At 41.2% G+C, this 57,671-nt stretch carries 49 protein-coding genes and 2 riboswitches (1 of these 51 cut by a window edge); of the genes, 5 read left to right on the forward strand and 44 right to left on the reverse strand.

Annotated elements, in window-relative coordinates; translation table 11 throughout:
* Positions 1-14: 14 nt before the first annotated feature.
* From MW695_RS13160 to gatC, 4 genes are all read right to left on the reverse strand, one after another.
* A complete protein-coding gene (locus MW695_RS13160) occupies positions 15-908 on the reverse strand; it encodes a diacylglycerol kinase (RefSeq protein ID WP_247105814.1) in 894 nt (297 codons plus the stop codon).
* A 335-nt stretch (positions 909-1,243) separates the two neighbouring features.
* On the reverse strand, positions 1,244-2,677 hold the full coding sequence (gatB, locus tag MW695_RS13165; protein WP_247105815.1) for an Asp-tRNA(Asn)/Glu-tRNA(Gln) amidotransferase subunit GatB: 1,434 nt from the start codon (positions 2,675-2,677) through the stop codon (positions 1,244-1,246).
* 16 nt (positions 2,678-2,693) lie between these two features.
* Positions 2,694-4,151 carry an Asp-tRNA(Asn)/Glu-tRNA(Gln) amidotransferase subunit GatA gene (gatA, locus tag MW695_RS13170; protein ID WP_247105816.1) on the reverse strand — a complete coding sequence of 486 codons (1,458 nt, stop codon included), beginning with the start codon at positions 4,149-4,151 and terminating at the stop codon, positions 2,694-2,696.
* Positions 4,152-4,167: 16 nt separating this feature from the next.
* Positions 4,168-4,458 (reverse strand): Asp-tRNA(Asn)/Glu-tRNA(Gln) amidotransferase subunit GatC, encoded by a 291-nt coding sequence (gatC, locus tag MW695_RS13175; protein ID WP_247105817.1) that lies wholly within the window; start codon positions 4,456-4,458, stop codon positions 4,168-4,170.
* Positions 4,459-4,857: 399 nt separating this feature from the next.
* Here gatC and MW695_RS13180 point away from each other — a divergent pair, with 399 nt between their 5' ends.
* Positions 4,858-9,663, forward strand: a complete 4,806-nt coding sequence (locus MW695_RS13180) for a bacterial Ig-like domain-containing protein (RefSeq protein WP_247105818.1) — start codon at positions 4,858-4,860, stop codon at positions 9,661-9,663.
* 75 nt (positions 9,664-9,738) lie between these two features.
* Here the strand turns inward: MW695_RS13180 and MW695_RS13185 are convergent, their stop codons facing one another.
* The 3 genes from MW695_RS13185 to MW695_RS13195 form a co-directional block, all read right to left on the reverse strand.
* Complete coding sequence (locus MW695_RS13185; protein ID WP_247105819.1) at positions 9,739-10,962, reverse strand: glycoside hydrolase domain-containing protein; 1,224 nt, start codon at positions 10,960-10,962, stop codon at positions 9,739-9,741.
* A 257-nt stretch (positions 10,963-11,219) separates the two neighbouring features.
* Positions 11,220-11,597, reverse strand: coding sequence for a penicillinase repressor BlaI (blaI, locus tag MW695_RS13190; RefSeq protein ID WP_247105820.1), 378 nt, complete (start codon positions 11,595-11,597; stop codon positions 11,220-11,222).
* A gap of 17 nt (positions 11,598-11,614) precedes the next feature.
* Positions 11,615-13,387, reverse strand: a complete 1,773-nt coding sequence (locus MW695_RS13195; RefSeq protein WP_247105865.1) for a BlaR1 family beta-lactam sensor/signal transducer — start codon at positions 13,385-13,387, stop codon at positions 11,615-11,617.
* A 228-nt stretch (positions 13,388-13,615) separates the two neighbouring features.
* On the opposite strand from MW695_RS13195, the gene bla reads away from it, so the two are divergent.
* Positions 13,616-14,560, forward strand: coding sequence for a class A beta-lactamase (bla, locus tag MW695_RS13200; protein WP_247105821.1), 945 nt, complete (start codon positions 13,616-13,618; stop codon positions 14,558-14,560).
* A gap of 375 nt (positions 14,561-14,935) precedes the next feature.
* Here bla and MW695_RS13205 read toward each other — a convergent pair whose 3' ends face one another.
* From MW695_RS13205 to MW695_RS13310, 22 genes are all read right to left on the reverse strand, one after another.
* Positions 14,936-15,313: a DUF4234 domain-containing protein gene (locus MW695_RS13205; RefSeq protein ID WP_247105822.1), complete on the reverse strand. Its 378-nt coding sequence runs from the start codon at positions 15,311-15,313 to the stop codon at positions 14,936-14,938.
* Between the two features lie 14 nt (positions 15,314-15,327).
* Positions 15,328-15,498, reverse strand: a complete 171-nt coding sequence (locus MW695_RS13210) for a hypothetical protein (protein ID WP_247105823.1) — start codon at positions 15,496-15,498, stop codon at positions 15,328-15,330.
* A gap of 201 nt (positions 15,499-15,699) precedes the next feature.
* Positions 15,700-16,107 (reverse strand): hypothetical protein, encoded by a 408-nt coding sequence (locus MW695_RS13215; RefSeq protein WP_247105824.1) that lies wholly within the window; start codon positions 16,105-16,107, stop codon positions 15,700-15,702.
* Positions 16,108-16,123: 16 nt separating this feature from the next.
* Positions 16,124-18,046, reverse strand: coding sequence for a hypothetical protein (locus tag MW695_RS13220; RefSeq protein WP_247105825.1), 1,923 nt, complete (start codon positions 18,044-18,046; stop codon positions 16,124-16,126).
* A 2-nt stretch (positions 18,047-18,048) separates the two neighbouring features.
* Positions 18,049-18,375 (reverse strand): YwqI/YxiC family protein, encoded by a 327-nt coding sequence (locus MW695_RS13225; RefSeq protein WP_247105826.1) that lies wholly within the window; start codon positions 18,373-18,375, stop codon positions 18,049-18,051.
* Positions 18,376-19,080, reverse strand: coding sequence for a DUF5081 family protein (locus MW695_RS13230; RefSeq protein ID WP_247105827.1), 705 nt, complete (start codon positions 19,078-19,080; stop codon positions 18,376-18,378).
* A complete protein-coding gene (locus MW695_RS13235; RefSeq protein WP_247105828.1) occupies positions 19,080-19,382 on the reverse strand; it encodes a hypothetical protein in 303 nt (100 codons plus the stop codon). Before MW695_RS13235 ends, MW695_RS13230 begins: the two co-directional genes overlap by 1 nt.
* A gap of 31 nt (positions 19,383-19,413) precedes the next feature.
* Complete coding sequence (locus MW695_RS13240) at positions 19,414-19,755, reverse strand: hypothetical protein (RefSeq protein ID WP_247105829.1); 342 nt, start codon at positions 19,753-19,755, stop codon at positions 19,414-19,416.
* Between the two features lie 493 nt (positions 19,756-20,248).
* The gene (locus tag MW695_RS13245; RefSeq protein WP_252120759.1) at positions 20,249-21,202 is read right to left on the reverse strand and encodes an ABC transporter permease; all 954 of its coding nucleotides are present in this window, start codon (positions 21,200-21,202) and stop codon (positions 20,249-20,251) included.
* A 10-nt stretch (positions 21,203-21,212) separates the two neighbouring features.
* On the reverse strand, positions 21,213-22,271 hold the full coding sequence (locus MW695_RS13250; RefSeq protein WP_247105831.1) for an ABC transporter permease: 1,059 nt from the start codon (positions 22,269-22,271) through the stop codon (positions 21,213-21,215).
* Complete coding sequence (locus MW695_RS13255; protein WP_247105866.1) at positions 22,268-23,782, reverse strand: ABC transporter ATP-binding protein; 1,515 nt, start codon at positions 23,780-23,782, stop codon at positions 22,268-22,270. The genes MW695_RS13250 and MW695_RS13255 overlap by 4 nt, the downstream gene beginning before the upstream one ends.
* 116 nt (positions 23,783-23,898) lie before the next feature.
* Positions 23,899-25,026 (reverse strand): BMP family lipoprotein, encoded by a 1,128-nt coding sequence (locus tag MW695_RS13260; protein WP_247105832.1) that lies wholly within the window; start codon positions 25,024-25,026, stop codon positions 23,899-23,901.
* Between the two features lie 548 nt (positions 25,027-25,574).
* Positions 25,575-26,753: a CamS family sex pheromone protein gene (locus MW695_RS13265; RefSeq protein ID WP_247105833.1), complete on the reverse strand. Its 1,179-nt coding sequence runs from the start codon at positions 26,751-26,753 to the stop codon at positions 25,575-25,577.
* A 30-nt stretch (positions 26,754-26,783) separates the two neighbouring features.
* A complete protein-coding gene (gene ligA / locus MW695_RS13270) occupies positions 26,784-28,790 on the reverse strand; it encodes an NAD-dependent DNA ligase LigA (RefSeq protein WP_247105834.1) in 2,007 nt (668 codons plus the stop codon).
* Between the two features lie 14 nt (positions 28,791-28,804).
* Positions 28,805-31,024 (reverse strand): DNA helicase PcrA, encoded by a 2,220-nt coding sequence (gene pcrA / locus MW695_RS13275; protein ID WP_247105835.1) that lies wholly within the window; start codon positions 31,022-31,024, stop codon positions 28,805-28,807.
* Between the two features lie 62 nt (positions 31,025-31,086).
* Positions 31,087-31,773, reverse strand: coding sequence for a heptaprenylglyceryl phosphate synthase (pcrB, locus tag MW695_RS13280; protein ID WP_247105836.1), 687 nt, complete (start codon positions 31,771-31,773; stop codon positions 31,087-31,089).
* Positions 31,774-31,942: 169 nt separating this feature from the next.
* Complete coding sequence (locus tag MW695_RS13285) at positions 31,943-32,983, reverse strand: ribonucleotide-diphosphate reductase subunit beta (RefSeq protein ID WP_247105837.1); 1,041 nt, start codon at positions 32,981-32,983, stop codon at positions 31,943-31,945.
* A gap of 18 nt (positions 32,984-33,001) precedes the next feature.
* Positions 33,002-35,185 (reverse strand): ribonucleoside-diphosphate reductase subunit alpha, encoded by a 2,184-nt coding sequence (locus MW695_RS13290; protein ID WP_247105838.1) that lies wholly within the window; start codon positions 35,183-35,185, stop codon positions 33,002-33,004.
* A 162-nt stretch (positions 35,186-35,347) separates the two neighbouring features.
* Positions 35,348-35,543: riboswitch (cobalamin riboswitch) on the reverse strand.
* A 145-nt stretch (positions 35,544-35,688) separates the two neighbouring features.
* Positions 35,689-37,425, reverse strand: a complete 1,737-nt coding sequence (gene ade / locus MW695_RS13295; RefSeq protein WP_247105839.1) for an adenine deaminase — start codon at positions 37,423-37,425, stop codon at positions 35,689-35,691.
* 311 nt (positions 37,426-37,736) lie between these two features.
* A complete protein-coding gene (locus MW695_RS13300) occupies positions 37,737-38,048 on the reverse strand; it encodes a YerC/YecD family TrpR-related protein (protein ID WP_247105840.1) in 312 nt (103 codons plus the stop codon).
* 28 nt (positions 38,049-38,076) lie between these two features.
* Positions 38,077-39,114 (reverse strand): DUF3048 domain-containing protein, encoded by a 1,038-nt coding sequence (locus MW695_RS13305; RefSeq protein WP_247105841.1) that lies wholly within the window; start codon positions 39,112-39,114, stop codon positions 38,077-38,079.
* 54 nt (positions 39,115-39,168) lie between these two features.
* Positions 39,169-40,908: an adenine deaminase C-terminal domain-containing protein gene (locus MW695_RS13310; protein ID WP_247105867.1), complete on the reverse strand. Its 1,740-nt coding sequence runs from the start codon at positions 40,906-40,908 to the stop codon at positions 39,169-39,171.
* A 128-nt stretch (positions 40,909-41,036) separates the two neighbouring features.
* Between MW695_RS13310 and MW695_RS13315 the strand changes: the two genes are divergently transcribed.
* A complete protein-coding gene (locus MW695_RS13315) occupies positions 41,037-41,306 on the forward strand; it encodes a YgaP family membrane protein (protein ID WP_247105842.1) in 270 nt (89 codons plus the stop codon).
* A gap of 532 nt (positions 41,307-41,838) precedes the next feature.
* Positions 41,839-41,949: an EYxxD motif small membrane protein gene (locus tag MW695_RS23090; RefSeq protein ID WP_368859659.1), complete on the forward strand. Its 111-nt coding sequence runs from the start codon at positions 41,839-41,841 to the stop codon at positions 41,947-41,949.
* Here the strand turns inward: MW695_RS23090 and purD are convergent.
* The 15 genes from purD to MW695_RS13390 all read right to left on the reverse strand — a co-directional run bounded on the left by purD (position 41,924) and on the right by MW695_RS13390 (position 57,237).
* The gene (purD, locus tag MW695_RS13320; RefSeq protein ID WP_247105843.1) at positions 41,924-43,195 is read right to left on the reverse strand and encodes a phosphoribosylamine--glycine ligase; all 1,272 of its coding nucleotides are present in this window, start codon (positions 43,193-43,195) and stop codon (positions 41,924-41,926) included. The genes MW695_RS23090 and purD overlap by 26 nt on opposite strands.
* Positions 43,196-43,218: 23 nt before the next feature.
* Positions 43,219-44,754: a bifunctional phosphoribosylaminoimidazolecarboxamide formyltransferase/IMP cyclohydrolase gene (gene purH / locus MW695_RS13325; RefSeq protein ID WP_247105844.1), complete on the reverse strand. Its 1,536-nt coding sequence runs from the start codon at positions 44,752-44,754 to the stop codon at positions 43,219-43,221.
* Between the two features lie 36 nt (positions 44,755-44,790).
* Positions 44,791-45,366: a phosphoribosylglycinamide formyltransferase gene (gene purN / locus MW695_RS13330; protein WP_247105845.1), complete on the reverse strand. Its 576-nt coding sequence runs from the start codon at positions 45,364-45,366 to the stop codon at positions 44,791-44,793.
* A complete protein-coding gene (gene purM / locus MW695_RS13335; protein WP_247105846.1) occupies positions 45,363-46,400 on the reverse strand; it encodes a phosphoribosylformylglycinamidine cyclo-ligase in 1,038 nt (345 codons plus the stop codon). The genes purN and purM overlap by 4 nt, the downstream gene beginning before the upstream one ends.
* A gap of 21 nt (positions 46,401-46,421) precedes the next feature.
* Positions 46,422-47,834 carry an amidophosphoribosyltransferase gene (gene purF / locus MW695_RS13340; protein WP_247105847.1) on the reverse strand — a complete coding sequence of 471 codons (1,413 nt, stop codon included), beginning with the start codon at positions 47,832-47,834 and terminating at the stop codon, positions 46,422-46,424.
* Positions 47,810-50,035 (reverse strand): phosphoribosylformylglycinamidine synthase subunit PurL, encoded by a 2,226-nt coding sequence (gene purL / locus MW695_RS13345; protein WP_247105848.1) that lies wholly within the window; start codon positions 50,033-50,035, stop codon positions 47,810-47,812. Before purL ends, purF begins: the two co-directional genes overlap by 25 nt.
* On the reverse strand, positions 50,019-50,702 hold the full coding sequence (gene purQ, locus MW695_RS13350) for a phosphoribosylformylglycinamidine synthase subunit PurQ (RefSeq protein WP_247105849.1): 684 nt from the start codon (positions 50,700-50,702) through the stop codon (positions 50,019-50,021). Before purQ ends, purL begins: the two co-directional genes overlap by 17 nt.
* The gene (purS, locus tag MW695_RS13355; RefSeq protein WP_247105850.1) at positions 50,699-50,950 is read right to left on the reverse strand and encodes a phosphoribosylformylglycinamidine synthase subunit PurS; all 252 of its coding nucleotides are present in this window, start codon (positions 50,948-50,950) and stop codon (positions 50,699-50,701) included. The genes purQ and purS overlap by 4 nt, the downstream gene beginning before the upstream one ends.
* On the reverse strand, positions 50,938-51,660 hold the full coding sequence (gene purC / locus MW695_RS13360; protein ID WP_247105851.1) for a phosphoribosylaminoimidazolesuccinocarboxamide synthase: 723 nt from the start codon (positions 51,658-51,660) through the stop codon (positions 50,938-50,940). The genes purS and purC overlap by 13 nt, the downstream gene beginning before the upstream one ends.
* 21 nt (positions 51,661-51,681) lie before the next feature.
* Positions 51,682-52,980, reverse strand: a complete 1,299-nt coding sequence (gene purB / locus MW695_RS13365) for an adenylosuccinate lyase (protein WP_247105852.1) — start codon at positions 52,978-52,980, stop codon at positions 51,682-51,684.
* Positions 52,981-53,148: 168 nt separating this feature from the next.
* Entirely contained in the window at positions 53,149-54,270 is a 1,122-nt protein-coding gene (purK, locus tag MW695_RS13370) for a 5-(carboxyamino)imidazole ribonucleotide synthase (RefSeq protein ID WP_247105853.1), read from the reverse strand.
* Positions 54,267-54,752: a 5-(carboxyamino)imidazole ribonucleotide mutase gene (purE, locus tag MW695_RS13375; protein WP_247105854.1), complete on the reverse strand. Its 486-nt coding sequence runs from the start codon at positions 54,750-54,752 to the stop codon at positions 54,267-54,269. Before purE ends, purK begins: the two co-directional genes overlap by 4 nt.
* A 311-nt stretch (positions 54,753-55,063) precedes the next feature.
* Positions 55,064-55,165: riboswitch (purine riboswitch) on the reverse strand.
* A 76-nt stretch (positions 55,166-55,241) separates the two neighbouring features.
* Positions 55,242-55,451: an NETI motif-containing protein gene (locus tag MW695_RS13380; RefSeq protein ID WP_247105855.1), complete on the reverse strand. Its 210-nt coding sequence runs from the start codon at positions 55,449-55,451 to the stop codon at positions 55,242-55,244.
* Positions 55,452-55,579: 128 nt separating this feature from the next.
* Entirely contained in the window at positions 55,580-56,137 is a 558-nt protein-coding gene (locus tag MW695_RS13385) for an isoprenylcysteine carboxyl methyltransferase family protein (RefSeq protein ID WP_247105856.1), read from the reverse strand.
* Entirely contained in the window at positions 56,134-57,237 is a 1,104-nt protein-coding gene (locus tag MW695_RS13390; RefSeq protein ID WP_247105857.1) for a type III polyketide synthase, read from the reverse strand. Before MW695_RS13390 ends, MW695_RS13385 begins: the two co-directional genes overlap by 4 nt.
* Before the next feature lie 146 nt (positions 57,238-57,383).
* Between MW695_RS13390 and MW695_RS13395 the strand changes: the two genes are divergently transcribed.
* Positions 57,384-57,671: the 5' end (the start) of an agmatinase family protein gene (locus tag MW695_RS13395; protein ID WP_247105858.1), read on the forward strand. 657 nt of this gene lie beyond the right edge of the window; only the first 288 of its 945 coding nucleotides appear in the window; the start codon lies at positions 57,384-57,386; its stop codon lies off the right edge, out of view.

The raw sequence follows: 57,671 nt of genomic DNA on the forward strand, positions 1-57,671 counted from the left end.
TAGTTAGATTCAACTTACGAACGCTTCTCTGGCATAAGCATCTTGAAATGCTGATACAAATTAACAAATTCAGCAGGAAGCGCTCCGCCATGCTCTCCATCTAGGTTTAACTGCATTTCTCCCCTTACCTCGACCTTTATCCGATTTGCATGGACATACATCACCTTCGGATGGTTGATATGCTCTCCACGCATTGCCAGTGTAACTAAGTGGAGAAACTCAGGAAAGGATAATTTTTTGACGATGATAAAATCAAACATTCCATCCTGTAACGACGCTTCAGGAGCGAGCTTTTCAAAACCGCCTACCGAATTTGTATTCGATACGAGGAACATCATAATTTCGCCTTCAAATAGTTTACCATCATACTCAATGCGCACATGCTGCGGGGCAATTTGCGGTAGCTTCTCTATTCCTTTTAAGTAGTATGCTAGCTGACCAACCGCCGTCTTCAACTTACTTGGCACCTCATATGTTAGCTCCGTTAACGTTCCACCAGCTGCAATATTAATAAAAAAGCGATCATCGACTTGACCGATGTCGATCGGTTCAACATGCTTTCCACAAAGAACATCACATGCTTTTTCTACATCTCGTGGAATGTGTAGAGCTCTCGCAAAATCATTTGTTGTCCCTGCTGGAATTAAGCCTATTGTTGGCCTTTCTTTCAAATTCGCTAAACCGTTCACAACTTCAAATATGGTCCCATCCCCACCAGCTGCAATAACGAGATCATACCCATTTTCCCCAGCCTTACGTGCCGCCTTCGCTGCACAGCCTTCACCTGTTGTGGCATGAGCCGATGTTTCATAGCCTGATTTTTCTAATCGTTCTAAAATATACGCTAAATTCTTTCTGATTTGTTCACGTCCTGATGTCGGGTTATAAATCAATCGAGCTCGTTTCATCGTAGATCCCCTACTTTTTCCTTTATAATCACCAATTTTTGTCATGTCCTTAACATATTGTACCTTACATCTAGTCTATAGGCAATGAACGTAGCTGATACATATATAATTCTCAAAATCTTTAGTGAGTTATTTTATTTCATCAGTTGGATACTCTTTCTGATGGTGCACGGCGACTGCTTCTATTTCATTTCCCCGATTGGTTTCCTCTCAAACCTACACCTATCCCGCCTTCTGATGCACGTTCACTCTTAATTTCCACTAAAATCTCCGCCTATTCCCTAATAAAGAAAATCCCCACTGCTCCATGAGCAAATGAGGATATTGTATCACTCTTAACGCTTTTTCACTTCTTCTAGTAATAGCTTGTTGACCATTTGTGGATTCGCTTTTCCTTTTGAAGCTTTCATCACTTGTCCTACTAGAGAACCGATCGCTTTTTCTTTTCCATTTTTGTAATCATCAATAATTTTCGGGTTTTGATCAAGTACTTCTGTCACCATCTTCAGAAGCTCACCTTCGTCAGAAATTTGCACAAGTCCTTTTTCTTTCACGATCTGTTCAGCATTGCCGCCGTTTTCAATTAATTCCTTGAACACCTTTTTGGCAATTTTTGAAGAAATCGTTCCTTTTTCAATGAGTTGAATCATACCAGCTAAACCCTCTGGTGTTAAGGCAACATCCTTTAATTCTTTCTGTTCTGCATTCAAATATCCTAGAACTTCACCCATGAGCCAATTCGATGCTTGCTTAGCACTTGCTCCTTGTTCAACTGTGCTTTCAAAGAAATCAGACATTTCCTTCGTTAATGTTAAGACGGCTGCATCGTAGGCTGGTAATCCTAACTCATCGACATAGCGTCGCTTACGTGCATCTGGTAATTCTGGAATATCGGCACGAATGCGTTCCTTCCACTCATCATCAATATAAAGAGCAACTAAGTCAGGCTCAGGGAAATATCGATAATCATCTGAACCTTCCTTCACACGCATTAAAAGGGTTTTGTTTGCTGCTTCGTCATAGCGACGTGTTTCCTGTTCAATTACTCCACCAGAAAGGAGTACTTGCTCTTGACGCTTCTCTTCATATTCTAATCCTTTGCGAACGAAGTTAAAGGAGTTTAAGTTCTTTAGCTCTGTTTTCGTTCCGAATTTCTCTTGACCGACTGGACGAAGGGAAATATTCGCATCACAACGTAGAGAGCCTTCCTCCATCTTACAATCAGAAACGCCTGTATATTGTACGATTGCCTTCAGCTTCTCCAAGTAGGCATACGCCTCATTCGGTGTACGAATGTCTGGCTCTGATACGATCTCAATTAACGGTGTCCCTTGACGGTTGTAGTCAACTAACGAATAGCCGTTTGGCGAATGCGTTAGCTTTCCTGCATCTTCCTCAAGATGAAGACGTGTAATTCCAATACGCTTCTTATAGCCATCCACTTCGATTTCAATCCAGCCGTTTTCCCCAATTGGCTGATCAAATTGCGAAATTTGATACGCCTTTGGATTATCTGGATAGAAATAATTCTTTCGATCAAACTTCGTGTCAGTCGCGACCTCACAATTGAGTGCCATCGCTGCCTTCATAGCAAATTCAACCGCTGAACGGTTTAAAACAGGCAAGACCCCAGGGTATCCTAAATCAATCACACTCGTGTTTGCATTCGGCTCTGATCCGAAGTGATTGGGACTTGCTGAGAAAATTTTCGAATCTGTTTCTAGCTCTACGTGGACCTCAAGTCCAATAATCGTTTCAAATTGACTCATCGATCTCATCCCTCCCTTACAATGTCGGCTTCTTCGTGTGATAGTCTGTTGCTTGTTCAAACGCATGAGCAACACGATAAACCGTGCTTTCATCAAAGTGCTTCCCGATAATTTGCAAGCCAAGCGGTAATCCGTCCTTGAAGCCACAAGGGACAGAAATACCCGGTACCCCCGCAAGGTTTACTGGAATCGTCAAAATATCGTTCGCGTACATCGTTAATGGATCCTTTGTATTTTCACCAATTTTGAATGAAGGCGTCGGTGAAGTCGGTCCAATAATGACATCATATTGATCAAAAATCTTCTCAAAGTCTTGCTTAATTAATGTACGAACTTGCTGTGCTTTTTTATAGTAGGCATCATAATAGCCTGAGCTTAACGCAAATGTTCCCAGCATAATACGACGCTTCACTTCATCGCCAAATCCTTCTGCTCTCGTTTGCTTATACATATCAAGTAAGTTATCGGCATTGTCGGTGCGATAGCCGTAACGAACACCATCAAAGCGAGAAAGGTTTGCTGAAGCTTCTGAAGAAGACAGTAAGTAATACGTTGCTAATGCATATTTCGAATGTGGTAACGAGACTTCCTCCCACGTAGCGCCTTGTCCTTCAAGAACCTTCAACGCATCAAGAACCGATTGCTTAACTTCCTCCTGTACTCCTTCTCCTAAATACTCCTTTGGTACAGCAATATTCAAGCCCTTCACATCACCCGTTAAAGCTGATAAAAAGTCAGGCACTTCAACATTGGCTGATGTTGCATCCATCGGATCAACACCAACAATTGATTGTAATAAGTACGCATTATCTTCAACCGTTTTCGTTACAGGACCAATTTGATCTAATGATGAAGCAAATGCCACTAGTCCAAATCGTGAAACACGACCATATGTAGGTTTCAGACCAACAACTCCGCAATATGCAGCAGGCTGGCGAATCGAACCTCCCGTATCTGATCCTAACGTAAAGGGAACTTGTCCAGCCGCAACAGCTGCTGCTGAACCTCCACTTGACCCACCAGGAACATGATCTAAGTTCCAGGGATTCTTCGTTTCTTGAAAGGCAGAGTTTTCTGTCGAAGAGCCCATCGCAAACTCATCCATATTTAGCTTACCAATGGTTACCGCTTGTGCGTCAGCTAACTTTTGCACAACAGTCGCATCATAAATCGGATCAAAGTTCTCTAGAATACGACTTGAGCAAGTCGTTCGTAAGCCTTTTGTTACAATGTTATCCTTCACCCCAATCGGCATACCAAATAAAAGCCCGCGCTCGCTGTCTGAACCAAGTGCTTCGTCCAATTCTGCAGCATAGGCACGTGCTTTCTCTTCGTTTAACGTTACGAATGCTTTCACTTTGTCATCTGTTTCTGAAATACGCTTATAGGACTGATCGACTAAATCAGAAACGCTAATTTCTTTCTTATGTAACATGTCATGAAGCTCTGACATTTTATGATCAAATAATGACATCTCGCTAACCTCCCAACTATTCAATAATGGATGGAACTTTAATTTGTCCATCCTCGTGATCAGGTGCATTTTTCAATACATCTTCTACTGGTAGCCCTTCACCCGCTTTATCCTCACGTAACACATTCTTCATATTTAAGACATGAGTCGTCGGCTCGACACCTGTTGTATCTAACTCATTTAATTGCTCCGCAAACGTAATAATCGCATCTAATTGCTCTGTAAACATCTTCGCTTCTTCCTCAGTAATTGCTAACCTTGCTAAATTGGCGACATGCTTCACTTGCTTCTCTGAAATTCGAGACATTCTTGCTTCACCTCCAAAAAAAGTTCACACGTATTGACAATACTATTAATGATACCAAATTCCTTTAGTGTAGGCAATAAAGCGGGACAAACTTACTATCTTCTAACAAAGTTATTGACATTTCTTTTTGTAAGCGATTACAATTACAGTGTATTAACAACGTTGTTAATACACTGTACCATTTTTATCAACGTCACTATTCCCTTCATAATCCTTCCATCACCTAGAAGGTCACGTTGTTTCACCCTTCCATAACAACGTTGTTTCTCATTAGATATTCATTCGGCATTAAGCCGAAGAGTATAAATATGACCATACGAAAGGAGGTAGCTTCATTCGCTGCAACAGTATGAACTCATACGTTGCCTTGCTGTGCCATTTTATTATTAGGAGGTCATGATGAAAAAGAAAAATAAGCGCTACTTATCCATGTTTATGATCGTTTTGCTTTTATTTTCTAACCTTCACACCTTAGCAATGGCAGAAGATACACGTGACGAACTTCAGAATGAAGATAGCATAATGACTGTTTCAGGTGATTGGTCAGGCAGCGTCATGGGAGATATTGGGACAGACGACATCACGATAGACAACTTTGAAATAACAGAAAATAGTGATAACAGCGTAACATTACGAGCCTCGAATAACCGTGGCAAAATCGCTAGCAGTGCCGAGGGGCTCGTCTATTATTTCCAAGAAATCGACCCGAATGCTAATTTTGAATTTTCAGCAAAGGCTCATATCGATTCTTGGGATGCCAATAATCAAGTTTCCTTTGGAATCATGCTTCGCAGTAACATATTAGAAAATGAACGCGACAATCATTTTACCGGTGATTACTTAGCTACAGGGGCGATTCGTCAAGAAATGCGCAGCTTTTACAAATATGAGAATGACACTTTACAAACGCCTGATGAACTGACCTTTACAGCAAACACCCCAGCTCCAGATGAGCCATATGACCTTCACCTTCGCAAAGATGGTCATGTATATCAGCTGACAATAGGAGATGAAACGAAAGTCATTGATGATTTCAACGCGGAAACACCATATATCGGCTTATTTGCTGCAAGAAACACGACGATCACATATAGTGACATCAATCTTACAATCGATGGTCACGTTGACGTTAGTGATTGGTTCTTTACAGCATTTGGCGGTAATACGAGTATTACCAGTGATCCTATTCGCAACCCTGACCCCATTTATCATGAGGACGGCTCCATCTCCTTAGAAGCACTAGGTGGAAAAATTGCGAGCGGTGATGAAGGAATCTCCTTTTATACGAAGCAACTTCCTTCAGAAGCAAACTTCACCATTCGAGCACGTGCTTATGTGCAGAGCTTTCATGCAAACGGCGGCATTAGCACGCCAAATCAAAAGTCCTTTGGTCTCATGCTGCGTGATGACATTGGAGAGCACGGTGATTCTAGCGTACAAACTGCCAATTATGTTGCCGTCGGTGCTGTCGATCAAGTGATGAAACCATTTTATAAAGAAGGAGCCTCTCAGATTAAAGGGGACACCTTTGCAACAAATGCGATCCCTACTTCCGATGAAGTGTACGATCTCTCTATTCGCAAATCAGGGGATACGTACGTGCTCACATCCAATGATGAAACAGAAACCTTTTCAATAAACGATTTATTTACAAATGAATTATTTGCCGGTTTTTATGTTGCTCGTGACGCCTATGTAACATTTAGCGATTTTACAATTGAGGTAGAATCGAATACCGTTAGTGAGCTTCTCATCGATTCGGAATCGATGAAAACAGAATACTTAGTTGGCGAAGAATTAGACCTATCAGGGTTGAACGTAACCGCTGTCTATTCAGACGGCTCAACAGCGATTTTAACAGAAGCTGACTACATCGTGACAGGTTTTGATAGTAGTACAGTTGGAACGAATACAATCAGCCTTCATTTTGGTGGTGCTACCGCACATGTCGAGTTAACCATTGGTGAGCTCACCGTAACAAATGTAGATATCAAATACGAACCTGCTACATTAACCTATTTCCTTGGTGATACATTCGATCCACATGGGCTTGTCGTCATCGCTGAATTTAATGACGGCTTCTCCTATTCTGAATTATCATTAGACGACTATCAAGTGATGATTGATGAAACCATCGTCGATGAGCACTTCACCTTTCAGCATTCTGGTACAAAAGAAGTGGTGATTCGTTCAACTACAAGCCCTTCTGTCACAACAACGTTCATGATCACTGTCGCAAACACAACCATTTCCCATCTAGAAATAAGGCAGCCTCCTGAAAAAGAACAATATTTTATCGGTGATTCACTAGACTTGTCTGGCCTTATTTTATATGCGGTCTACGATGACGGCTCAGACGTTAGATTAACACGTTCAGAGTATACTACTACATCGTTGGATACGGCATCTACTGGCGAAAAAGAGATAACACTTTCCCATAAAGGAATCGACATAGCGCTCATGTTACATGTTAAAGAACGTGAAGCCATCGGTTTAAAAGTGGCACACTATCCGAAAACAACCTACTCCTTGAACGAAGAATTTGACGCAACAGGACTAAACGTTGAGCTTATGTTTGATAATGGTGACCGTGAGCCTTATGAACATTACACAATCGAAGACACGAACTTTAATCGCTCTACAGCAGGCGTCTATGACATCATTATTCAACCAACTGAAGCGGATATCGAGTCCATTTCATTTCCTGTTACCGTCCGCGAACCGACTGACTATGAATTTGACTTCATCATGTTTGGGCAGTCCGTATCAGAAAGCCGAAACGACTGGCGAATAACAGAAGAAGGAACTGTCCTTCTCGAAGCACATGCACATGCAAATGCAGGAAAAATTACTGGTGACCATGACGGAGTTGTCTACTATTACACAGAGCTTGATGCCAATAAAGATAACTTTGTCTTATCAGCCGATATTCAAGTTCATCACTATGCGAAAACCCCTCATGATGGACAAGAGTCATTTGGCATTATGGCTCGTGATGCGATCGGTACACATGGGGATTCAGGTGTGTTTTCGAGTAATATAGCGGCCATCGGTGGGTTCGCTGGAGGGACAAGGGACGATAATGGTACACAGCTATTTGCCCGAACAGGGGTATTATCACCTGACGGAGAAGGAAGCAAAGGAATCGAAAAGATCATGCTCGACCCACGCAGACCTTCAAGTGAGAACACTTATCCGAATGAACCTTATCGTTTGACATTAGCAAAGACAAATAGTGGTTTCATCGGACAAATCAATGACGGTGAGGAAACGATACTATTTGAACCAGAGATCATGAACGTCCAAGGTTCAAACATGTACGTCGGCTTCTATGTGGCACGAGAAGCCACTATTGAAGTTCATAACATTGATTTACAAGTAACGGCCGCTGCTACGGATGCACCTAAGGTGGAGCCTCCTGCACAAGCTATCACACCAACAATCGATGTACTATCACTTGATCGGACATCAGACATTCATTATGAATTAAAAACTAGAGCAAACGTAGCGGGTGTCGTCACGATTCGCCAGGGCACTAACCATATTGCTGTTAATCAATTCGTAGAAGGTGGCAACACTGTCACAATCCCTACAACATTAACCGAGCAGGCCGACACACCTTTTAGCATTTCATTCCTGCCTGACGATACACAATATTTAACATCTTATGATCGCATCGTCACGAACTATTCGGTCACTCATCGTTCCTTTGTTGAAGACGGAGACATTTACGTTTCGCCTGATGGAGCTCCCACGAATACAGGACTCGCTGACAATCCATTAGATATTGATACGGCGATTGATTATGTTCGTCCTGGTCAAAAAATTATCGTCTTAGATGGCCATTATGTTCGTGACAAGCCCCTTCACATTAGAAAGTACAATAATGGCACGAAAGATAACATGAAATACCTTGTTGCTGCACCGGACGCACGACCAATCTTTGATTTTGATCGACGTTCTCATGGGATGCTCCACGAAGGTGATTACTGGCATGTAGAAGGTCTCGATTTCACCCGTTCAGCTGGTAATACGAAAGGCTATCACATCGGTGGTCACCATAATATCATTGAAAATGCTCGATTCTATGATAATGGCGACTCAGGCCTACAAATTAGTCGCCTTGATGGAACCTTAACGGATATCACTGATTGGCCATCTCATAACCTTATATTGAATAGTGTCTCCTTCGATAACCGTGACCCTGCCGAAAACAATGCGGATGGATTCGCTGTCAAACTCACTTCTGGTGAAGGGAACATTCTTCGTGGTGTTATTGCTCATAACAACATCGATGATGGCTTTGATTTATATGCAAAAGTTGGTACGGGACCAATTGGCGCTGTCGTCATTGAAGACAGCCTCGCCTTCAACAACGGTTTCCTAACAGACGGTACAGAAGGAGGAGGCGATAAGAACGGCTTCAAGCTAGGTGGGGAAGGGATTCATGTCCCGCACATTATCCGTAATAGCATCGCATGGGGAAATGGAAAGGTTGGATTTACAAGTAACAGTAATCCAGGTGTCATCGCCTATGACAATATTTCCTTTAACAATGCAGAAAGAAATAGCGATTTTACAACATATTCAAACATTACATCAGACTTTACGATCGATGGGTTCGTTTCTTTCCATACGGAAGAGCATTCATCTTCAGACCGTTATCCTTCATCTGCGAACTCTCATCGTAATTTTATGTATGATGGCAAACAATCGAAAAATGAACAAGGAGATGAATTACCAGAGGAGCTAACGAGCATTTTGCAAACCATTGTTTCCTTTGAGCGAGATGGAAACGGCGAAATCCAATGGGGGGACATTTGGGATACCTATTATGCATTTATGGCTTCACTAGAAGCAAAAGAACCTGACGAAGAAGATCCAATACCTGATGATGAGGGAGAGACCCCTTCACCGAACCCGAAAGAGCCAGAACCAACACCTCCTAATGGACAAAAGCTTGATGAAGATAATGGTACTATGTCGCCGCCAAAGAACGGTGGGTTAACCCCACCTTCAATAGAGGAGACTGACCCTAACGGACATGAGGGCAAACTTGATGCGGGACGACGCGGAGATGAAACGACAGACGAGCAGCTGCCAAGTACAGCGACCCCATTATACAATGTCCTTTTTTACGGAATTATTCTGATGTTTGTTGGTCTACTCGTTCTTGCTTTAAGGAGACGTATAAGAATATATTAATGATAGTAGGCTGCCATGAAGGAAATCATTCCTATGGCAGCCCCTTCTTTTTGATCGATTCAATTCTAAAACACTCTAATCCCACAGGGCGTCAAACACATTGCTGTCAAAGTGGTTTGTATCAATGTTACATGTTTGTGCATCAATTCCATATTGCCAGCCAGCGATTAACGACCCTTCAGGTGCTTCAGGATCATACTCTGGTGCATTTTCTTCTGTTGTAATGCCAATATTCGGTGAAGACGTCCACACATAATTGTTTTCTAGTAAGCTAGTATTCTCCTCGGCAGCCGTTTCATAGGCCGTGTACAGTTCACGATCCGGGTGAAAAATCCCATACACACCAGATTCATATTCGGACTCTTCCATCACATCGTACCAGCCTAATAGGAAATCAGCATCTATAGGATAGATTGGTTCCACATTAGCAAATATAGCCACACCTTCTGGAATATCAAACTCCCTAGCCATTTCAATGGCCGCTGTCGCTTCGCTTTGTCCTTTTTCATAACCAGTCGCATCCGTGAAATGGTTCCAAATGACCATAATATCAATATCATTTTCGTGAAGAAATTCCACTTCTTCGTGAGTCAATCCATAGGAAACCCCGTCTTTATCCCCTAAATACCTAGCCCATACTTTCGGGTCCCCAAAATTCTCACGAACACATGAAAGCATATCTTCTGTTGTCAAGCTTGCTGAATCAACTCCCCAAACAGTATCAGGCGTTTCACCATTGGAGGCTTCTCCATTTCCATTACCGTCCCCATTCTCTTCCTCACGGCCTGCTTCATCACCGTTACCATTTTCATCCGTACCGCTTTCTCCATCGTCACCTTTTCCTTCTACGTTATTGACCAAGTTATTCTTTACATGGACATCAACATTCACTTCGACGTTGTTCGTAATATGATTAGTAATTGTGTTGTTTGAACCATTCGTGATATTATTTTCCACTTGATTATCAACGGTCGCATCGTCTCCGCTCATGTGATTCTCAATATGATTACCTATATCGCCATTTTTGCTGTTAATGGTATTTTCAACGCTATTATTGATTTCACCATTACTTACATTCACTTCATTAATGATGGAATTGTCAACATTTCCTGCCTCGGTATTTATCTCATTTGTTATCGTATTTCTTAGATCACTCTCTTCACCGTTGGATTCTTGGGTGTCATCTGAAGCAGTGACTGGATTTGTATCAGCACTCCCATACATATAGAAGGTGAACGCAGTGATGAAAATTAATACCAAGGACAATACATATGGCAAAAATCTATACGTACATCTCACTTTCTCCCCTCCTTTACGTTCGTTATCATCGTACGTAAAGCAAGAAAACGAAGTGAATGACATACATATTTTTGGGCATTTGTTTAGTCGTGATTATTGGAAATATCAAACGTCACGCTTGACACGAACATTATGACCAAGTGCAACCTACATTTAGCAAACCGGTGCCGTTTCGTTCATTATGACTTACGGACAAAGTATTTACAGAGAAGAAAGCGATTTGGAAAAATACCAAATCGCTTTTTAAAATATTATTGTTATTTAGGTTTCTTATTTAAAATATGGCGTAGTTCATTGATATCCTCATCAGATAGGGTATCTTCCTGAATGAATTGGACAAGCATGGATTTAAGGGTACCTCCATAGATTCGCTTGATAAATGATTCTGCCTCCGCACGTTGGCACTCTTCCTGTGTATAGAGCGGATAAAAGGTGTAAACTCTTTGATTTTTATTAACACCTACTACATCTTTTTGAACCAATCGATCGAGTAGAGTGCGTATGGTTTTCGGCTTCCAATCGACACTCCCCCGTAGGGAATTTATGATGTCATTCGCTGTCTGAGGGGCTTTATCCCAAAGCACGTTCATGATTTCCCATTCTGATTCTGATATACTGGGAATGTTTTTCTCCATATTTCTCCCCTCCATTTTTAATAAATTCCTAAATTTTTTAAAATTGATAAAGTAATTTCTAACGCCTTGCTTCCAGATGTATCATCTTCATCTTGTATATTGGTAGCAAAGAAATAAGTATTGTTCTTCGTCTCTACATACCCGATAAACCAACCATTGATGTTTTTCCCATTCACTGCTCCTGTACCTGTTTTTCCTGATAGGCGAGCTTCTTCATTCTTTTCTAGGAATAGTGCTTCCTTCACAGCTTTGATATGCATTTCCTTATATCCCAATTGATTATTATAAAAGGCTTGTAGTAGTTCGACTTGCTCGACTGGAGAAATTTTTAATGAAGATCCGTGCCAGAATTCACCCATTCCCCCAGATACATCGGAATTTCCATAGTTTATCTCTTCTAGATTGGATTGGATTGTTTCAAATCCTGTTCTGCGATCTAATTCTTGGAAATACCAATTTACAGACTTTTGTAATGCAGATGAGACATCCTGATCCATATTCCAAGCTTCATAAGGTTGCTCCATCCCATCCCATAAAAGGGTGGATTCTTCGGGTGATATCACATTTGATTCTAGTGCAAATAAAGCACTATAGATTTTGTATGTGGAATCAGGTGATACCCGCAACGTACTTTTCTCTTCATTATAAATGCGATATTGCTCTGCGTTATGATCATATAAAACAAAGCTTCCTTCATACCCTTTAAAGAATTGATGTAAATCTTCATAAACGGCTCCGTCATTATTAAAATAGTATCGGTCGTTTTCCGTCGCAAATACGGAAATGAAAGGTAGCTGAATTGTCAAAATGATACTGGCCAACACATAAATAAAGACACTTTTTTTTATTGATTTTTTTTCGGAATGATTATAGGCAGAAATTTGTTCAATTCGTTTTTTGATTTGAAGCTTCGAACCGTTTAATTGTGTTACTAACTGTAGCTTACTTGACCGTTTTGAAAGATCCAAAAAATTAATGATTGTATGTCCATATTCACTAAATGAATGATCATCTAGTAACTGTAAAACTGATGTATCACATGCAATTTCCCGATCCAATCTCATTTCTCTAAAAGCAACCCAGACAAGTGGATTAAACCAATAAATGGTTTGATAGAACAATATCACGTAATTTGTCAGCAAATCCTTGTTTTTATAGTGATTCAGTTCATGAAGAAAGATATATTCGTAATCTTTCAAACTAAGCCAGTTTTCATGCTGAGAAGGTAAGACGATATATGTTTGAAAAAGTCCGAATATCATTGGAGATTGAACTCTTTTCGAAATAACAATCTTTATTGATTTATTAATTTGTAGTCTTTTCTTGCATTCTTCGAAAAGCACGAGAACTTCTTGATTGGAAAACGCAGAAGAATCATTCCTTATCCTTCTAAGTGTGAGCCATCCACGAATCATAATAAAGGTAAATAAAAGCACCCCTAACATCCATAAACTCATCACTCCCATATTAAATAAGGACAGATCCGGCCGATTGACCGACACAGAAAAGTCTTGTATCAGGTGTAATCCCTGCATCATATCAGTTCCAGTTATGTCCACATTAGAGCTAGGTGCATGAGTCTGATATGTATCCCCACCGCTAAAGAGAGAACTAAAATTATATAGATCAGTTGGTATGAATGGAAGTGTTAAAGCCATAAAAAGAAACATCCACAAATGATAGTGCCATTTTGCTGTTAGTTGTCTTCCGAACCATTTTCGTATAAGTAGAATAACGGTAACGGAAAATGAAGACACCAATAGACCTATTATAAAATGAGTTAAAAACATGTCCTTCAACACCCACTCCCTTGACATTTAAATTTCAAAAAACAAGTATATAGCATATTTATAGTAGCTTGATTGTCAGAAAAAAGAATTGACTTTATTTGATTACACATGTAATACTATACTACAGATGTAATAAGACTACAAATGTAATCTGTTAAAACTCCTTGAATAAGGTTGTTTTTAATTCGTACATAAGTGTCTAATCAAATAATTAGGAGGATTTACATCATGAACAAAAGATGGTTTTATCAAATACTAGCACTGATAGGCTTGGTGCTTATGGTTGTAGGCTGCTCAGATGAGAAAGAACAGGTTGTAATACAATCAGAAACAGAAAATACGGGGACAACGAACCAAACATCAGAAACGATAACGGAAAAAGAAACCACAATGGAAAAATTTGAACAACTTGAGAAGGAATATGACGCGAGGCTTGGGGTCTATGCCATTGACACAGGAACAAAAGAAACCGTGGAATTTCGTGAGGACGAACGATTTGCGTACACATCTACATCCAAAGCCCTAGCCGCAGCTGTGTTATTAAAGCAAAATCCGATATCTGTGCTTGAGGAAGTAAGGACATTCACCAATGAAGATATTGTTACCTATTCTCCGATTACAGAAGACTTTGTGAACAAAGGGATGAGTCTAGGAGAGATAGCTGAAGCAGCGATACAGTATAGTGATAATACAGCAGGAAATCTTCTGTTCGAAGAATTAGGCGGACCGGATGGATTTGAAAAGGCGTTACGAGAAAGTGGCGATACGATCACAAAGGCTGACCGTATTGAACCAGATTTGAACGAAGCTATTCCTGGTGATTCACGGGATACAAGTACCCCCAAAGCACTTGCAACTACCCTTGAGGTGTTTGGAATCAGTGAGTACCTTCCTGCCGATAAGCAAGAAATTTTTACGAATTGGCTAAAAGGGAATACGACAGGTGATTCCCTCATTCGAGCTGGTGTACCAGAAGGTTGGGAGGTTGGAGATAAGACCGGGGCTGGTGGCTATGGAACTCGAAATGATATAGCGATTGTGTGGCCACCAAATCGAGAACCGATTATTATTGCGATCATGTCAAGTCGCACTGAAGAGAATGCAAGCTTTAATGATGAACTCATTGCAAAGGCTACAAAAGTGATTGCTCAGGCGTTTTCTAACAGCAAATAGATTAACATTTATTAGAGAGAGTACGTCTCTTCGGGTGAAGGTCGTTTTTTCCTACAAGAAAGCTTGCGAAATACTATACTTACAATAAAAGTGCTTATCTTGAATAAGTGTTAAGCAATAATCTTCAACAATCGAGCGCGCTTTAATGAAGTAGCTAAAGCCTAATTTCTCGCTTGTAGCACCGAGAAATTAGGCTTTTTATATTTTTCACAGCCGTAAGCTGATAGTCTTCATAGGTGATCTCTTCATCTGACACTTGTCCTTGCCAGAGATCATATTCAAGCTTCATTTGTTCGGCATAGAAATTGTCATCGCCAAATAATCCCCACTTAAGACTAAGGTGGGGATTATTGACGATTACCTTATTTAAGTTGTCTATTCGCCTGATGCACGTAATGTCTTTCGATTCTCTAAAAAATGGAGCGTATTCATGCTTGTCTGTATGAGTCCCATCGAGATTAACCAACCACCGAAAGGGATCAAGCTACAAATGAGACAAAGAACCGATTGATCGCTAATTCCTTTGTATCCTTTACGTTGAGCATATGTATAGATTTCTTTAGCTGTTTTAAAGTTCCAATACACTAAATAAATACCGATTGTGATGATACCTAGAAACACAACCATTCCAGGAGAAGGCTTTTCCTCTTCCATATGTTTTGATGTCTCAAATACCCAATAGAAATAATAGATATTAAAGGTGAAAAGACATAATAGGTACAACGTTAATAAATTTCGCTCTATTATCTTCATGTCTACTCCTTCTATCAATCAAAATTCGCTTTTTTCTCCATGAATTTCTTACCGCACTCATGGCATTGATATTGCATTTGATTCATACCAAATATCCCAGTTGTAATCGTCCAGCCTCTTTTCTTTTTTGTTAGATCGCTGCTTTCACAGTATGGGCACTTCGCTTGTTTTGTTTCTACTGTCATTTTGGTTCTCCTTTATTGTTAAAAAGTGATTAATAGATTGACCGCTACGAGTCGATGCTGTTTTAAAGATTAGTAAACGGTTTAGTAGAGTTTCAGTAGCTACGAACTTCTTATCAATTCCATAGTATGATTATAAGTATCCAGGGCTCATAACCCAAAACCATAAAACTTCATTTCTTTGAAAATAACTGATTCTCTAAACTATAGATTTTTTTTAATTTTTATAATTTCAATCTCATCCTGGTTTACTGTTTTCTCATAATAATATTTATCGGTTCGTTCAAATCCATTATTCTTTGCAAATTCTGTATCAGTAGTCCCCAGCCTTAATTCTGTACCTACTTTATTAATACTTAAATTTAGTATATTCCCTTTGTACTTTGCTTTATAATCAATTTCATAAATTTCATCAATTTTAGCTTTCTTTATTTCCTTGATATAAAGCCTAGGTAAGTTAGACCTATCTTTATAGTTGATAGGATAAATTTTTTCTTTAAACTCATTTTTCAAATCCGCTCTATCTTCACTAACTAGCCTTATAGTATCGCCATCAATATTACTCACTCTATAGATTTTGTTCATATATTTTGCAAAAATCCCCTTTTCCATACTTTCCCCTCCTTTATTATTTGACAGGTATAAACATTTTTAGGTCACTATCAAATATAGCAACTAGCTTTTCATTACCGTTCGCTACTTTATATAATTCCGCACCATCATTTGGAAGGTATCTATTATCAAATTGCCATTCTGGGACTATTTCACCATTTCTTGATCCTGTAAAGCCATTCTGGGTACATGGTGGACCATCTGTATTCCTACCTCCAAAACGTTCACCATAAGGAATCTCAATATTTTCTACATTGCTAGTTGTAAATTTAATTTTCCCATATACATTCCCATCTTCCGGAAATGGCCTGTTCCCATTCCATGAAGTGTAGTCAAGCCGAAATGATTCTACCACATCACCATAGTCCTTAATATGACCAACGTCATCAAACTTAGCAATATATCCACCAATTTCTGCATACTGACCTGACATATACTTGTCTATATCACTATGTGAAATTGTTTTCTGTAATAGAGTATCATTTGTAATAAGAGGCACCGAATCTCTTATTTCCTTAATGATACGAACTTCATTATTAGTTAATTCCAATACACTTTTTAGTTTCAATTCTTGGAAGTCACCCAACGTTAAATTGTGCTTTCTTAGAACTTCCCCTATTTGGTTCTTTGCACTATTTTGGGATGCCACTCTAACCCCACTACCACTAGAACCTACGCTACTTCCCGCACCATCAACCTTCCCCACACTACTCTTCATCCAATTCGCCAATCCACTCGTCGCATGTTCAAGCGTGTGGGCGTTTTCGGCTGGGATTCTTGCCGTGGTCCCCATGCCATCCAAGGCGAATCCGTTTTGCGGGATGGCGTTCTTCATCGCTGTGATGCCTTTATCTCCTAACCTCGCTATTTCCGTTAGATCATCGGCTACTTTCACGACGGCATTCGCGCCTTGGTCCTTCATGAATTGGCCTGCGCTTCGTAAGCGCGCATCGGCCTGTTTGCCTGCGGTGACGACGACGTCCTGGACGGTACGCATTTGTTGTTGCGCTGATGATGTCAGGCGATTTGTCAGAGCTGTACGTGATCCTGCTTGGGCAAGGTCTGTTCCCATGCTGACGGTACGAGCAGCCGTACCAAATCGTTTCACCGCACTGACGCCTGGAATGATATCAAGTGGCGCCAGACCGCCACGTAGGAGACGCTCTCCTGTATCTATCTCTCTGCCAGATATCCAATCGGTTCCAGACACGGCACTGCTTAACTCTAACGTACCATAAGCGACGCCTAATGCCAATCCTGCTGGCGGACAAATGATCGTTGCTCCGATAATGACGACCGTTGCAGCGATGCTCACCCAAAACTCCTTCGTCATTTGCGAGTCTTTTATTGACGTGTATTGAAAGGCGTTCATATTCACAGCCGCAAGCTGATAGTCTTCATAGGTGATCTCTTCGTCTGACACTTGTCCTTGCCAGAGCTCATATTCAAGCTTCATTTGTTCGGCATAGAAATTGTCACCGTTAAAGAGGTCCTCTAATCCGATTTCCTTTTTTTCAATAACATGCTCTTGCCGATAACCGGCATAGTGCGAGGTGATTGTGTCCGTCGCGCCAATTCGATTGTCGGTCGTAAAATGAGAGATCGATGTATTTCGCATTTTTTCAACGAATGAATCGATATCCTTATGAAAGGGTTCATCAATCGTCTCATTCACCAATTTGCCAACGTCATTCGAGAATTCCGTAATCACTTTGAAATCCTCAAATAGCTCTTGGTATTTGCTGTCTTGGTTACGATGAGACAACGAGATCACACCATCGCTATCGAACTTTGATAAATCAGACTCTACTTTATCCATTAGCTTGGATAAATCCTTCAAGTCATCAATCGCTCCTTTTCCCCATTTACCTAAGCCGATCAAGTCTCGCAATCCACTATTCATTTGTTCCCAGTCTGCTTGCTTATATTTTACATCCATCGTCAAACCTCCAGCGCTGCAAAGATTTGTTCTGCAATCGCTTCGTCGGTTTCGATCATGGTCACGAGTATGTCGACAACGAGAGTCGACGCCCGCATGTAGTTATCGAGAAGATCCTGAAACTTCTCATTCGCCTCTGGATAGACATCCATCGCCTCGATCGCTTCGCCCGCTTCATAGAAGCGAAGGCGACCAAGCTCCTTAATCGCAGGTAAAGCTTCACTTTCAAGCTCGATAATAATATCATCTAGCTGACTGTACACAGACGTGATGACATCCGGATCAACCGTAATACCAACTGATGCTCCACGAGCAGGTAAATGCGCCATCTATTGACCCTCCTTGTATGGGAATTCGAGCTCATCGAATAACACCTTCATCAAATAATATTGACTTGCATAATAATACGTTTTGGTCACCGTATCGACCATGACTAACTGATCTTGTTTCGTAAAAATAAGCCATTGCTGATAATAAGCTAGATTCGTGATCACACGTGGCACTTCATTCAGATGGAAGACTTCTAAGTTCATCATTTCTTCGTTAGGTTCATATTGTTCAAGCTCGATCCGTTCTTTTTCTGGTACTTTTTCTTTAAGAAATGTTCGCTCCTTCTCATCAGGGACTCTTGAAATAACCGGAAGCTTCTCAGCTAGCATTTTTAATACAAATGGTTTGGCCATGACCATTAGTTTATAAGCCTTTTGCTCTTCTACCTCAAGGAGTAGGATCATATCATCCTTTTGCTCTCCTTGAAACGCAAACATCGCATTATGAACGCGGACAAACTTTTTACTATTGTAATAGGTTTGTAGAGTTCGAATGATGACAGCTCCGTTTTTCGTTAACTTTCCTTCCTCTGATAGAATGCCTTTTTCCTTTAAAGCGGCATATGCTTCTTTAAAAGGACCCTCTCCTTTTAATTGATACATCTTCTTATCTGGTAAGCCAAAAAGGGCATGACCGCCAAAGGCTGACGCTAATAAATAGAGCTCAGGAACACGAAATGTATCCGTATCTGTTTCGGTACTCATCATAACCGCTTCACTTTCCTAACAGAAGCATGATGACGGAAATCACTTTTATAGCGATCAATATTTTCCAACGCACGTGTTTGTAACGGAGCCGCTTCTTTTAATTCCGCATGGTATTGTTTAATAATGTCTAAATAGCTCAGAAAGCTATCACGTGCACTCCCTCTCCAATTCGCAGATTGAACAAAGGAATGGAGCGTTTCGCATTTCGAATAAGCTCGATCAATCGATCGTTCTAGCTTTCTCGCCTCTGCTTGTGCTGTTTGTAATCGGCGATCATGAATGATTGTATCCTTTGACATCGGTTCTCCCTCCTATTGGCCATGATTAAGGTTATTTATTCGCTTCTTGTTCCTCGCGAATGGCTTGGTTTCGATAGTATAAATACTGCTCATATGCTTGATTAATCGCGCGCACAAGCTCTGTTCGTTTCTCTTTTTCTTCATTTAAATACTGATTAAACTCATCATTTAAACGACGGCGAGCAGGAGTGAAATCATTTGATGGAATCACATTTTCAGATAAAAAAGGAACAGCGTTACGATAGCTTGAATAGGCAGAATCTGCATCTCTCACTAAGCGGTCATGGTCATCCTTCGCATCCTGTAATCGTTCATAAAGCTTCCAATAGTCATCTCTTTTTTTCTCCGTATCTGATCTAAACCAATTAAACAATCTCCATCACCCCTTTTAATACACCTCTTACCATTTCATTTTTGTCCCAATAAATAGACAGTTTTCCACAAGAATAGATTACCTTATAGACCTTTTTTTAACAAATAGCATATGAACAGATTTATGCAAGTGTTTATAACTGAAACAGAACTTTTGGCACTGCATTCATCCTTCTAGTAAGAAAAATAAACCTATAGTCTCATGTCTCATTATCCGATTCTTCCTATTTTTCTCTATATACCTACTCTATAAATACTTAGAAGGACAATTTAACTATTTTTTTGATACTTTCACATAAACTTTAACAATAGGTATTAACGTATTATTTTCTTCGAAGTATCAGTCCATTCATCATGCTAGTTTTCATTTTTAATTTTTATCAAATCATACACAACAAAACCCACCCCTGTTTTTAGAAACAAGTGAGTGGGTTATTTCGGTATTTAGGGTACTAGTAAATTGTGTATAAAAGTTGCCAAAAGAATTGACTACCTTACCTCGATCCCTTAATATAAGGCTTCCCGATTGCCTTCGGTGCATCAGCGCGACCAACAAAGCCTGCTAATGCAAAAATCGTTAGGACATAAGGAGCAATATGAAGAAACACGGTTGGAACGTTGGCAAACAAGGGGATTTGCTGCCCAGTAATGCTCAGTGCTTGTGCAAGCCCGAAGAACAGAGCCGCCCCTAGCACGCCAAGTGGATGCCACTTCCCGAATATCAAAACGGCTAATGACATAAACCCTTGTCCGACAATCGTATTTGCTGAGAAATTCCCTGATATCGTCACAGCATACACACCTCCGCCTAATCCACCTAATGCCCCGCTTAACATCACTCCAATATAACGCATGCGATTAACTTGAATCCCCATCGTATCCGCTGCCATCGGGTGTTCACCTACAGATCGGAGTCGTAAGCCAAAAGGGGTATGATAAACGACATAGAGGACGACAAATACGAGTGCAATGGCAATAATCGATGTCATATACGCTCTCGAAAAGAATAATGGACCAATGACCGGAATATCGCTTAACCATGGAATATCGAAACGGTATAAGCGATTTTGTATAAAATCAGTTTGCCCCTTTTGATAGAAGAGACGAACGAGAAAGACGCTTAAGCCAATCGCTAAGAAATTCAACGCGACACCACTCACAACTTGGTCAGCCCGAAATTGAATCGAGGCCACCGCATGAAATAAGGAGAATATGGCACCAAATAAAACAGCAACGAGTAAGGCTAGCCACGTTGAAAGTGCGCCGATCCCTATTCGCTCTAACGTTAATGTCATAACAATTGCCGTGAAGGCTCCCATGACCATTAACCCTTCAAGTCCAATATTTACAACACCTGAACGTTCACTAAAAAGCCCGCCAAGTGCTGTTAGCATCAACGGAGCTGCCGCATAAATTGCCGCCGGAATGATTAATGCTAATATTTGCATAACATCCACTTTAAATCTCCTCCTTTTTCACACGGTTAATGATCCAATGAATGAGATAGCTTGAAGCGACAAAGAAAATGATGAGCGCAATAATAATATCTATCAGCTCTGCAGGGATACCTGCTTGTGACTGCATCGTGAGTGCCCCGATTTGCAAGCCTCCAAACAAAAAGGCTGATAAAAATACACCAATAGCGGTATTTGCCCCTAATAAGGCGACCGCAATTCCATCAAAGCCCACACCTGTAAAGCCAGACATAATATTCATATAGCCATATGTCCCTAGTCCTTCCATTGACCCAGCCACGCCTGCAAAGCTACCAGCAATCACCATCGAAAGCGTGATATTCCGTTGAACATTCATACCAGCGTAACGTGATGCATGCTGATTGAAACCCACCGCTCTAAGCTCAAAGCCTTTTGTCGTTCTCCATAAAATAAACCACATAAGCACACATGTTAAGACAGCAACAATAATGCCATAATGCAAGCGAGAATAGTCCGTTAGCTCTTTTAAAAAGATCGAAGCTAAAGATGCACTAGAGGCAATCGTATCCGTTCTCTCTCCAGGGACAATTAAATAAGCGCGGATTAAGTAATTGGCAGTATAGAGAGCAATATAATTCATCATGATCGTCACAATCACTTCATGAACGTGATAGCGTGCCTTTAAAAATCCAGGTATAAACCCCCATGCTGCACCCGCCAAAGCTCCTGCCACTATCGCTATTGGCAAATGGACAACCGCTGGTAAATCAAACACTAGCCCGACATATACGGATGCAAGCCAACCAACGATGAGCTGGCCCTCCACTCCAATATTAAATAAACCTGTTCGAAAGGCGAAAGCGACCGATAATCCAGCTAATATAAGTGGTGTCATCGAACGAATCGTCTCACCGATATAATAGGCATCACTAAAGATCCCCCGCAATAATGCTTGATAGCCGACAAGTGGATTATAGCCACTAATAACCATCACAATGGCTCCGATAACAATACCTAACAGAACGGCAATAACCGGCACCGATAACGACAGTAAACGGGAAGAGGTTAACCACTTATTCATGACTTCGCTCCACCTCTTTCTTTTTTTTGACCTCCTGCCATTAAGAAACCAAGCTCCTGCTCATTCGTTATCTCAGCATCAACTATATCGACAATCTTTCCTTCATATATAACCGCAATTCGATCACTAACATGTAATATTTCATCAAGCTCTAATGACATGAGAAGAACGGCTTTTCCTTTATCTCGCTCCACAATTAACCTGCGATGAATCGCTTCAATCGCCCCAACATCTAAACCGCGAGTTGGCTGTGCCGCGATGAGTAAATCAGGTGAACGATCCACTTCACGGGCAATAATGGCCTTTTGTTGATTCCCACCAGACAAAGCACGAGCTTGTGTATATTCACTTGGCGTTCTAACATCATAATCTTCTATTAGCAGCTTCGCCTTCTTGTAAATGGCTGAATAGTTTAACACGCCTTGCTTCGAGTACGGCTTTCGGTAATACGTTTGTAGAACGATATTTTCTCCAATTGAAAAATCAAGGACAAGTCCGTGCTTATGTCGATCCTCCGGAATATGTCCAACTCCTGATTCCGTTACTTTTCGAACCGGCACATTCGTAATATCGTGCCCATTTAAAGTAATACGCCCTGCTTCAACTTTTCGTAATCCCGTAATGGCTTCAATTAACTCGCTTTGACCGTTTCCATCTACTCCGGCAAGTCCAATAATTTCACCAGCTTTTAACTCCAATGAAAGATTGCTTACAATTTCTAAAGCTCTTGCATCCTTCACAGTTACATTTGAAAGAGATAATACCGTCTCCTTCGGTGTAGCTCGTGTCTTTTCCACAAAAAAGTTCACATCTCGTCCGACCATCATTGCCGCTAACTGATCCGGGTTTGTTTCCTTCACATCGACCGTGCCAATTCCTTTCCCTCTACGTATGACTGTACATCGATCACAGATGGTCATAATCTCCTTGAGCTTATGCGTAATGAGAATAATCGACTTCCCTTCCTGAACGAGCACCTTCATAATCGACATCAATTCCTGAATTTCTTGTGGCGTTAACACAGCAGTCGGTTCATCTAAAATTAAAATATTCGTTCCGCGGTATAACGTCTTCAATATCTCAACACGTTGCTGCATGCCGACTGAAATTGATTCAACCTTGGCATATGGATCAACACGGAGGCCATAACGATTGGAAAGCTCTTGAACATCTTTCGCTGCTTTTTCTAAATGAATACGGCCTGCTTTTTTCGGCTCATGACCGAGTACGATGTTCTCAGTTACCGTAAACGACTCAATCAGCATAAAGTGTTGATGAACCATCCCAATGCCTAATTGATCTGCCACATTCGGATCTGTAATATGTACACGTTCACCTCTTACTCGAATCTCGCCTTTTTCTGGTTGATACAAGCCAAATAAGACGTTCATTAACGTCGATTTACCAGCTCCATTTTCTCCTAACAACGCATGAATCTCACCTTTTTGTACTTGAAGCGTAATATGATCGTTTGCCACAATCCCAGGAAACTCCTTACGAATCCCATTCATTTCAATTACATACTCACCCACATAGCAGCCCCCCTAAAGAAAGAAACTCGACTTTCCTCTAATAAAGCCGTCCGTCTACATTTCCAGAACGGACGACTCCAACAATGAACATTTAATTAAAGTGAATCTACATATTCCTCATATTCGTCATCGGTTTCAGGTACATCGATGTCGCCTTCTAATATGTCTTCAATATAATCTTCAATCTCGTCTAAAGCTTCCCCAGACATATTGTCTGTTGTTGGCGCTATTCCAACAGCCTCATCATCTAACCCATATTCGAGAATTTCGCCGCCAGGAAACTCTCCATTCATTGTCTGTTCAGAAACAAGATAGACGGCACGGTCCACCCGCTTCACCATTGACGTAAGCGTAACGGATTGATCACCTTCATAAATACCTTCCTCATGTTGATCACGATCGACTCCAATGACCCACACGTCTTCACCGTTCCGTACACGGTTGATCGCTTCATTAAATACTCCATAGCCCGTCGCTCCAGCTGCATGATAAATAATGTCAGCTCCTTGGCTATACATCGTATTGGCAATTTGGGCACCAATCGTATCATCATTAAAGCTTTCGGCATATTGAACTGTAATTTCTGCGTCTGGATTAACAGCTTTCACTCCTGCTTTGAATCCGTTTTCAAACTTTTTAATTAACCCGCTTTCAACACCACCAACAAATCCAACACGGTCTGTTTCCGTTTGCAATCCGGCGGCTACCCCAACTAGAAAGGAGCCTTCATGCTCTTTGAACATCACATTTGCAACATTATCAATAGGATCATCATTATCATCTGTTACAACCGAATCGACGATCGCTAATTGAGCATCTTCATTTTGTTCAGCTACGGCTTTAATCGCATCATTCATGAGGAAACCAACCCCCCATGCTAAATCAACATTTTCTCTTACTAAATTACGTATATTCGGCTCAAAATCAGCAATATCACTAGACTGTACATAACGGTATCCTGTCCCTTGTTCCAAGCCAAACTCTTCACCGAATTCCGTTAACCCTTCCCAAGCGGACTGATTAAACGACTTATCGTCAATACCACCAACATCTGTAACCATTCCAACAGTGAAGTCTGTGTCTTCCGCATCACCTTGTTGTTCATCAACTGGCTCATCTCCAGGTGTATCTTCAATCGGCTGTTCATCCCCTCCCGTACCACATCCTGTTACGATCATCAAGCATACAGCTAGAACGCCAACAATATCTAACCCTCTCTTCATTTCATTAACCCCCTATAGTTCTTTAACCATTCTCTTTGTTAGAATGTCGCAAATTGGGGGGGATTATACATTCAGAAAAGCGCAATAGCGTCTTTCTTACAACGTTTTTAAGTTTTTATGAAAGTGGGGTTCTTTCATGAAATTGTGTGCCACCCGCGAATGCGAACCCTTCTAGATCTTCCTCACTCCCCTTCCCTAACTTCTGGGACAATTTAATTTCTGATTTATCAAATAGGGAACCTTCATTCCTCTAAATCGGAAAAAAACAGCTTTCTGAGAAGAAAGTGAAACTCTCATTCCGCTAATTAAGCATAATAATTCCAAAAAGAGCAATAAAATCTGAAATAGCGGAATGAGGAACCGTAACGACATGAAAAAGGGAAATAGATGAGAAATAGAAGAATGAGGAACCGCATACAGCAATGACCTCTGCCCCCGTTTCCATCCAATCGAAAGACTAGAATCGGGGAACCACTTATAAATTCTGATTATGTAAAAAAGAGCGTCCAAAAGGTTTCACCTTTTTGGACACTCTTAAAACAATCCATTTAAAATATATGAATGACTGGTTCTTCATTCGGATTCACAATGACGACACTTTCGACGTTACCTGAAATGGATGTAACTTCAAGTGTTATTTTGTAGCCTTCATCAAAGCGTTCTTGAATTTGATTAGCGGCAAATTGCGTCATCGCAACAATTTCTGCTGTTCCTTGATAACGGATAGGAACTTCAATCGTTAGCTCTTGAATCTGGTTATCTAAATAACGCCCTGTCCCAACTACACCGACATACGTATCAAAAAATCCTTGGATATCATCACTGAAACGTTGAAATTGATCTGCTTCATTACGAACATTATTATTGGCGTCACGTGATGGGAATAAATAATACGTTTCATCAATTCGTTGCCAACGATCAATACCGCTATTTGGGTCTGCTTTCGCCGTTGCGATAAATCGCCCAGGGATAGCTGAGTCACGAGGCTCCTCTTGAAATAGCGCAAACACAATCGGTATATCGGTAAAAGCTCCCTCTTCAAAATTCTCCGAACGGATACGCTCTAACACACGATCGGCTAACTCTTGTCCTTCATTTTCGATCACATCATCTGGAATGTCCGTTTCATAGAAATAAAACAGTCCTTCCTCATCTTCCACTCGAAAATTGTAGACACTATTGAGTGATAAACCAATGACAATTCCACCTAAATTAAATTGCCCATTTGAATTTTCTACTAAATAATTGTGCTCTAATATATGTGATAACACACGAGGCTGATTTTCCTCCTGCGCTTTTAAATCATCTTCATCTCCAAGTGGTGGATTCAAACCAGTAGGATTATCATCTTCATCGTACCTCATCAACCAAGCATTAAGTTGGTTTCGGCGAATAAACTGACCTTCTCGAAAGAAATACTCCTCTGGTTCAAAGTATTCTTGTGCAATTCGTTGTAAACCTATTTCTAACTTGTCTAAATCCAATCGGTTATACACAACTGAATTCCCAAATCCACGTGATTCCCCGTGAAGATAAGCACCATCATATAAGACACTACGATAATAGTTATCCGGCGTTACTAGCTGTGGTACAACCTCTACCATTTGTTCATCCGGATCTGTAACCTCTTCTCTCTCCACTTCTTCATCTTCAGGAAATAATGAAAGACATCCTGACAAAATGATAGCTTGTAGGGCAATCATCAAAAGACCTAACGACTTCTTCATCACCGTTTCCCCCCTCTCCCCTACTCTTTATTATAGATGCTTAAGCATCTGTTCTTCATCCCAAATCTCGATCTGTAATTGTTCTGCCTTTTTCTTTTTCGAGCCTGCCGCTTCACCTGCTATGACAAGATCAGTCTTCTTACTCACGCTTCCTGTAATCTTGCCACCGAGTGCTTCGATTTTTTCCTTCGCTTCATCTCGTGTTAGCTGCTCAAGCTTTCCTGTTAATACAATTGTCTTGCCAGCAAACGGACTATCACTCTGTTCACTATCAACACTTTGTCGTTTAGGCCCTTTATATACAAGATTGACTCCTAATTTTCTTAATTCTTGAAGTAGCTCTAACACTTCTGGCTTTTGGAAATAACGACGAATGGAAGCAGCCATTTTCTCACCAATTTCATTAACCGCCTCTAGCTCTTCTTCGGTAGCTTGAACAAGCTGATCAATCGTTTCAAATTCGATTGCTAATGTCTTAGCCGCCTTTGCCCCAACAAAACGAATACCGAGCCCGAATAACAACCGTTCTAATGAATTTTCTTTTGTTTTTTCGATCGCTTGTAGTAAATTATCAACAGATTTCTCGCCCATTCGCTCAAGCTTCAGCAATGTATCGCGCTCAAGCTTATATAGGTCGGCAACATCACGAACTAACTCATGATCAAATAATTGCACAATAATACGTTCACCAAGACCATCAATATTCATTGCATTTCTAGAAACAAAATGAATAAGCCCTTCCTTGATTTGTGCAGGGCATTGTGGGTTAATGCATCGAAGAGCGACCTCTCCTTCTAATCGAACAAGCTCACTTCCACAATCAGGACAATGAGTTGGCATCGAAAAGTCCTTTTCCGTTCCATCGCGACGCTCTGCTAAGACGTTCACGACTTCAGGAATAATATCTCCGGCCTTTTTAATAACAACAAAATCACCTAGCTTTAAATCCTTCTCACGGATCAAGTCCTCATTATGTAAGGAAGCTCGCTTCACCGTTGTCCCCGCAACCGTTACCGGGGATAATAGAGCTGTCGGTGTCACCACACCTGTCCGACCAACGCTCAGCTCGATATCCTCCAACCTTGTTACGACCTCCTCTGCTGGAAACTTAAATGCCGTTGCCCAACGAGGACTTTTCGCTGTAAAGCCTAGCTTTTCCTGTAAGGCTAATTGATCGACTTTAATGACAATACCATCAATTTCATAAGGAAGATCTGCACGCTTTTCAACCCATTCCTCTGTATAGCGGATGACCTCTTCAATCGTTTCACATCGTTTACTCTCACGATTGACACGGAAACCAAGCTCCTGTAAGTAATCAAGACCTTCACTGTGAGTTTGAATCTCCTTTCCTTCAATCGAACCAATGGCATAAGTAAACATCGACAAATTCCGTTTAGCTGCAAGCTTCGGATCTAGCTGTCGTAATGAACCTGCTGCTGCATTACGAGGATTAGCAAACTTCTCGTCTCCCAATTTTTCCTTCGCTTCATTAAGCTTCTCGAATGAGGGCTTAGGCATGTAGGCTTCACCACGTACTTCAATCGTTACAGCTTCCTTTAGCTTAAGTGGAATCGCAGCGATGGTTTTTAAGTTTTCAGTAATGTCCTCACCTATCGTTCCATCGCCTCTAGTTGCCCCACGAACGAAGCGACCTTGGTCATACTGAAGAGAAATGGCTAGTCCATCAATTTTCAATTCACATGTATAACTAACAGAATCCCCGACCAATTGACGTACTCTACGATCAAAATCAGATAAGTCATCAGCTGAGAACGCATTTCCTAAGCTCAACATCGGAATGCGATGCTCAACTTTTTCAAAATGGGGTAGAGGCTCACCTCCGACACGTACAGTCGGTGAATCCTCCGTACGTAAGTCTGGAAATTCAGTCTCTATTTTTAATAGTTCGTGAAATAATTGATCATATTCAGCGTCAGAAACGAGTGGTTGATCCAACACATAATAATGGTATCCATACTCCTCCACTATTGCTCGTAGCTCTTCCACACGTTTTTTGGCATCCTGTCGCTCCATTCTCCTCGTCCTCTCTATATTTTCGTAATGGGTGCAAACTTAGCAAATAATCGCTTTACACCAGTCGGATTCGGAAACGCAATGTCCAGCTCAAGCGCGTCATCGGTCCCTTTTATACTAACAACGGTACCAACGCCCCACTTTTTATGCTCAGCTTTGTCACCGACACTCCATGAGAATTGGTCTCCACCCGTTGTCGATACGGTTGCTCTTGCCTGTGCTACAGGAGGGCGATTTGTTGGCTTAGGTGTATGTAACCAAGCCGGCTCCTCCTTCACTTCATGCAATGGTTCTATGCAAAGATCTGGGATTTCGGCGATAAATCGCGATGGAGGATTGGTGTTCGTTCGACCATATAATGTCCTCATTCGGGCATTTGTCATATAGAGCTGTTGCTCTGCTCGTGTAATACCTACGTAAGCAAGGCGACGCTCTTCTTCCATTTCATCCTGTTCAAATAGAGAGCGACTATGAGGGAATACCCCTTCCTCCATCCCAATAAGGAAGACTAGCGGAAACTCTAACCCTTTCGCTGAATGAAGCGTCATTAATGTAACTGCCTCTTTTGGTTTTCCTTCGTCTTCTTCATCTAACTGATCAATATCAGCCACTAATGCGAGATCAGTTAAGAAGTTAATGAGCGCTTTATCCTCATTTCGCTTTTCAAATTCATTCGTCACCGTTAGAAACTCGTCAATATTTTCTAACCGACTTTGCGCTTCAATCGTTTGCTCATTCTTCAACATATCACGATACCCTGTACGCTCAAGCAGTTCTTCAACAAGCTCTGTAACGGATAAATATTCTTGCATTTGTACCCAATGACTCACTTGCTCTGAAAAATCCTTTAATTTGTTTGCTGTACGAGCTGGTAATCCCATTTGTTCGACTTCTTGCAGGGCAGCAAACAGTGTTAAGCCTTGGTTGACAGCGTAATCCGCAACTTTATCAACAGTCGTTGCCCCAATCCCACGCTTCGGCACATTAATAACGCGCTGTAAGCTAATATCATCATCAGGGTTAGCAATTAGCCTTAAATAAGCAAGGACATCTTTAATTTCTTTACGATCATAGAATTTAGTGCCGCCGACCATCGTATAATCGATATTTGATTTCACAAAGAATTCCTCAATAACACGAGATTGGGCATTTGTTCGATACAAAATCGCAATATCAGATTCCTTAAAGCCTTTCTCACGTACCGCTTCCCGAATCATCTCGACAACAAACTGAGCCTCTGACTGTTCAGAATCAGCCGCAAAATAGCCAATTTTATTGCCTGCTTCATTATCTGTCCATAGCTTCTTCGGTTTACGGTTACGATTATTTTCAATCACATAATTGGCCGCTTGAAGAATTATTTTACTCGAACGATAATTTTGTTCAAGTAAAATAACGGTTGCGTCAGGGTAATCCTCCTCAAACGATAAAATATTGGCAATATCAGCACCACGCCAGCGATAAATCGACTGATCGGAATCCCCGACGACACAAATATTTTTATAACGATCAGCCAATAGATTCACTAATACATATTGTGCACGATTTGTATCTTGATACTCATCCACATGAATATACTGAAATTTACGTTGGTAAAATTCAAGAACCTCTGGAACAATATGAAATAGCTCAATCGTTTTCATAATAAGATCATCGAAATCAAGCGCATGATTCTTTTGTAATTGCTTTTGATAGTCAATGTAAACATCAGCAGCGGTTTGCTCGAAAGGTCCTTGAGCAACTGCCGCATACTGATCGGGCTTTTTCAGTTCATTCTTGGCACTACTAATCATCCCAAGTATGCTTCTTGCATCAAATTTCTTCGGATCAATGTTTTGCTTCTTTAATATTTGTTTAATGACGGATAACTGATCTGTCGAATCTAAAATAGTAAAGTTACGATTATAGCCGATTCGATCAATATCACGCCGCAAAATACGTACACACATCGAGTGAAAGGTCGACATCCAAATATCTTCAGCAATCGGCCCTACTAATCCTGCAACACGTTCCTTCATTTCTCGTGCTGCTTTGTTCGTAAATGTAATCGCCAGCACACTCCATGGAGCTACTGCCTTCTCACGTATCAAATACGCAATCCGATGCGTTAACACACGTGTTTTCCCACTACCCGCCCCAGCCATTAATAATAACGGGCCCTCCGTATGGGTCACACCCTGCCTTTGTTCCGGGTTTAAACCAGCGAGCATTTTTTCAATGATATTTGTTTGCATATTCCCACCACCAAACGAATGTTCTTATCATTTATCTTAACTCTTTATTCATCCTCAATCAATCATTGTTTCACAGCTTGAACGGTTTTCAGTGCCGCATCTAAATCGTCATAAATGAAATTACCGACAACAATCACATCTGCAGCTTGAGACATTTCCTTAGCTTGTTCAAGCGAACGAATGCCACCACCATAAAAAAGCTTTGTTTCGTTTAACACACTCGCAACTTCCTTCACAAGCGTAGCATCGCCATACCTTCCACTATATTCAACATAAAAAATCGGCATTCTGTAGAGGCTTTCCGCCATTCTCGCATAAGCAACGACATCTTCTGTTGACAGTTGCGCATTCGCTTCTGTTAACCTGCCAACCTTAGACTCTTCATTTAACACACAATACCCTTCAACGACAATTTCATCCCAATTCATAATCGCTCCGTATTCCTTAACAGCTGCATGATGATATCCTGTAATCCATTTAACATGAGGACTATTCAATACCGACGGAATAAAAAAATAATCAAAGCCTGGCGTAATCGCTTCAAGATCAGATACTTCTAACGCACAGGACACGGGGTAACGCCTTACACGTGCTAATAAGTGTAACGTATTATCTAACGTTACACCATCACTCCCACCAATAATAATGCCATCTGTACCTGATTCACATACTTTTTCTAACGCTTCATCTGTTATTTCCTTATTCGGATCAAGCTTAAAAACATGGCGCCACTCCTGATACTCAAGCAAAACATTCAACTCCGTTTCTACTGCATCTAAGCCTTCATTATATCAAATAAGCAAAACGTTGTCGTCTATTATGAAGAAAACGCAAGTAGCATATTTTTGCAAATGTACGGCAAAAAAAAAAGCCAACAAGGCTTTTATTGCAACCTTATTGGCACCCTTATGATCATTCTTATAATTCATCAAATCCATTATCACTTGAAACTTTTGCATATTGTCGTGATTTTTGTTCAAAGAAATCACTTTTTGCCATGTTCACATCTTCATATGCTTTAATCCAACGCATCGTATTCGTGCGATGCTCAGGGTAAATATAATCATAACCAAGCTGCTTCACACGTTTATTTGCGATAAATTTTAAATAGGATTCCATTTCTTCAGGGTTGATCCCTTCTAGCCGGTCACCAATAATGTAACGGAACCAATTGATCTCAAGCTCTGTTGCCTTTTTGAATGCATCTTCAACAAACTGCTTCATTTCCTCATTATCAAGCTCAGGATTTTCCTTCAGCAGCTCTTTGAAAATATTAGCAAATAGGTGAACATGAAGCTGCTCATCTCGATTAATATAATTAATCATCGTTGATGTCGAAACCATTTTCTGGTGACGCGCTAAATTGTAGAAGAAGGCAAAGCCTGAATAGAAATTCAATCCTTCTAAAATTACATCATAGACAATGGATTTCGCTAATGACTCCGGCGTTGGATTACCGACAAACTCCTCATAACCATCTACGATAAATTCATTTCTTTCTCTTAGGACTTCATCCTTCTTCCAATATTCATAGATCTCATCCTGCACAGACTTTGGCACAAGACTTGATAGCACATACGAATAGCTTTGGTTATGGACAACCTCTTGGAATGATAGCACACTCATTAATGCAGCCATACTTGAGTCTGTCAAATAATCAGCTACACGTAACGTATAATCCGTTTGAATACTATCTAAAAAGGCCAGAAGTCCAATAATTTTCTTAAACGCCTCTTGTTCGTCATTGGATAAATTAGGAAACTGCTTCGCGTCATGGGTCATATTAATCTCAAAAGGTGTCCAAAAGTTTGCGAGCATATTTTTATATAATGGGTAAGCCCAAGAAAAGCGTACATCATCCCAGTTTAGAACATTAGAGCTTTCTCCATTAATAATTCCTGTTGATGCATTCGGTGCATAAATATCATATAGCTTTCGTTGCTTCATTGTATCTACCATAACCGCTCTCTCCCCTCTTTAGCTTGAACAACTCTCACAATCTTCAACTGTCGAAGATGTAGATCGAACATAATAAGTCGTCTTCAGCCCTTCCTGCCATGCGAGCATGTGCAATTCAAGTAGGTCTTTCGCGCGAACATTATTCGGAACATAAATATTAAAAGAAATCCCTTGGTCGATATGACGTTGTCTTCTTCCGTTTTGACGAATACTCCATTTTTGATCGATTAGGTGAGCTGCTTTATAGAGCCATGTCGTCTCTGAATTTAACTCAGGTGCTACGACTGGAATACGATAATTCTTCTTCTCCTCCATGTAGAGCTTCGAGAAAATCGGATCAATTGAAGCAGTTGAACCCGCAATAAGAGCCGTCGTTGCATTCGGAGCTACCGCCAATAGGTAACCATTACGGATACCATGCTCTTTTACATCAGCTTGGAGCTCCTGCCATTGTGGAGTATTGTAATCGCGCTTATTGAAATAAGCACCTGTTTCCCATTCAGAGCCTTTGAATTTCGGATAAGCTCCTTTTTCCTTCGCTATTGAAAGGCTTGCCTTTATCGCAGCATAATTGATCTTCTCATAGACACGCTCAACCTCTTGTACTGCTTCCTCTGATTCCCACTTAATACCATTACGTGCTAAATGATGATGCCAGCCATACGTCCCGCCACCAATCGCACGATACGTTTGGTTTGTTAGTTCAGCTTGCTTCACATCAAGCTTATTAATATCAATAACATTATCTAGCATCCGAATTTGGATTGCAATAACACGATCTAAGACGTCATCCTTCAATACATTCGCAATTGATAATGAGCTTAAGTTACAAACAACATAGTCCCCAGGCTTTTTCGTAATACGAATTGTTCCATCCTCAAGCGCTTCTTCTGTGATAACTGTTGAACTCATATTTTGCATAATTTCTGTACATAAATTAGAGCCGTATATCATACCATTATGAGAGTTCGGATTTAAGCGATTCGCTGTATCACGATAGAACATGTACGGTGTTCCTGTTTCAAGCTGCGAAATCATAACTCGTTTCATGATTTCGATGGCTGGAACCTCCTCCTTCGATAGTAACGGATGATTGACACATTGCTCATATCGTTCACGGAAGGACCCGGCACCCTTTTCTTCATCATAATGATCTTCTAACGAGAAGCCCATCACTTCTCTCACTTCATGAGGATCAAACAGATACCAGTTATCACGATTGTCTACCGCCTCCATGAATACATCAGGTACGGAGACTGCCGTAAATAAATCATGTGTTCGTTGGCGCTCATCTCCATTGTTTAGCTTCGCGTCTAAGAATGAAAAGATATCCTTATGCCAAACATCTAAATAAACGGCAATCGCTCCTTGACGTTGACCGAGCTGATCCACACTAACAGCAACGTTATTTAATTGCTTCATCCATGGAATGACACCTGATGAAACCCCTTTGAAGCCACGAATGCTTGAGCCCTTAGCACGAATCTTGCCAAGATATACACCAAGCCCTCCACCGTTTTTACTAACTGTTGCTGCATCGGTACAGCTGTCAAAGATCGAACGCAAGTCATCCTCAACCGTATCAATGAAACAACTCGAAAGCTGACCACCTTTTTTCCCTGCATTCGCAAGGGTCGGTGTTGCAACTGTCATGTATAGATGAGATAGTGCCCAATAACTTTCCTTAACGAGTTCGACACGCTTTTTTACTGGCTCATTGACCATGAGCATCATCGAAATGACCATCCATCTCTCTTGCGGAAGCTCTAATAACGTTCCATCAAAGTCACGAGCTAAATAACGGTCTGCTAAAGTCTTTATGCCAACATACGTAAAGCGCTCGTCTTCTTTCCCTTGAAACGCAGCTTCTAGCTCATGAAGCTCGTCTGTTGTATATGCATTTAATCGTTCATCATAAATCCCTTTTTCAACTAGTTCCTCTATTAATGCTGAAAACTGTGAATACTCATCATCAATTTGGCGTCTTGTTTGTACTTGCTCATATAAACCATTTAAATAACATCTAGCTGCAACATATGTCCAGTCAGGCTGATCCATATCTAGTTCAGTTAGCGCGCTTAATGCACGATTATCCCACGTATCGGTTTCCTTCCACTTGTTAATCCACTGCTCAACATTCAATTGAGGAAATCCAGCTACTAAAGCTTCCTGAAATGATTTCTTTTCAAGAGTTTGATTCATTTCGATACACTCTCCCTTAAACGACACAATTATTTAAATGAGAAAACAACTATTGAAGGTACAAAAAGCGCCCTTCTCACATGTGGGAAGGGCGCGAAACGGCATATGTATTCACCATACATTATGTAGAATAGGCCGTCTCACTTCTTACACCCCGAAGATAGCTGACTTTGGAATACGGCAGGTCTCCTGACTCGTGCTTCGTTCTACTCTGAACCTTCCCATGTAAACTAGCTCATTCTAGCAGCTTACACAGTGGATTTTTCATTTCGTCCACACTTACAGTTGCGGGGGCAGCTCTGGACTTTAACCAGATTCCCTATTAAGTAGTAAATACACCGTCATTCCACAAAAATCAATATATAGTTGCTTAATTCACTTTTTATTACGATATATAGTATATGGTACAGAATACCACTATTATTTGCAAGCATATTTTTTTGAACGTTTTCGTCAAATTTGCCCAACATGAGCCAGTACGCCTGTTTCGTTCTAAAAAAAATTTACACGTCGTTCACTCCAACGTCAATATGAGAAAAGGAACGAACATCGAATAAACCTAAATCCGTTAATTTCAATTCCGGGATAACAGGTAACGCCAAAAAAGATAAAGTTAAAAATGGGTTCCATTTTTCATCAAACCCAATTTTCACTAAAGCCTCTTCTAATGCGCTCAATGATCGGTAAACGGTCGAATAAGATTCAAGTGACATTAATCCTGCCAGAGGTAACGATACATCGGCCAACACTTCCCCTTCTGACACAACAGCAATACCACCTTTTAAATCAGCAACATGTGAGATCGCCCTATATATACTATCGTCATCTGTTCCGCATACAACAATATTGTGTGAATCATGAGCGATTGATGCGGCAATTGCACCATTTTTGATCGGAAAGCCTTTTACAATACCAACTCCTATATGCCCTAATCGATGGTGCCTTTCTGCAACAACAAGCTTTAATTGGTTTTGTTTAACAGATGGAACAAATAGGCCATTTTCCACCGTGACTTCCTCAACCATTGCTTTTGTCACAATTGAACCAGGTGTAACAGTGATCACATTGGCCTTATTGGCTTCTTCAAGTTTTAACTGAAGCGATTCTTTCTTCAATTTCATATGAACACTTTCTAATAAATAGGCTGGAGGTGCTACATACTCTCGGATAGATTGAACAAGCTTCCCATTTTGTGCGACACATTCTCCTTTTACAAACACAGACTGTATCGTTAATTCTTGCAGGTCCTCAATGAATAAAAAGCTCGCTTCGTAGCCTGGTGCTATTGCTCCTTTTTCTGTTAGCTTGAAGCATTCTGCTGCATTGAGGCTGGCCATTTGGATCGCCTGAAGGGGCTCTACACCTAATCGAATGGCTTTACGAATAGAAGCGTCAATACTGCCTTCATCAATTAAATCATCTAAATGCTTGTCATCCGTTGCAAACACACATCTTCTCGCATTAGAGGGGGTTAATATCGGCAATAGTGCCTCAATATCTTTCGCAGCTGTTCCTTCTCTCATTAACACGTACATGCCACGCCGAATACGGTCCAATGCTTCTTCAGCTGTTACGGCTTCATGGTCATTCTCAATTCCAGCTACTCGATATGCATTAATCCCAACTGTATCTAAGCCCGCAGCATGACCATCAATCGGCTTATGACGTTTCTTCGCTGCACTGATCTTTGCAAGCATTTCCTTCTGAGCAGAGAAGACAGAGGGATAGTCCATCACCTCCGCCAATCCATACGCCTCCGTTTCTTGAAATAACGTCTCAACTTCTTCTGCGGTAAGACTCGAACCACTATTTTCAAAGGAGGTAGCAGGAACAGAAGAAGGGACCATCACCTTCACATCAAGTGGAAGCCCCTTTGCAGCGTCAATCATATAACGAACAGCTTCCATTCCACCAACGTTCGCAATTTCATGCGGATCGGCCATCACCGTTGTGACTCCTTTTGGAACAACAATGCGTGCGAATTCCTCAGGTGGAACCATAGCAGATTCGATATGTACATGTCCATCAATAAATGACGGCGAAATATACGCACCTTTTGCATCAATTACTTCATTCCCATCATATTCGCCGATACCAACAATAACGCCATCGGTAATCGCTACATCCGCCTCATATATCGTTAATGTAAAAACGTCAATTATCTTGCCATTCTTAATGACAGTATCTGCTTTCTCAGCCTTTGTTGCTGCTTTTAACCTTGCTTTTATTTTTACACACATTTCGTACACCTCTTTTTAACATCGCTCATATTCTTGAGGAATATCGTATCTTAAATAGCTGAGAAAAGAAAGTCTAAGAATACCTGTTCAGCAGTCTTTTATTAATTCCTCCGTGTTGAGTCGTTACAACGTGGGTGAGCTTTTCTAAAAAGGTTATTCTATCAGAAAGCATGTAACGCGCGCATTCGAAGCATTCCTTTTACAACAGAATGTCACTTTGCATATGTTACAAAAAACAAACGAGGGCACAGGAAAAGTTACAAACCGAACTTTTCCGTGCCCTTATCATCCACCTGTCGTTCTCTTCTCATCTACGCTTCTGCGTTTTCACCGAGTTCCCTTACACGGTCTAATGTCATCTTATATCCATCATTACCATAATTGAGGCAACGTTTCACTCGAGAAATCGTTGCTGTGCTCGCACCTGTTTCAGTTTCAATCTTATGGTATGTGTAGCCATTTTGTAGCATTCTCGCCACTTCTAACCGTTGCGCTAACGATTGAATTTCATTAATCGTGCATAAATCATCAAAGAATTCATAACATTCTTCCAGATCCTTCAATGACAGGATTGCTTTAAATAATTGGTCGAGCTCTTTCCCTCTTAGCTTGTCAATTTGCATTTTTTCACATCCTTCTGACATCCAAACATTAATAAATAATATGTTGATCGATCCCCATCGGAATGACATTCACCCACGTTTGTCCTGGTACGAGTGGAACAACATGACCATCTTTAACAGGTGTAATAATCCCATCTAGGTTTTCCCAATCAACTGATTGTACTTTCCCATGCTGAAACAAGAGAGCTTGTCCACCAGAGTTTAAATCAATCATTCGGCGTCCCTGTTCATCCACAACCTGATGAGACGTTTCGACTACAAATAAATTCTCAATCAACTGTGGCTCCCCTGTTTCATGATCTGCTGTTTGTAGTTCACCGTTTGCTCTTGTATAACCTGATAATTCCACGTTAAATTCGTAATTAATGCGATGACCGCTTGAATATTGAACAACAACACTCTCGGCGTTCTCACCCTCAACTTCATACTCATCATCTAGGCTATAAAACTCGAATGTAGGAACATCACCTGTACGCTCGTACCCTTCTTGTTCGATCCCTTGAAGAATCTGACGAGCTGTAATGTAAGAATTGTGAGGCGCTACACGATCTGATGACCGCTGAAATAACGTACCATCATACTTCATACCACTAATATAATCCAATTCTCTATTGACCGTTAGTCGCTGCTCAGCTTCGGGACTCCAGCCATGAGTAACAAAAATACTATTATAGCCTTTTAATAAATCAATATGGTAAGCTCTAGAGCTACGAATAGGACCAATTTTTTCGGGAAGTATACTATGGTACAACGCAACAAAACGAGTAATATTTCCCTCTGCTAATAATTCATAAACAACATCAGCGTCCACGAGCCCTGTTTGCGGACGAGCTCGTGGATCGTTATTGATCGTTACACCGATTATTCGATCTCCACTTTCTTCCTCTGCTTGTAGCCCAGTTAACGGATAAGTGAATAGCGGAGAAGGTTCTAGTTCTTCTTCAATAGGTTCTTCTACCGAATCTTCAGGTTCTTCATCCGGCAATTTAGTTTCTTCGGTATTCGAACATCCTGCTATCATGATCCCACTTACTAGTAGTACCGTTAGGATTTTCGTTCCTTTCATCTGTCGCACAACCTTTTTCCCTTTAACTTAGTAACGCTTTCCTCTACGTCTAGTTTAACGCATAATCGCAGGAAAGAGTATCGTTTTCTTCTTAACATCATAAATTCCTTGCTGCGTGACTCGAATATACGGCAAATGAGTCGATGAAAAGAAAAGCATACTATAAATTGGATCTTCATACTTATAGCCCCGCTCTCGCAGGAGAGAAACAAATTCCTCCTCCTCTGGAATTAAATCCTCCATTGCTTTCTTTGAGAGCATCCCAAATATTTCGAGCGGAATCCTTCCAATAACTTCACCGCTTTCAACAAGCGCTAATCCCCCGCCTTGTTCCTTCAATGCATTAAATGCGCGAACCATATCAGGCACACTCTTCCCAATAAGTATAATATCACCTGTAACCGTAAATGTACTAGCAAAGCCTTGAACATGTGTAGCAAAGCCTTTAATCATCGTCGTCAACTGCCACTTCCCATATCGGTCAATCATCACAAAGAAACTCTCATCATGACCATTTCTTATCGTAGGATGTGAACCTTCCACAGAGATACGATACGGCTTTAAAATAACGGAGTTAACCATTTCAATTCCCATAGGCATTGAAAAGTGAAGCTCATCCTCCTTTAAGTCCCAATCAATATGAAACGGCTTTGTCTCATATTGATCCCATGAAAATTGATCAAACGTCACACATCTCTTCTTGTCCTTTAACACCCATTGTCCTTTTGCGATGACCGAAATGGGGGTAGGGTGGAATTCATCTTGGATGATATTTAAGTGGGCAATACGTCCAGGAGCAATCATACCAAGCTTATGATCAAGCTGATAATAAACAGCTGGGTTATAACTAGCCATTAAGTATGCATCAATCGGAGTAACTCCACTTTCAATAGCTATCGCAATTAGTTTATCCATTACTCCATCTTTATAAAATGACGGTGGTGAACCATCCGTCGTTAATAAGCAGCGATCAAATCGATCAATACCGATAGCCTTCATTTCTTTTAAAATCCTTGCAAGGTCAGGTCGTATTGACGAATGGCGCAACGATGTGACATAGCCTAAATCTAAACGCCTTACAGCCTCTTCACCTGTCATCGCTTCATGATCAGCCGTAACACCTAATAAAGCCAACTGAGATAAGGTCTTATTTGAAGCTCCTGGTAAGTGTCCCTCAATTCGTTTTCGTAAATGAGTTGTCTCCTGCATCCAATGTAGTGTCGCATCGTCCCCTTCTAACACTTTCGGCCATGCCGTAAGCTCCCCTCCTTGAATGACTAGCGGATGATCCAGCCATTCCTTCATCTTCGAATTCGAGAAGGCATCATCATTTAAAAGCTCAGTCTGAGCATCATAACGTGCCCACCAAAACATTGATACAGGTAGCTCATCTAACTCTTCAATGAACGTAAGCGCTTTCTTTTTTTCGAGATGCAAAAATAACATCATATTGTCGTTAAGTAATGTTGTTGTTCCTGTCATCGCTGCATATTTCGCAAATGTATGGGGATTATACAACTGAAAAGGATGTGCATGATGCTCCATATAGCCAGGCACAATTTTCATATTTTGACAATCCACTATTTCTGTATCGTAAACCATATTTGGTAATTCGTTGCCGACATAGACAATTCGATCATCAGAAACCCAAATGTTACCTCGAACCCATTTTCGCCTTGCTACGTTAAGATAAGTAGCATTCTTGAGAACAAGTGAAGGAGGACGTTCGCCTCTCACTACTTCAAGCTGTTGACGCATTCGTTTCTTTGTCCATCGATATAATCGTTCTGGCATCGTCATCACTACTTTCATTTCTATAAGTCTTTAGCATTACTTTAACATAACTTTCTTAATCAAATAATAAAAGATGTTAAAAATGTTCACGAACTTTCTGTGAAGAATTTGTAAAGGAGCTAACCAACATGAAACCAAACATTTCTTTAATTAATTCACTATGTCGAATTACAGCGGGACTTACCATTCTCGCATGGTCAACAGCTAAATTGACAAAGAGACAGTCATCAGCAGCACCAATACTAATAGCGATGCTAGGCAGTATGAAAGTAGCTGAAGGGATTACACGTTTTTGTCCATTAGTGTACTTGGCAAATCAGAAGACTCACCATGTTGTTGAGGAAAAAAATAGTGATTCTCAACCAACTAGTGATCATTCTACAACACCTTACCAATAGTCATTTCAGTAAACATTTACCTTGTGGGAGGCAAGCACCTCTCATAAGGCATTTCTTGCTATAGTTATTATACTGTATGGATAGGCTTTTTCCTTCTTACATTTATTTTACATAAACAGAAACGTTTGTAACAAACCTGTAAGGAATAATAAAATGCGCTACTATACTCTAGTTGATGGAACCTCATTCCGTTATTTCCGAGGTTATGCTTATTTTGACTGACTTTTCTGAACCTCGTTCCGCTATTTAATCGTTTGAGCTTCACTTTCCTCTTTTTGTTACATATTAGCGGAATGAGGTTCCTCTTGGTAGGCATAAACAGCGTTTTTCACTCATTTAACGGAATGAGGTTCCATTTGGCACATCTTTAATATCGACTGTTTCCATACATAACTTTCATATAATAAGCAACGGCTTCATTCGTTGCTTAAAGGACATCATAAAAAGCAACAACTTATAGTAGTTGTTGCTAAAAGGTATCATAAAATAAATACAAATCGGTCACATTAATACAAAAGGAGTGTGAGACAACATGTTTGATTTTACTGAATTTGCGCTTGATTCCTTATTCGTTTATGCAATGGTTATTGGGACGATTGTCGCCATTATTTATTTTTTTATGAAGAAGCGAGGCGCGAAATAGCACGGTAGCCAATATCAGTACGATAAAATAAGCCTTCTTTTCCTATTAATTCAGCCTGTGCGTACACTCGTTTTTGTGCATCTTGCAAATGAGACTGTCTAGATGCAATGAGAAACACACGCCCACCATTTGTCTTCCAATGACCATCTTCCTTTTTCGTTCCAGCATGGAAGACAAGAATGTCTGATTCAAGCTGATCTAAACCTTCAATGACCGTCCCTTTAGGGTATGAACCTGGGTAGCCTTCCGTCGCAAAGACAACTCCAATGACCGCGTCATCTGACCAATTTAGTTCAGGTTTCTTACCATCAAGCAAGTCGATACAGACCTGAACAAGGTCAGAATCAAGCCTTGGTAGAATGACCTGTGTTTCAGGATCGCCGAAGCGAACATTAAACTCAATCACTTTTGGGCCTGCAGTTGTCATCATTAATCCAGCATACAAGAACCCTGTGAAAGGTGTCCCTTCTGAAATAAGTGCATCTGCCGCTGGCTGTAATACTTTATCAACAGCCTCCTGAACATCTTCTTGTGTAAATTGTGGTACTGGAGAATACGATCCCATACCGCCTGTATTCGGACCTTTATCCCCATCATACGCTCGCTTATGGTCTTGCGCACCGACCATAGGAATCACTGTATCCTGATGAACAAACGCCATTAGAGATAGCTCTTCACCTTCAAGATATTCTTCAATGACGACTTGTGCACTTGCTTCACCGAAGGCTTCATCATTTAACATTGAATCTAATGCTTGAATGGCCTCTTCTTCTGTCATCGCAACAGTCACGCCTTTTCCTGCTGCAAGACCGTCTGCTTTAATGACAATGGGAGCACCTTGTTCTTTCACATAAGCTACTGCTTGTTCATAATTCGTGAATACTTCATATCCACCTGTTGGAATGTTATACTTCTTCATCATTGATTTCGCAAACGATTTGCTACCTTCAAGCAGCGCTGCATCTTTTTTCGGTCCAAATACGCGTAAACCCGCCTCTTCAAATCGATTAACGACACCAGCTAACAAAGGTACTTCAGGACCTACAATCGTAAGCGCAACTTTCTTTTCTTTCGCGAAAGCCACAAGCCCTTCATGGTCATTTTCTGCAACAGCGACAGGTGTCGCTACATCTATCATTCCATCATTACCAGGGGCAACGAAGACTTCCTTAACTTGCTCGCTTTGCGCCGCTTTCCATGCTAATGCATGCTCGCGTCCGCCACTACCAATAATTAGAACGTTCACCGCTTATGCACTCCTTCTTTTGTCTAATGTTTAAAATGACGTACGCCTGTCATAACCATCGCAATGCCATATTTGTTGGCCATATCAATCGATTCTTGATCCTTAATAGAACCGCCAGGCTGAATAACAGCTGTGATGCCTGCTTTACCAGCAAGCTCTACTGTATCCCCCATCGGGAAGAAAGCATCTGACCCCATCACTGCACCTTTAATTCGCTCGTTTGCTTGAGCAATAGCAATATCTGCTGCACCGACACGGTTCATCTGACCTGCTCCTACTCCAACCGTCATTTGTCCATTCGTTAATACGATCGCATTAGATTTCACATGCTTGACAACCTTCCATGCTAGCTTCAACGCTTCCCATTCTTCTTCAGTCGGCTGTCGCTCTGTCACGACTTCAATATTTGCATCTTCAAAGCCATACGTATCCTCATCTTGAACAAGAAGACCTCCATGAATCGATGTGAGCATCGCTTCAGGCTTCGATTGCTTCTTCACATCAACCGTAAGTAAACGTAGATTCTTCTTCGCTGTTAACACATCAATCGCTTCTTGCGTAAAGGAAGGAGCAATAATAATTTCTAAGAAAATCTCCTTCATCTTTAATGCTGTTGCTTGATCAATTTCGCGGTTAGCCGCAACAATTCCACCGAAGATAGAAACAGAATCAGCTTCGTATGCACGATTGTACGCTTCTTCAATCGTTTGACCTGTCCCAACCCCACATGGATTCATATGTTTCACTGCAACAACAGCCGGCTCACTAAATTCCTTAACAATCGCTAACGCCGCATCTGCATCATGAATGTTATTATAGGATAACTCTTTCCCATGAAGCTGCTTTGCACTTGCAATGGAGGCATGATCAGCTAATGGTTTCTTATAGAATGTCGCTTGTTGATGTGGATTTTCACCGTAACGCAATCCTTGCTTACGCTCATATGTAACTGTGAACGTTTCTGGCTCTGTTTCTTCAACTGCATCCGTAAAGTATTCAGCAATTAGCGCATCATAAGCTGCTGTATGGCGGAACACCTTCGCTGCAAGACGACGCTTCGTTTCAACAGTCACAGTATCACCTGATTTCAGCTCAGACAAAACCGTATCATAATCATCAGGATCTACTACAACGGTTACATGCTGATGATTCTTTGCTGCCGCACGAAGCATACTTGGACCACCAATATCAATATTTTCAATTGCATCAGCAAACGTACAATCCGACTTCGCAATCGTTTCTTTAAATGGATATAAATTAACGACTACTAAATCAATTGGTGTAATATTATGCTCTTGCAATTGCTTTTGGTGTTCGTCGAGATCTCTCATCGCTAAAAGACCACTATGAATATTTGGATGTAGTGTTTTCACACGCCCACCTAAAATTTCAGGAAAGTTCGTCACTTCAGAGATTCCAATAACCGGTACCCCTGCATCCTGTAATGCTTTCTTTGTCCCACCCGTTGAAACGACCTCAAACCCTTGATCAACAAGTTGTTGAACAAATTCAACGATTCCGTCTTTATTTGAAACGCTCACTAATGCGCGCTTGCTCATATCTACTCCGCCCCTTCAAATAGAATTACTATCAACTCATTTGTACTCTTTACTTGTAAAAATCTTCTGCAAAGTTTCTGGATATAACGTGTGCTCTATTGCTTGTACCTTTTGACGTAACGTTTCAATTGTATCCATCTCTTCAATGCGAACAGACTCTTGCGCAATAATAGGACCCGAATCCATTCCAGAATCGACATAATGAATCGTAACACCTGTGATTTTCACTTTAGCATCAAACGCCTGACCTATCGCATCCAACCCAGGGAAAGAAGGAAGCAATGAAGGGTGAATGTTCACCATCCGCCCTTCATAGCCTTCTAATAATGTCTCACCAACGAGACGCATATAACCAGCAAGAACAAGAAAGGAAATGTCATACTCCTTTAGCTTAGAAACGATCTCCTGTTCAAATGCCGCTTTGCCATTGTAATCCTTAGGAGTAAAAGCAAACACATCAATGCCGTAAGATTGTGCTCGTTCAACGACCTTCGCACCTGGCTTGTCTGTAACGACGAGAGCAACCTCTGCATCTAATGTTCCCTTTTTTGTTGCTTGAATTATAGCTTCAGCATTACTTCCACTACCTGAAGCGAACACTGCTATTCTCATTCGTTAATGCCTCCGATCGTGACTCCTTCACCCTTTATGACCTTCCCGATTAAGAAAGCATCTTCACCCTGCTCATTCAACAATTCAATGGCACGAGCCGCTTCCTGCTCAGGTACAGCTACTGCCATGCCAATCCCCATATTAAAAGTTGAGAAAAGCTCCTCATCTGTTAACTTACCGTATGATTGGAGGGCATGAAAAATCGGCAATACAGGCCAAGAACCATGATTAATGTGAATTCCTAAGCCGTTAGGAAGCATTCTCGGTACATTTTCATAAAAGCCTCCACCTGTTATATGAGCCATTCCTCGAACATCTATTTCCTTCATACATGCTAGCAATGGTTTGACGTATATCTTTGTTGGTATTAATAATTCCTCACCTAATGATTTTCCTAGTTCATCGATTGTATCTTTAAGTGTAAAGCCATGATCTTGAAGAAAAATTTTGCGAACAAGTGAAAAACCGTTACTATGAACACCACTTGAGGCAAGACCGATGACAGCATTTCCTTCTTCAATCCTATCACCTGAAATCATTTCTTTCTTCTCAACAGCTCCAACGGCAAAGCCAGCAATGTCATAATCATCTTCACTATACATCCCAGGCATTTCTGCCGTTTCACCACCGACGAGAGCGCAGCCCGCTTGTTCACAGCCATCTGCGACTCCCTTTACAATCGCTTCTAAACGCTCTGGAACGGCTTTTCCACATGCAATATAATCAAGGAAGTAAAGAGGTTCTGCCCCTTGAACGACAATGTCATTCACACACATCGCCACAGCGTCAATTCCAATCGTGTCATGCTTATCCATCATAAAAGCAAGCATCAGCTTCGTTCCCACTCCATCTGTACCAGAAACGAGAACAGGCTCCTTTAAGTTTAACGAGGAGAGGTCAAACATTCCTCCAAAGCCTCCAAGTCCACCGATCACACCTTGACGCTTCGTACGATTCACATGGCTTTTCATTCTCTCTACTGCTTCATAGCCAGCTTCTAAGCTGACACCTGCTTTTTTATATGCTTCTGACATCAATTCAGGCTCCCTTCTCTTCTAAACCTTCGCATAAGGATGTAACGTATCCGGATAAATCTCTGTAGGATAGCTCCCTGTGAAACATGCTAAACATTGACCACAATTCGGTGAATCATCCGTACGACCGATCCCTTCCATCAGCCCGTCCGTTGAAAGGAACGCCAAGGAATCAGCTCCCATCATTTCACGCATTTCTTCCATTGAATGATTAGCCGCAATTAATTCACCTGAAGTCGATGTATCAATTCCGTAGAAGCAAGGGTGCTTAATAGGTGGGGAGCTAATTCGTACATGGACTTCAATAGCTCCAGCATCTCTTAGCATATTCACAATTCGCTTACTCGTTGTTCCACGTACAATCGAATCATCAATCATCACGACACGCTTCCCTTCAACAACTCCACGAACAGGGGAAAGCTTCATCTTCACACCTTGCTCACGTAGCTCTTGGGAAGGCTGGATAAACGTTCGACCAACATAACGGTTCTTAATCATCCCTAGTTCATACGGAATCCCAGACTGTTCAGCATATCCAATCGCAGCTGAAATACTAGAGTCTGGCACACCTGTGACAACGTCCGCCTCAACTGGTGACTCCATGGCAAGCTGTTTCCCTAAATTCTTTCTTGATGTATGAACATTAATCTCATCAAGATTACTATCTGGTCGAGCAAAATAAATATATTCCATACTACAAATAGCACGGTTAGATGAACCCGAAAAACGTTGAGATCGTAGACCGTTTTCATCAATGACAATTAACTCACCTGGCTCAACCTCTCGAACATACTCAGCACCGATAATATCAAATGCACACGTTTCAGATGCAACGACATACGCTTCACCTAAGCGCCCGAGAGATAATGGACGTAAGCCATTTGGATCAAGAGCAATCATTAATTGCTGCTCATTCATGACTGCCAACGCATAGGCACCCTTTAGCATCGTTAACGCATTACGAAACTGTTCTTCAAGAGAAGCAAAGCCACTACGCTTAATTAAATGCGCAACAACCTCTGTATCAGAAGTCGATTGAAAAATACTCCCTTGACCTTCTAGCTGGTGCTTCATGCTTGTTGCATTGACAAGATTTCCGTTATGAGCAATCGCAATGCTCCCTGTTTGTGAGCGGAACATAAGAGGCTGCACATTGGCAAAGCCTCCTCCTCCCGCAGTGGCATACCGAACATGACCGATTGCAGCCTGACCACTTAATTCTTTGAAATCATTCGGGCTAAATACGTCATTTACAAGCCCTAGACCTTTGTGAATCGTTAATTGTTCGCCATCTGATACGACGATACCTGCTCCCTCTTGACCGCGATGCTGTAAACTATGAAGACCATAATACGTTAGTTGAGCTGCATCTTTATGTCCCCAAATCGCAAACACACCACATTCTTCATTTAAGCCTTTGATTTCAGCAAACATGGAATGGCTCCTTTCCAAGCCTCGACAATTTCTTCTTGAGTTGCTTCAAGTATCACTTGTTGCTCTTCACCTTTCACCGTTAACACAGCTGTATCTGTTACAACCCCAATCTTAGTACCAGAAACCAATGCTTCGAAGTCTGCTACCTGATCCGGGCTAACCGTAACGACAAATCTAGATTGCGATTCAGCAAATAGCGCAGAAACAGCATCACCTGCTACTACTACATCGGCACCTAACGAACCAGACGTCATACATTCTGCCAACGCAACACTTAGCCCACCTTCAGCCACGTCATGCGCTGATTGAACGAGGCCTTTTTGAATAGCTGTTAATAGCTGATCTTGACGTTGCTTTTCCTCTTCAAGATCAAGCACTGGTGCTTTCCCAGATAACTCACCATCCACTAGCTTTTGTAGCTCACTACCACCAAATTCTGACTTCGTTTCACCTAAAAGATAAATCACATCCCCAGGCTGTTTAAACGCTTGGGTCGTAATATGATCAACATCCTCAACTAGTCCTACCATCCCGATAACAGGTGTTGGGTAAATGGCTACACCGTGCGACTCATTATATAACGAAACGTTTCCACCAATAACAGGTGTTTTTAATACACGACACGCCTCGCTCATTCCATCTGTTGATTTCTCTAATTGCCAGAAGATTTCTGGCTTTTCAGGACTACCATAATTTAAGCCATCTGTTAATCCAAGTGGCTTCGCTCCTGAGCAAATAATATTACGCGCAGCCTCTGCAACGGCAATCTGACCACCTACTTCAGGGTCAAGGTAAATATAACGAGAATTACAATCTGTCGTCATCGCAAGTGCCTTACGAGTACCACGCACACGCAACACTGCTGCATCAGAACCTGGTTCAACAACTGTATTCGTCTGCACCATATAATCATACTGATCGTAAACCCATTCTTTGTTTGCAATCGTTGGCTGCTTCAACAATTGCAGGAATGTTTCTTTCGTATCTTGAATAACAGGTACGTTATTTTCCATCTGTTGAAACTTCTTATAGTACTCTGCCACCTTAGAAGGCTTATGATAAACAGGAGCTTCCTCAGCAAGAGCATCCACTGGCAAGTCTGCAACAACTTCACCTTTATGAAGCAAACGCAGGCGCTTATCGTCAGTCACATGACCAACCTCTGCTGAAAGCAAACCCCAACGGTCAAAGATCTCCTTAATCTCTTGCTCACGACCTTTTTCCACGACAATTAACATACGCTCTTGAGATTCTGAAAGCATCATCTCATAAGGTGTCATTCCTTTTTCACGTTGTGGAATTAAATCTAAATTCATCTCAATTCCAGAGCCTGCTTTACTTGCCATCTCTGCAGATGAAGACGTTAAGCCTGCAGCTCCCATGTCTTGAATACCTACCAACGCATCATTTTGAATGAGCTCTAGACACGCTTCAAGCAATAGCTTTTCCATAAACGGATCGCCAACTTGAACCGCAGGACGCTTCTCATCGGCATCTTCTCCAAGCTCCTCAGAGGCGAAGGTTGCACCGTGAATACCATCACGCCCCGTACTAGCACCTACATACATGACGGTATTACCAACACCTTTTGCTTGACCTTTTTGAATATCTTTATGATCAATTAAACCGACACACATTGCATTAACAAGTGGATTTGCTTCATAGCATGGATCGAATTGGATCTCTCCACCAACAGTTGGAACACCCATACAATTACCGTATCCAGCAATTCCTGCAACAACTTCCTCAAATAAATATTTCACACGTTCTGATTCAAGCTCACCAAAGCGTAATGAATTCAATAATGCAATCGGACGCGCTCCCATTGAGAAGACGTCACGCAAAATCCCACCAACACCAGTAGCAGCCCCTTGAAATGGCTCAATCGCTGATGGATGATTATGACTTTCTACCTTAAACACAACCGCCTGTCCATCACCGATATCAATAATTCCCGCACCTTCTCCAGGCCCTTGCAACACTTGCTCTCCTTCAGTTGGGAATTTCTTTAAGACGACTTTGGAATTTTTATAACTACAATGCTCCGACCACATAACAGAGAAAATGCCCGTTTCCGTATAATTCGGGGTACGTCCAAGAATACCCTCAACCATCGCAAATTCCTCATCCGTAAGACCCATTCCACGGTATAGCTTTTCCTCTTTCACACGCTCAGCTGTTGGTTCAAGAAGTAGTGACATGAGATTCCCTCCAATTTTTCACAATCGATTGAAAAAGTCTTAATCCATCTTCACGGCCAAGCAATGCTTCAACCGCTCGTTCTGGGTGTGGCATCATTCCTAATACGTTACCACCTTCGTTTACAATTCCAGCAATGTTCGCTTTCGATCCGTTAATCGGCTGCTCATAACGGAATACGACTTGCTTCTGCTCTTCAAGCTTCGTTAACGTTTCCTCATCACACTCATAGTTCCCTTCACCATGTGCGACAGGAATGTTAATAACCTCACCTTGCCCATAATTAGAAGTAAATTTCGTCTCATTATTTTCAACGACCAAATTCGTAGGTCGACAAATAAATTTCAGTCCATCATTACGCTTCATCGCCCCTGGTAACAGACCGACTTCAAGAAGCACTTGGAAGCCATTACATACGCCTAATACTGGCTTTCCTGCCTCGGCAAAAGCGACAACCTCATCCATAATCGGTGCAAAGCGAGCAATTGCCCCAGAACGGAGATAGTCACCATAAGAGAAACCTCCTGGTAGCAATACGCCATCAAAGCCTTCAAGTGACGTCTCATCGTAACGGACATATTCTACTTCTTCGCCAATACCATCACGAATCGCGTGATACATATCAGAATCACAATTTGATCCTGGGAAGACAATCACTGCAAATTTCATGAAGTAACACCCTCCTCGATTTCGTAGCGATAGTCTTCAATAACAGTATTCGCAAGTAATTTTGAACACATTTCATCTATTCGTTTCTCAACATCAGATGTATCTGCTAATGTCAATTCCATGTACTTACCAATTCTCACTTCTTCTACTTCCTTGTAGCCTTTCGTGTGAAGGGCACGCTTCACTGCTCCTCCTTGTGGATCAAGAACACTTTCTCTTAACGTAACGTATACTTTTACTTTGTACATGATGCGCCTCCTAAGCGTGATAAGATTTCTTCATATCCTTCTTGTAAACTCCCAATATTTCGTCTAAATAAATCTTTATCAAATCGTTGATTCGTCTCTTTATCCCACAGCCTACAAGTATCAGGAGAAATTTCATCAGCTAGTAAAATGTCTCCCTCTTTCGTACGACCGAACTCTAGCTTAAAATCAACTAAACGAACATTTAACGTATCAAACAGTGCGATTAAGTGCTCATTAACTTCTTGTCCCTTTTCACGTAGAACGAGTAAATCTTCCGGTTTCGCAACATCTAAAATGGCAATATGATCCTCTGTTACGAGTGGATCACCTAAATCATCATCCTTATAGTAAAATTCCACTATTGGCTTTTGTAGCTGTGTCCCCTCTTCGATTCCAAGACGCTTTGATAAGCTTCCTGCTACGACATTTCGGACAACAACTTCAAGGGGAATAATCTCTACTTCCTTCACGAGCTGCTCTGTTTCAGAGAGACGTTTAATGAAATGGCTTTCTACACCATTTTTTTGTAAATAATCAAAGATCAACGTCGTAATTTCGTTATTTAAACGCGCCTTCCCAGCTAATGTTTCCTTTTTCTCTCCATTGAATGCAGTTGCTGCATCCTTATACTCAATCCAAAGCTCAGCAGGCTTGTCGGTCTTGTAGATCTTCTTCGCTTTTCCTTCGTAAAGCAAGTCGCCTTTTTTCATGAGATCGAACCTCCGAATTTATTAGTCTTCTAAACCTACTCTTCTAAAGATCGTATCAACATGCTTCATATGATGTTCATAGTTAAAGCATTCTTCAATTTCAGCAGGTGATAGTACACTCGTAATGCGCTCCTCCGATTCGATTAGCTCACGGAATTGAACACCCTTCTCCCACGCTTCCATCGCTTTCGGCTGAACAAGGTCATATGCTTCTTCACGTACCATTCCTTTATTAATCAGGGTGAGCAGAACACGCTGTGAGTAAGTTAACCCATACGTCCGTGTCATATTACGCTTCATGTTATCAGGGAATACAGTCAAGTTTTTCACGATATTTCCGAAACGGTTTAGCATATAATTCAACGCAATTGTCGCATCAGGTAAAATGATTCGTTCAGCAGATGAATGAGAAATATCACGCTCATGCCATAACGGTACATTTTCATATGCCGTTAACATATGTCCACGAACAACTCTTGCAAGACCTGTCATATTTTCTGAGCCGATCGGATTACGCTTATGTGGCATAGCTGACGAGCCTTTTTGTCCTTTTGCAAAGAATTCCTCTACCTCACGCGTTTCACTCTTTTGTAAACCGCGAATTTCTACTGCGAACTTCTCAATTGATGTCGCAATTAAAGCAAGTGCTCCCATATATTCGGCGTGACGATCACGTTGCAGAGTTTGTGTGGATATAGGCGCTGCTTGAAGTCCTAGCTTTTTGCAAACAAACTCCTCAATTGCAGGATCAATATTCGCAAATGTGCCAACAGCTCCTGATAATTTACCTACGCGCACGCCTTCTGCTGCATGCTTAAAACGCTCTAGGTTACGTTTCATTTCTTCATACCAAAGGGCAAGCTTCAATCCGAACGTTGTCGGCTCAGCATGAACGCCATGAGTACGACCCATCATAATCGTAAATTTATGCTCAAGTGCTTTGTTTTTCAAAATATTAATAAACCGTTCGATGTCGGCAAGTAAAATGTCATTAGCCTGCCTTAATAAATAGGAAAGAGCCGTATCAACCACATCAGTTGACGTTAAGCCGTAATGAACCCACTTTCGCTCTTCACCTAACGTTTCAGAAACCGCACGGGTAAATGCGACAACGTCATGACGAGTTTCTTCTTCAATCTCAAGTATCCTGTTCACATCAAAGCTAGCATTTTCTCTAATTTTCTGCACATCTTCCTTTGGAATCTCTCCAAGCTCAGCCCATGCCTCACATGCAACAATTTCAACTTCAAGCCACGCTTGATAACGATTTTCCTCAGTCCAGATTGATCCCATTTCAGGTCGCGTATAACGTTCGATCATAGGTTCATAGCCTCCACATATTTATATTTATCAGTTCAGAATACCTCTAAGAAAAACACGTAACGAGCGAATCCAACGCTCTTCATTAAATTTCTCCGACAGCTATTCCGGTTCTTCTCACGCAGTCTGCCTAGAATTTATACTTTCTTATCTTTTTAACAAACCTCGTTACTCCTTCATAACACGCTCAAGCTGTCTTTCTGCTTCTTCTAATGATTCTGCTGTCACTGTTAGATGACCCATCTTCCGCTTTTCCTTTGCTTCAAACTTCCCATATAAATGGAGCTTTGCTTCGTTCAGATTAGGCAACCCCTTCATAACCATGTCAACATGCTCCCCAAGGATGTTCTCCATAATGACAGGTCGTAATAAATCAGTTGAACCAAGTGGCAATCCGCAGACAGCACGTATATGCTGCTCAAACTGTGATGTCACACAAGCCTCAATAGAATAATGACCAGAATTATGTGGTCTAGGCGCTAATTCGTTGACATATAATCTGCCATCCTCAAGCATGAAAAGCTCCACCGCCAATGTCCCAACGACATTTAACTCCGTCACAAGTGTCAGAGCAATTCGCTTTGCTTCTTCAATCACCTGATCATTCACTCGTGCTGGTACGTATGAACGGTGTAATATGTTATCCTTATGGTCATTCTCCGCTACTGGAAAGACAGCTGTTTCTCCATTTCTAGACCGTGTTACGATCACTGAAAGCTCAAGAGAAAATGGAATCCACGCTTCAAGAACACATTCTGATTGTTTCAATAGCTCACTTGCTGCTTCTGTTAATTGTTTCTTATCTCTCACAACTCGTTGACCTTTTCCGTCGTATCCACCACGACAGGTTTTTAAAACAGCAGGAAATCCGATCTCCTCTATAGCACCTTCTGTATCCTCAATCGAATGTATGGCATGAAAAGGGGCAACAGGAATGCCTACCGATTGAATCGTTTCCTTTTCTAATAGACGATGCTGAGTAAACCGTAATACGTCTGCTCCTTGAGGGAAATCTGCCTCCTCCGTAAGCCATGTTGCCGTTTCACTATCAATATTTTCAAATTCATACGTAATGACATCTGAGATCTTGGCAAGCTTCTTCGCTGCCTCACGATCATCATATGGTGCCTCTATGACATAGTCAGCGACCTGCCCACAGGGCGAATCCTGACCTGGTTCCAAAACAGCAATGCGATAACCCATTTGCTTAGCTGCAATCGCCATCATTCGGCCAAGCTGTCCCCCACCAATAATACCAATCGTTTGTCCTGGTTTGATCATTCGCTTCATAGTTGTTCACTGCTTTCAATGACAGCTTGTCTCGTCTTCTCTCGACGTTCTTCTAAGCGCTTGTGTACCTCTGGTTGAAAGGCTCCTAATAATTGCGCTGCAAGTAAACCCGCATTTGTCGCGCCGGCTTTTCCTATAGCAACCGTTGCTACTGGAACTCCACCCGGCATTTGAACGATCGATAATAAGGAATCAAGCCCCTGTAACGCTCTTGATTGTACAGGCACGCCAATAACAGGCAACGTCGTCTTCGCCGCAACCATACCTGGAAGGTGAGCAGCTCCTCCTGCGCCTGCTATAATGACTTTTATCCCTCGTTCTCTTGCCTGTTCTGCATATTCAAACATTAAATCCGGTGTCCGGTGAGCCGAAACAACTTTTTTCTCATAGACCACCTTTAACTCATCTAACACGTCACATGCCGCTTTCATTGTATCCCAATCAGATGTACTTCCCATTATGACGCCCACTTCTGGATTCACGTTTTATTCGCCCCTTTTCCTTCTGAGATGTTTTCATGAATAATCACTTTTTTAGAGGCTGTTCAAAAAAGGCTATTTTCCCCTTTTCGAATGACCTCTAAGCAATGAGCGTAGTCGCTACATCTTTTAAAAGTCTTGTGGTGAGCGGTTTTCTGACCAGAAGACACGTAGCGAACGGAGCCATCGCCATGTTTTTGGTGATTTTTCAACATGCTCTTTTAAAAAATCATAGAAAAAAGCATAGAAAAAGCTTACTTTATCACTCTATATTCGAGAGAAAGGAAGCAACTTCTACGCTTTCATAGTTCCAAAGTGCAACGACCTTTCCTCATAGTCCAGTCATTTACGGTAACTGGGTAGAAACTTTTGGACCCTATCTCCAATGATATATGAGGTTTATTTCGCTTTTATTCAATCATCTAGCTACATCTTACAAGGAACTGCTCATTATGTCAATAAAATGTCGAACATTAAGAAAACCATTTCCTGCTATTGTTCGTTTTCTGTCAAAACCCCTTCAAACACAATCTTCTGACGAATTGGTACGTATTCTTTCGTTGTTCGCTCAGTTCGTTCTTCAAATATCGGCTTCTCTAACCTTCTCATCGGCTGATAGCCTTCCTTTTTCATACGATCTAAGCATTGCTCTATTGTTTCTCCTTCTTCAACTTCAAATTTCTTCTTACGTTGTTTTGTCAATACAAGTCCATTCCTTCCTAATATATGAATTGTTCAATAGCTTATCATTAATAAGGTAGAATGAAAAGATGTACTAATAAGGACACCGAAAAGTTAAAACCAAACTTTATCAATGCCATTTTAGATACTCATTTATCAGCTTTTGGCACAAATCGCTTTTTATGTGTAAATTGTACGTCATAATCTGTCGCCTCACGTAAGGCCTTCTCCTCTTCTTTAATCCGAATCGATAACACCCATCCATTAAGAATGGTAAAGACTACGGCCGTTACATATGCTTGAAACATTAGAGGAAGCATGAGCAGCTCTGTGATGACGATTACATAATTAGGATGGCGAATAAATTGATAAGGTCCCTTGACCTTCACCTTTGCACCTGGTAAAACGATAATTCTCGTATTCCAAAAGCGCCCTAATGAGGACAAAGCCCACCCTCTACATACTTGTGCTATCATGAAGAAACTAAAAGGAATAATCGACCATACGAAAAATTGCGGAGATCTTACAGTGACCTCGAGCAAAAGTGAGACAAAGAACATCACATGTACGATTACAATGTAAACATAATGCTCCCCGCCTACTTCATAGCCTCCTTGCCCTTTCATCCATCGTTCATTGTTCTTAGCAATGATAACTTCTATTACACGTTGGGCGATAATAAAGAAAATGAATAGGTATACAATCATCCTTCCTTCATCCCTCCCCATTGCATAAGTACCATCTCGGAGCAAAATCCTGGGCCTAGTGAAGCCATCAATCCATATTCCCCTTCTTGGTGGTCCTTCATCATTATTTTTTCAAGCACATATAAAACAGTTGGCGAAGACATATTACCATGCTTCCTTAAAACGTCTTTAGACTCTGTCAATAACGCTTCATTAATATGTAAACTTTCCATATAAGCATCTAGTACTTTTTTTCCACCAGGATGAGCAATAAACTCCGAAATATTTCCTATCTTCAAACCTACTTTGTCCAAAAAAGAGACGACTGTTGGCTGTAGCCATTGACGAATAATAGCTGGAATACTTCTCGAAAACACAACGTGTAAACCAGAATCCTTCACAGCCCACCCCATCACATCTTCAGAATGCGGCATTAATGTTGATTCGGTTGAGACGACAAAAGGGGACCGTTTTTGATTAAGGTCACTCCCCACACTTGAGTCATCACCACAAATCAACGCACATGCAATACCATCAGCAAATAAGGACGTTCCAACGAGATTGCTTTTTGATCGATCCTTCCTTTGAAACGTTAAGCTACAGAGCTCGACGCATACGACAAGAACATTTTGGTCAGGAAAAGCACGGCAATACTCATACGCTCGACTCACACCTGCCGTTCCTCCCGCACAACCTAAGCCCCATAACGGAATTCGTTTCGTATGTGGAGAAAAAGGCAGATGATTCATAATTCTCGCATCCAAACTAGGGGTAGACATTCCGGAACTCGTGACACAAACAATCGCATCAATCCGCTTATACTCAATCGTTCTTTTTAAGAAAAAGGGTTGATTTAAGCATTTTTCAATGGCCTTAACTGAATATTGGGTCGCAAGTTCTATATAGAGATCATTTCGTTCCTTTAATGAGTGTTCCTTTTGAAACCATTCAATTGGAACGGCAAATTGACGCTGATCGATTTGTCCATTTTGAAAAACAGTCAACAAACGCTCGATATCTTGATAATCTTCTTGAAATAATTCACGCGCAAATTCAGTCGTCGTATCTTGGTTTAATGTATATTCAGGCTCTAATCGACTAACAGAAGCAATAAATGGCATATTTCCACTCCTAGAAAAAATAGATAAAGGTAGTATCACCTAGTAGCTGGTAAAATATTCATTAAGTAAACCTCTAAAATATTCTTGTTTGATTCTCTTCATTTCGGGAAAAGTATCAAAAACGAATGATTCGAAAGGAGAGTCCTATGGGTTCGATGTTATACGGCAATACACCACCTTTTCTAGGTGCAGAAATTGCAAATGAGCATTCTTTTAAAGATGCAGATGTCCTTATTTATGGTGTTCCTTGGGAAGGGGCAGTTACGTGGGGAGATTATACAGGCTGCGAACTAGGTCCAAAGGTGATGCGCTTATGCTCTGCTCGATACAGTGGCTACTTGCCTGAATTAGATGATATTGACGTGTTTGAGCATTTATCGTTAGCTGACCTTGGTGATGTTGACGTTGTACCTGCTAATGTGGAAGAAACGATG

This window comes from Halalkalibacter sp. APA_J-10(15) (assembly GCF_023017105.1).
In the GTDB taxonomy this organism is placed as follows: Bacteria; Bacillota; Bacilli; order Bacillales; family Bacillaceae_D; genus Halalkalibacter.

What these genes read in the sequence shown, in the direction of transcription:
- MW695_RS13160 (WP_247105814.1), bottom strand. Translation starts at nt 908, where the DNA reads ATGAAACGAGCTCGATTGATTTATAACCCGACATCAGGACGTGAACAA.
- gatB (WP_247105815.1), bottom strand. Translation starts at nt 2,677, where the DNA reads ATGAGTCAATTTGAAACGATTATTGGACTTGAGGTCCACGTAGAGCTA.
- gatA (WP_247105816.1), bottom strand. Translation starts at nt 4,151, where the DNA reads ATGTCATTATTTGATCATAAAATGTCAGAGCTTCATGACATGTTACAT.
- gatC (WP_247105817.1), bottom strand. Translation starts at nt 4,458, where the DNA reads ATGTCTCGAATTTCAGAGAAGCAAGTGAAGCATGTCGCCAATTTAGCA.
- MW695_RS13180 (WP_247105818.1), top strand. Translation starts at nt 4,858, where the DNA reads ATGAAAAAGAAAAATAAGCGCTACTTATCCATGTTTATGATCGTTTTG.
- blaI (WP_247105820.1), bottom strand. Translation starts at nt 11,597, where the DNA reads ATGGAGAAAAACATTCCCAGTATATCAGAATCAGAATGGGAAATCATG.
- MW695_RS13195 (WP_247105865.1), bottom strand. Translation starts at nt 13,387, where the DNA reads ATGTTTTTAACTCATTTTATAATAGGTCTATTGGTGTCTTCATTTTCC.
- bla (WP_247105821.1), top strand. Translation starts at nt 13,616, where the DNA reads ATGAACAAAAGATGGTTTTATCAAATACTAGCACTGATAGGCTTGGTG.
- MW695_RS13205 (WP_247105822.1), bottom strand. Translation starts at nt 15,313, where the DNA reads ATGAAGATAATAGAGCGAAATTTATTAACGTTGTACCTATTATGTCTT.
- MW695_RS13210 (WP_247105823.1), bottom strand. Translation starts at nt 15,498, where the DNA reads ATGACAGTAGAAACAAAACAAGCGAAGTGCCCATACTGTGAAAGCAGC.
- MW695_RS13215 (WP_247105824.1), bottom strand. Translation starts at nt 16,107, where the DNA reads ATGGAAAAGGGGATTTTTGCAAAATATATGAACAAAATCTATAGAGTG.
- MW695_RS13220 (WP_247105825.1), bottom strand. Translation starts at nt 18,046, where the DNA reads ATGGATGTAAAATATAAGCAAGCAGACTGGGAACAAATGAATAGTGGA.
- MW695_RS13225 (WP_247105826.1), bottom strand. Translation starts at nt 18,375, where the DNA reads ATGGCGCATTTACCTGCTCGTGGAGCATCAGTTGGTATTACGGTTGAT.
- MW695_RS13230 (WP_247105827.1), bottom strand. Translation starts at nt 19,080, where the DNA reads ATGAGTACCGAAACAGATACGGATACATTTCGTGTTCCTGAGCTCTAT.
- MW695_RS13235 (WP_247105828.1), bottom strand. Translation starts at nt 19,382, where the DNA reads ATGTCAAAGGATACAATCATTCATGATCGCCGATTACAAACAGCACAA.
- MW695_RS13245 (WP_252120759.1), bottom strand. Translation starts at nt 21,202, where the DNA reads ATGCAAATATTAGCATTAATCATTCCGGCGGCAATTTATGCGGCAGCT.
- MW695_RS13250 (WP_247105831.1), bottom strand. Translation starts at nt 22,271, where the DNA reads ATGAATAAGTGGTTAACCTCTTCCCGTTTACTGTCGTTATCGGTGCCG.
- MW695_RS13255 (WP_247105866.1), bottom strand. Translation starts at nt 23,782, where the DNA reads ATGAATGGGATTCGTAAGGAGTTTCCTGGGATTGTGGCAAACGATCAT.
- MW695_RS13260 (WP_247105832.1), bottom strand. Translation starts at nt 25,026, where the DNA reads ATGAAGAGAGGGTTAGATATTGTTGGCGTTCTAGCTGTATGCTTGATG.
- MW695_RS13265 (WP_247105833.1), bottom strand. Translation starts at nt 26,753, where the DNA reads ATGAAGAAGTCGTTAGGTCTTTTGATGATTGCCCTACAAGCTATCATT.
- ligA (WP_247105834.1), bottom strand. Translation starts at nt 28,790, where the DNA reads ATGGAGCGACAGGATGCCAAAAAACGTGTGGAAGAGCTACGAGCAATA.
- pcrA (WP_247105835.1), bottom strand. Translation starts at nt 31,024, where the DNA reads ATGCAAACAAATATCATTGAAAAAATGCTCGCTGGTTTAAACCCGGAA.
- MW695_RS13285 (WP_247105837.1), bottom strand. Translation starts at nt 32,983, where the DNA reads ATGGTAGATACAATGAAGCAACGAAAGCTATATGATATTTATGCACCG.
- MW695_RS13290 (WP_247105838.1), bottom strand. Translation starts at nt 35,185, where the DNA reads ATGAATCAAACTCTTGAAAAGAAATCATTTCAGGAAGCTTTAGTAGCT.
- ade (WP_247105839.1), bottom strand. Translation starts at nt 37,425, where the DNA reads ATGTGTGTAAAAATAAAAGCAAGGTTAAAAGCAGCAACAAAGGCTGAG.
- MW695_RS13300 (WP_247105840.1), bottom strand. Translation starts at nt 38,048, where the DNA reads ATGCAAATTGACAAGCTAAGAGGGAAAGAGCTCGACCAATTATTTAAA.
- MW695_RS13305 (WP_247105841.1), bottom strand. Translation starts at nt 39,114, where the DNA reads ATGAAAGGAACGAAAATCCTAACGGTACTACTAGTAAGTGGGATCATG.
- MW695_RS13310 (WP_247105867.1), bottom strand. Translation starts at nt 40,908, where the DNA reads ATGCCAGAACGATTATATCGATGGACAAAGAAACGAATGCGTCAACAG.
- MW695_RS13315 (WP_247105842.1), top strand. Translation starts at nt 41,037, where the DNA reads ATGAAACCAAACATTTCTTTAATTAATTCACTATGTCGAATTACAGCG.
- MW695_RS23090 (WP_368859659.1), top strand. Translation starts at nt 41,839, where the DNA reads ATGTTTGATTTTACTGAATTTGCGCTTGATTCCTTATTCGTTTATGCA.
- purH (WP_247105844.1), bottom strand. Translation starts at nt 44,754, where the DNA reads ATGAGCAAGCGCGCATTAGTGAGCGTTTCAAATAAAGACGGAATCGTT.
- purN (WP_247105845.1), bottom strand. Translation starts at nt 45,366, where the DNA reads ATGAGAATAGCAGTGTTCGCTTCAGGTAGTGGAAGTAATGCTGAAGCT.
- purM (WP_247105846.1), bottom strand. Translation starts at nt 46,400, where the DNA reads ATGTCAGAAGCATATAAAAAAGCAGGTGTCAGCTTAGAAGCTGGCTAT.
- purF (WP_247105847.1), bottom strand. Translation starts at nt 47,834, where the DNA reads ATGTTTGCTGAAATCAAAGGCTTAAATGAAGAATGTGGTGTGTTTGCG.
- purL (WP_247105848.1), bottom strand. Translation starts at nt 50,035, where the DNA reads ATGTCACTACTTCTTGAACCAACAGCTGAGCGTGTGAAAGAGGAAAAG.
- purQ (WP_247105849.1), bottom strand. Translation starts at nt 50,702, where the DNA reads ATGAAATTTGCAGTGATTGTCTTCCCAGGATCAAATTGTGATTCTGAT.
- purS (WP_247105850.1), bottom strand. Translation starts at nt 50,950, where the DNA reads ATGTACAAAGTAAAAGTATACGTTACGTTAAGAGAAAGTGTTCTTGAT.
- purC (WP_247105851.1), bottom strand. Translation starts at nt 51,660, where the DNA reads ATGAAAAAAGGCGACTTGCTTTACGAAGGAAAAGCGAAGAAGATCTAC.
- purB (WP_247105852.1), bottom strand. Translation starts at nt 52,980, where the DNA reads ATGATCGAACGTTATACGCGACCTGAAATGGGATCAATCTGGACTGAG.
- purK (WP_247105853.1), bottom strand. Translation starts at nt 54,270, where the DNA reads ATGAAGCGAATGATCAAACCAGGACAAACGATTGGTATTATTGGTGGG.
- MW695_RS13385 (WP_247105856.1), bottom strand. Translation starts at nt 56,137, where the DNA reads ATGATTGTATACCTATTCATTTTCTTTATTATCGCCCAACGTGTAATA.
- MW695_RS13390 (WP_247105857.1), bottom strand. Translation starts at nt 57,237, where the DNA reads ATGCCATTTATTGCTTCTGTTAGTCGATTAGAGCCTGAATATACATTA.